Here is a 57,671-nt window from a genome sequence, read left to right on the forward strand (position 1 = left end):
AACTAGAAATCAATCTACTAATTGAACTAGAAGCCTTGCCTTGATCTTTCTCATAAGCTAAAAAAGCATCAATATCAGTAGCTTGTGTAGGCCAAGTTTTAAATTCGTTTTCAGTAAGATAAGTCAAAAACTCTAATAAATCTTGTCGATAGGCCAACACTGTATTATTGCTCAATCCGCGCTCTAATTGTATATAGCGTAAATAATCCTCAATTTGTTCTTCTAACTTAGTCATTGCTTTCTTCCGGATCATTAATTAGGGTAATAGTTCCCGCAACTTTATCTTCAGTTATCCATTTATTCTTCAACAAATGTCCCAATGCACGTTTGAAGGCAGACTTAGAAATGCCAAAATATCTCTTAATTTCAGCTGCGTCCGATTTGTCGTAAAATGGCAAAGTCTTGGTTTCCATTCTTCGCAAACTCATTAAAATCATTTGCGCGTCTTCATCGATCTCTTCAAAAGCTCTTGGCAAACAACTTAAGTTAAGTCGACCATATTGACTAATACCAATAACTCTCGCCTTAAATTGTTCTCCTAAACGAAGTGGTCGAATCATTTCGCTAGCATGAACAAAGGCCAAATAATAATCACTAGTCAACGCAAAGGCACCAATTTCTCGACTAGCATAGACAGTTGCAAAAACATTAGTATTATTCATACCATTTGGAAAATTGGCAGATACTTGTTCAAAGATACCTCCATCAGCCAATTTTGCCCAAATACGATCTTTTTCATCTGTTTCCAGCTTCACAAATAATTTGTCACCCTTTTGTGGCCAGCGACTCTTTTCAAGGGGAAGATCATCCATTGACAAAACAACATCTTTATCTGGCAATCCTATATCAACAAAAACCCCTAAATCATAGCGGACTTCTGTCACCTTACCCCAACCATATTGATCAGGTTGAGCATATGGCAAAAATTGCGTCATTTCACGATCATGATGCTTATTGTCGTAAATAAATCCTGACACTTCATCACCAATCTTTGGCATTTCTTCTTGAGTAATTTCTTGTTTTTTTAATTTATAGGTAAAACCATCAATTTGAACGTAGTATGCTCTATCGTTTTCATCGGTAATTTTTCCTGATCTAATTGTACCCAGCATGAATAAGTTCTCCTACTTTACATATTTCTTTTTATTAGTATACGCAAAATCTAGGTAAAAGAAAATAGCCAGCTGTAATAGCTGACTATTTTTAAAGTTTTATTTACTTATTAAAGGTTTGAGATTTCACCTTGGTAAACAGCACCGCGACGTGAGTCAACAGTTACAGTTGAACCATCTGAAATCTTGCTGGTTGCTTCTGAAGTACCTACAACAACTGGGATACCTAATGACAAACCAACAACAGCAGCGTGTGAAGTTAAACCTGAAGCTTCAACAACTAAACCTGCTGCCTTCTTAATAGCTGGCATGTAGTCAGGGTCAGTTACCTTTGAAACTAAGATGTCACCATCTTTAACCTTAGTGTTTGCTTCTTCTGCTGAAGTTGCAACAACTGCCTTACCAACAACTGAACCGTTACCTACGCCCAAACCTTGAGCAAGCTTGTTACCGATAATTTGTAACTTCATAACGTTAGTTGTACCTGAGTCACCAACTGGAACACCAGCAACGATGATTACAAGGTCGCCATCCTTAACGAAGCCTCGAGCCTTAGCAACTTCTGCTGCCTTTTCGAACATGTCATCAGTTGATGATGGCTTTTCTGACAATAATGGTTGTACACCCCAAACAACTGCTAATGAGTGTTGGATCTTTTCATCGAAAGTCAAAGCAAGGATGTCAGCATCTGGACGGTACTTAGAAATCATTCTAGCAGTGTAACCAGACTTAGTTGCAGTAATGATAGTCTTTACACCTAATTCTTCTGCAGTTCTAACAACTGATTCACCAATAGCTTCAGTTACGTTTGAACCCTTGTATTCTTCGAATCTTTGAAGTGCTAAAGTGTTACGCTTTTGCATTTCCTTTTCAGTTCTTACATCAATGTCGTGCATAGCTTGAACTGACTTAACTGGGTACAAACCGTTTGCTGATTCACCTGAAAGCATAGTTGCGTCAGTACCGTCTAAAACAGCGTTAGCAACGTCAGTTACTTCGGCACGAGTTGGACGTGGGTTTTCTTGCATTGAGTCAAGCATTTGAGTAGCAGTAATAACTGGCTTACCTAAAGCGTTGCACTTTCTGATCAAGTTCTTTTGAACAAATGGAACGTTGATGAATGGAATTTCAACACCCATGTCACCACGAGCAACCATTAAACCATCTGAAACTTGAAGAATTGAGTCAATGTTGTCAATACCTTCTTGTGATTCAATCTTAGGGAAGATCTTTACGTAGTCTGCACCTGCTTCTTCACAAAGTGCACGAATGTCCAAAACGTCTTGAGCCTTACGTACAAATGATGCGAAGATGTAGTTAATACCGTGTTGCAAACCAAATCTAATGTCGTCAGTATCCTTTTCAGTGATACCTGGGAGGCGAATTTCAACGCCAGGTGCGTTAACACCCTTCTTTGAGCCGATTAAACCAGTGTTTTCAGCCTTAGTAACTAATTCCTTGTTAGCTTCATCTTTTTCAGTGATCACTAAGTCAACAGTACCGTCGTCGATTAAAACGTGGCCACCTACGTGAGTATCGTCGTAAAGACCTGGATAAGTAACGTAGATCTTGTCCTTGTTACCAGTCTTAGTAGCATCCATAGAAATACGGATAACGTCACCAGTGTTAATAGTGAACTTGCCGCCTTCTTGGTCAGTGGTTCTGATTTCAGCACCCTTAGTATCAAGAGCGATACTCAAAAGCTTACCAGTTTCCTTTTCTACTTCACGAACCATCTTCATTCTTGAAAGGTGTTCTTCGTGATCACCGTGTGAGAAATTGAAACGGAATACATTTGCACCAGCTTCAACCAACTTAGTAATAGTTTCTTTATCGTTTGATGCTGGTCCTAAAGTACTAACAATCTTAGTTTTCTTCATTATTAAAAAAATCCTCTCCAAAAATCAACTAATCTAACTTAGTCATTTCGTCATTAACGTCCAAAAGAGTAAAGTCGCCTTGGTGCTTAGCTTCGAATAAGTCCAAAATATCGTGAGTGTTAAGCTCGCCGTGTTCCATACCTACGGCCAAACCACCCTTGCCGTTTAGCAAGAGGTTTACAGCGTAGTTACCCATCTTGGTTGCGTTAACTCTATCTTCCACAGTTGGTGAACCACCACGTTGCATGTGAGCAAGAACATTTGCACGTGCATCAAAGTCGCCGTACTTCAAAAGTTCTTCTCTAAACTCTTCAGCAGTCATTACACCTTCTGCAACTACTACGATACCATGATCTTTACCTTCTGCAAAGCCATGTTTAAGAGTTTCTGCAATCTTCTTAACGTCATATGGACGTTCAGGAATAACAATTCCATCTGCACCACTTGCTAAACCAACACGCATAGCAAGATCGCCGCAACCACGACCCATAACGTTAACAATAAATACACGGTGGTGACTACTTGCAGTGTCGCGAATCTTGTCAATTGCGTCCATTGCAGTAGTCGAAGCTGTGTCATAACCGATAGTGTATTCTGTATAAGGAATATCATTATCGATAGTTCCTGGCAAACCGATAGAGTTAATACCCAATCTAGTCAATGCCAAAGCACCGTGGTATGAGCCATCTCCACCGATAACGATTACAGCGTCAATGCCGTGCTTTCTTAATTGTTCTGCACCCTTCTTTTGCACTTCTTCTTGTGCAAATTCAGGAAAACGTGCAGAGTACAAGAAAGTACCGCCAAGGTTGATCTTGTGGTCAACATCTGCAGTGGTCAAAGGAATGAAATCACCTGCAACCAAACCTGCAAATCCGTATCTAATACCAAAAACTTCTAATCCATGGTGGATAGCAGTCTTAGTAACGGCTCTAACAGCTGCATTCATACCAGGGGCGTCTCCACCACTAGTCAAAATACCAATCCGTTTCATGAATTCACCTCATCATGATAATTTGTGTAATTTCTCACATCAATTAGATCTTACCATTTTTTTACAAAAAAATCTCTAAAAAAATGGTTTTATTTTTGCTTGTAAGCCTTTTATATAACTGTTATCGCTTTCATCTCTATGGGATCAACTCAGTCCATTTCAAATAATTATTTAAAATGAACTAAACGTAAATTGGTCAATAAATACTGTAGCTTGTTAATATCATAACGATCGCTCTGCGTCCTGATTCCTAAGAGATATATCTCTCCAATCTTCAATTGCTGATGAATCTTTTCATAAACGCCAGGGAAAATCGTGACTTCTTGCTGACTTGTGGCATCAGCAAAAACTGCAAATGCCATCGTTTCCCCCTTTTTGGTTCTTATTTGCTTTAACTTCATCAATTTTCCAACTGCTACTTCTGATTGGTTGCTAGATAAAGCATTTAGGGCCTTTGCATTGAATTTTTTCGCATATTTTTGAACTGCAACTAGCGGCGTCATTGTAACAGCAAAATTCAATACCTGACTTTCCATTTCAGCCTTTTCTGAATTGGTTGGCATAGGCATTTCTTTGGTCGGAGCAATTCCTAAAGCATTGGAAAGAGCAATGTTTTCGCCAGTCAACTGAATATTTTGAATAATTTCTTCACAATTAGCTAGTAAGTTGGCTCGATTAGGCTCTAATTCATCAAATGTACCTGCCATAATCAATGATTTTATTGGATCTACTTGCAGATATTTTCCTGGTATTTTTCTCAAAAAATCCTCAAATGAGCTATATCTGGATTTCTTTTCGACAATAACTTTCAAAAAGTCCTGTCTTACCCCTTTTATCGCCTTCAAACCAACTAAGATCTCATTGTTGTCCAAACTATAATCTAATTTGCTCTGATTGATATCTGGCAATCTCACTTTTACAGATGCAGCTTGCAAATTCATCATATAAGTCTGCGTTTTAACGCTATTTGCAGCCGATGAATTGAGCAAAGACGTGTAAAAGGCTGCTGGATAGTGGACCTTCAAATATGCCAGCCAATATGCCACTTTGGTATATGCCACCGCATGAGAGCGATTAAAGCCGTAGTTTGCAAACTGCTCTATGTAGCTATAGACACGCTCAGCCACTGCTTTTCTATGTCCATTTCTTACAGCACCGTCAATGAATTTGACCCTTTCTTGATCAATTACAGCCTGAATCTTTTTGGACATAGCTCTTCTTAAAATATCAGCTTCACCCAAAGAAAAGCCTGCCAAAATCTGAGCTGTCTGCATTACTTGTTCTTGATAGACCAAAATGCCATATGTTGGCCGCAATATTTGTTCCAAACTAGGATCTGGATATGTTACGGGCTCTTTTCCATGCTTTCTAGCAATAAAGGTATCGATATTTTTAATTGGGCCTGGTCTAAATAAAGCATTGACTGCTACTAGATCTTCAAAATTATCGGGATGCAGTTTTTTGAGAACTTGTTTTATTCCCTCAGATTCAAATTGAAAAATTGCATCCGTGTCAGCTCTTCTAAAAAGGTCTAAAGTTTGTTCATCATTTAACGGTATTCTATTTGGATCAAAATTAATTCCTTGGGAGCGAATCAAATCGATTGTATTTCCCAAAATAGTCAAATTTCGCAAACCCAAAAAATCAATCTTCAAAAGTCCTAATTTTTCAACATATTTCTTGGTTTGCTGAGTTATCGGAACGCCCATCTGACCAGCTTGCAAGCCTGAAATAGCATCAATTGCTTGATCACTGATGACTAACCCGGCAGCATGGATTGAGTAGTGTCTAGGCAAACCTTCTAACGCTCTAGCAGTTTGGAACAAGAGTTGATTTTGCTGACTAGAATCTACTAGCAAACGCAATTCTCTGGATTGTTCATAAGCATCTTGCAGCTTAATTTGCGTCTTGGAAAATGGAATTGCATTTGACCACTTGGACAATTCCGCCATACTTAGACCAAAAACTCTCCCTACATCCCTAAGGGCCTGTTTAGCCGCCAAAGTTCCAAAAGTCAAAATCTGTGCAGCATGCTCACTGCCGTATTTATGGAACATGTAGCTGATTACCTGATCTCGCTTATTGTCTGGAATGTCTAAGTCTATATCTGGCATTTCATGTCGAGCAGGATTCAAAAATCGCTCAAACAGTAAATTATAAGCTATCGGGTCTACCCCAGTAATTCCCAAGCAATATGAGACAAGCGAGCCACAAGCCGAGCCTCTTCCTGGACTAGTGGTTATTTTTTCTCGATGGCAAAAATTGATAACATCCCAAACAATCAGGAAATAATCATCAAAGCCCATTTGATTGATGACTTTCAATTCATAAGCCAATCTCTGAACATAATTTCGGGGAATCATTTTGCTGCCAAAGATTCGCTCTAATCCTTTTTTGGCCAAACTTGATAAAAATTCCTTGGAGGTAGGATATTTATCTTGCCGATACTTTGGCAAAACTGGACTCTGAAAGACAACTTCAGCTGAACATTGCTCGGCAATTTTCCAAGTATTTTCAAGTGCTTGATCTAGATCATATTCATGATATCTTTCGATCATTTCTGCTTTTGAAGTTAAATAATGCGAGCCATTTTGCTTTGACAAAGGCAGATAATCTTGAAGAAGCTGGCCACTTTTAATAGCCATTAGGGTCTTTTGCAAAAATTGCTGTCTAGGTTCCAAATATTGACTGTCTTCAAGTGCAACCAAAGGCAAATCAAATTGCTTGGCTAAAGTTTTTACATAGTCGATATATTCAACTTGAGTTTTTGATGCATATACACCTAAATATAGCGAACTATTAGCTGCTAGCAAGCCTTGCAGTTCCCGTAAATAATTGCTGCCCATTGATTCATTTTCTTGATGTAGCTTAACGAGCTCACTATGCACGTTAGCTGGTACGATTACGATCAAATCGTTTAAATCATTTTGCAACTCTTGTAAAAGCACCATCTTATCGTTTTGGCCATTATCAGTTTGCAGATTGACTTTGCTAGAAAGCCTCAAAATATTTTTATAGCCTGCATTATTTTTAGCCAATAAAATCAAATCATATTTGCTTGCTTGTGTTACTAACCCATTGATGCGCAATTGCATCCCCAGCAGCGGCTTAATTCCGCCTATCTTTTTGGCTTGTTCATAGAAGTTGACCAAGCCATAGGTAACATTTACATCGGTCAAAGCAATTGCTTCATACTTGCGCTTTTTGGCAATCTCTAATAAATCAGTGATCCTTGTTGGACTTTCCAAAAGAGTAAAAGAGCTTATATTTTGTAATGCTGCAACTTCCATTTCAAACGTCCTTTCTTCTGCTATAATTAGTATATCAAATGGACTGTTTCAAAGTTTGAATTGTAACTGATATTTTGCTAAAATACTTCTGTCGAAGAAAGAAGGTATCTTGATATGGGGCGTTATCTTATTACTATTTTTTGGAGTGTTATTTACATGATCGTCATTGGCTTCATCGCTGGTCCATTGACTCAAACAACATTCAATCCTATTCAAGCAGTTATTATCGGTGTCGTATTTGGCATTCTATTTTCTGCTATTATTCCTACAATTACTGCAAATTCACATAAAGATAAGAGCAAGTATTCTAATTTGAAATAATATTTGTGTTGCGAACTTATCTATATGAAAATAAAAAACTGTTGAGTCTCGGCTCAACAGTTTTTTTGTATTTCTATAAAAATTTATAATTTTTATTAGTGTCTACCTTGATATCTGCTTCAGTTAGATATTCTGTAAACATTTGAACGTAATCTTTATCCAAAGTGAACTCGATCTTGTCCATAGAATATTCTGGATAAAATCCTCCACCCATTGCACGATAATTATTAACCGCTAGATGGTAAATTTTATCGTCATCGATTTCTTGGCCATTTAAAGTCAAACTGATCAATCGCTCACCAACTGGCTTAGAAATATCAGCTTCGTAGTTAACTGGATAAAATACATCAAAATGATAGAGTTGAGGTTTTGGCTTAATCCATCTATCAAGGAAAGTAATGTTGCCAGCTTCATCTTCTTGCAAAAAGCTCAAACTATGTTCGATAATATTGCGTAATTCTTTTCCAGTTAGCTTTACTCGGCAAAGTTGGTTTGCATATGGATAATTCAAAATTACATCTCTTAAAGTTACTTGCTTGCCAAAGCCTTTGGCCTTTTCGCTCATGACAGCTGTAGCTGAAACATCTGCCTTAGTAAACCACATTTGCATCTGCTGCAAAAGATTGATGAAAGGTGCACCTTCAAGTCTCCCCTTCATCGCATTCTCGATTGGAGCTGGTTCGTTGATTGTAGCAATTGGTTGGTCTAGCCAGGCTTGAGTGCGGCGATCTAGATCAGAAACTAAAGATACCATCTTAGGATCTGGCTGGTAATCTTTAGTATCAATCAAACTAGTGGTCAAATTAGTTATCTTCTTAGTTTGATCATCAATTTCAACTTCAATCTTTGCAACTGCTTCTCCACGATAACCTGGTTGAACCAAGGCAGTATTATCTACTACCATGTTAAGGCGACGATGTTGGTGACCGGTCAACATCAGATCAACTTCTGGAATTTTAGTTAAAATCTTGTAGCCTTCGTTTTCGCCGCGGTGTGGTTCTGTTGCTTCGCCTGTTTGAGGATCACTTTCAAATCCACCGTGGTACATAACTGCCAAAATATCCACCTGAGGACGCAAGATTTTAGCATAGTGCTTAATTTGTTCATAGGCTGACTTAAAGCTTAAGCCTTGAATATGATCCTTAGATTCCCAATGAGGGATGTATTGAGTCGCTATTCCAAGCAGACCGATTTTAATTCCGTTTCGTTCAATAATCTCATACTCTTTGCCAAAAGCTGGAGTTGAAGTTTCAGCATCCAAAATATTATCGTTGATAATTGGTGCTTTGTTATTATCGACGTAATATGCCAAATAGTCCAAACCAAAATTAAAATCGTGATTACCCAAACAACGCGCATCATAGCCGATTAAGTTATAAGCTTGGGTAAAAACATCTAAGTCTGCCATATTCTCAGTTGAATGTGCATATGAGGCTAAAGGTGAGCCTTGTAGGCAATCTCCAGCATCAGTTACGATAACATTTTCTGCCCCATATTTTTCCCGCTCAGCCTTAATTACTGCACTGACTCTGCTCAAACCAATTGGTGAAGTGTAGTCTCCAGCAGTCTGGTAATCTGTTGGCAACAAAAAGCCATGTGTATCACTTGAGTGTAAAAAAATTAATTTCATAAGTCTTCTCCAAAAAAGAAATAAAAAAAGACACCCAATCAAAAGGTGCCTTTCTATTAGTTATTGTCAGCTGAGTTGCTTTCGTTAGCAACTTGACGACCCTTGTAGTAACCCTTAGGTGAAACGCGGTGACTCAAACGGTATTCACCAGTAGTTGCATCATAGTGCATAGCTGGCACAGTCAACTTAATGTGGCCACGACGTGAACGTTTCTTTTGCTTAGAAGTATGTCTTGCAGGAACTGCCATTTATTATGATCTCCTTTATTGTAGTCTTAAGCATCAAGTACCCAAAATAGAAACTTGATTCACTCATATGGTATTTATCATACTATTGATGAGGCCATAAATCAAGATATTAATTTTTCTTAATTTGTTTATCTTGTCCCAAAAACCATCCAATCACTACTCCAATAATGATCATCACAACCAAAACTATCACTAAAGGTAGTTTTAATTGGAACAAACCAAAGTTAATAGCGACTGGATGAGTATTCAAAACAACAAATATTACGGCCAATAAAATCAATACTAAACTTATAACTAATTTTGTTTGTCGTTTTTTATTCTCATCCATCTTAGATTACTTTCTAGAGGCAAATTCTAATGATAAAAAATCACCAACAGTTGGGAACAATGCATATAGCTTTGAAGCAACAGCCAAGCTAACTGGCAAGTTTAATTCTCGCTTGTTGCTACCGAAATAATGTACTACTTGCCATGCTACATCGTCTGGGTCCAACATAAATGCCTGTACATTTTCAACATATTTCCCACTCTTATCTGCAGTGTTAAAGAAATTAGTGTAAACTGGGCCTGGATTTACAGTCATAACTTTAACATTGAATGGCTTAAGCTCTAATCTCAAAACATTTGAAAACTGAATAACCGCCGCTTTAGAAGCGCTGTAGGCAGCTGATTTGGTAGTCGGAACCTTGCCAGCAATCGATCCAAAGTTGACGATCTGGCCTTGTTTTTGGTCGATCATTACGCGTCCGATCAATCTGGTGAAATACATCAAGCCAAGGACATTTACTTGGAACATGCTTGTTACATCTTGAGTGCTACTTTCCATAAAGGTTTCAAACTTACCAAAGCCTGCACAGTTAACCAAGTAATCAATGTGATCTACTTTAGCAATTAAATTCTTAAAGCTTGCTTCGATCTCATCAGCTTTACCCATATCTGTTGGCAAGACGATTGCCTCAGTTCCGGATAATTCTCTTGCTTCTGCAGCGATTTCAGTCAATTTGTCGACATTTCTAGCCATCAAAACAACTGTTGCGCCCCGTCCAGCACTCTCCAATACGATGGATCTACCAATACCACTAGAAGCGCCTGTTACAACAACAACTTTATTTCTTAGTGAGTCACTCATTTTTCTGATCCTTTCATCGGAATTACCATGTAATCAAAATCATTAGCAAGACGAGTATTCTCAAATACTTTTTGTGCTTGCCTCTCCAATTTCTTAGCATCATTGCCCAAATATCTTGCAGAAATATGATCTAAATAGAGCATCCCCACTCCATTGTCTCTAGCGACTGTTGCTGCTTGAACACAAGTAGAGTGATAGTAAGAATAAGCCAATTTAGCTTCATTGCCGCCAAAAGTTGATTCATGAACCAATACATCAGCATTTTTAGATAATTCAGCAATAGCGGGAGTGGATCTTGTATCGTAGATAATAGATACAATTCTTCCTGGTCTTTCTGGTCCTAAGAAATCCTTTCCATCTATTATATTACCATCTTCTAGCTCAACCTTCTCACCAGCTTTTAATTTTCCATAAATTGGACCATTAGGGATGTGATACTGAGCTAATTTATCGACTAGCAATTCACCTGGACGCGACTCTTCTTCGACTCTAAAACCGTAACTTGCTACTCGGTGATCTAGCTTCTTGGTGTAGACTTTGAAACCTTGACCTTTATAAATTAAAGCATCTCCAGTTAACTCTATAAACTTAATCGGATATGAAACCTTGGTTTTTGAGACTTTTAAGGCAGTTCGAACATATTGTTCTAAACCAGCTGGTCCATAAATTGTAATTGGACCAACATCGCCTTGAAAAGATCTAGTTGCCAATAATCCTGGTAAGCCAAAAATATGGTCGCCGTGATTGTGCGAAACGAAAATCTTGGTAACTTTACGCAATCTAATGTTGGTTCTCAAAATTTGATGCTGTGTAGCTTCGCCTACATCAAATAACCAGATCTCATTCAATTCATCTAATAATTTGAGAGCCAAACTTGCGACATTGCGCTGCTTTGAAGGTTGTCCAGCCCCTGTTCCTAAAAATTGTATTTCCATTTAATATCCATTCTAAAAATTCAGTTTCTTAATAATTGAATTTACAATATAAGTACTATAGAACTTCGATCCTTGAACTGTAGGGTGAGTTTTATCCTGGTAGAACCACTTAGGATGACTTGCAGAATAGTCATACCAATCGATAATCGTTAAGTTCTTGTACTTCTTTCCAGCTTGCGCTAATAAACTATTTACCTGACCTTGCCATGGACGTGTAGGAACGTGAGTATTAATCCAAAAGACATGTCGATTTGGACCAACAATTTGCATTAAATGATCCACATCACTCATTGGGAAAGGACCGTTTGTTCCTAAGCCAATTAACACGTTATTAGCCAAAACGCCTTGATTTGCATAACTAGTCAACAAGCCAAAAGCAACATTTACTTGTCTAGATACCGCTGCATCAATAATTGATTTAGGCATCAAGGTCTTCAAATTGTCACTAGAGCCTGCCATCACCGAATCACCAATTGCCGTAATCTGCAAGTTTTTGGCTAATTGCAAGTTCACTTGCGAAATTCCATACTTTTCAAAATCCTGATTTATTGGATTCTTCTTAGCAGCTATTTTAGCTTGTTTCAAAACCTCGCTAGCTGGTTCAGCCTGCTTCTTTTTCTTCTTTTCTTTCTTTAAGTGGTCAATGATCTTCTTGTTATCTGCAGCTTGCTTCTTTGAATTTGCTTTAATTCTTTGTGCTAGTTGAGATTTATTAAAGTCCTCACCTTTAACGTGTGGAGATACGCCAATTCCGATACTTCCGACGATAATAATCAATGTAGCAAAGATAAATGGGATTTTTTTCGTTAATCGAACTTCTCTATTTAAAATAGTCTGCTTGAAATATGCTTTAGCTTGCTTGAAAGTGAGTTTAGCAAACGGCTTTTCAATCATACGATAAGTAAACTCACTTAAGAATATGATCATAGCCAATTCAATTACGCGGTAAAGCACAGGATGATCGGCAATATTTTGAAATTTATCTTCAAAAAAGATCATAACTGGGAATTGATACAAATAAATCCCATAGCTTCTTGACCCAATCCAATTGAAAACTGGATTGGTCAACCATCTATTCCAATGACTACCTGGATGAGCAATTACTCCGACTAAAACTGTAACCAAAACTGTAAAAATAAACATTCCGCCTAAGTAAGGCAAGGCAGTTTCAGCATTCATGGCTTTAGTGAAGAATAAGCTCATCATCCCTACAAAAGCAATTAAGCCAGTAACATCAAGAATTAGCGAACTTTTTGCATCGACATCTGTTCTCAATTCTTCAATTGGCCAAAGAACTGCTAGAAGCGCTCCTAAACCTAAAGCAAAGAATCTTGTATCTGTTCCATAATAAATTCGATTGATATCAGCTTTGCTTACGAACAATACTGCCATTTCTATCGCCGACAATATGGTTAAAGTCGAGAATACTCCGACGATAATCTTTTTGCTTTTGGCATACTTATACAAAAGAAAAAGTACAATTGGCCAAAAGATATAAAATTGACCTTCTAAAGACATGGTCCAAAGATGAGTAAACGGTGACTGATTAGCAGCAAATCTTTCAAAATAGCTTTGGCCATTATGAATCTGCCAAATATTGTAAACATTCAGCAAATTGCTTGTAACGATTTGATTTAGCTTTGGCAATAAATTGCGCTGAAAAAGCAAAATCCAACTAGAAGACAGCCATAAAACTGTAATCAATTGCGGGTATAGTCTTTTCAATCTAGACAAATAAAAGCGTTTAAAATTATAGCTATTGGTTTCTCGTAATGATCTAAAGACATGGTCTGTAATCAAATATCCAGTCAACACAAAAAAAATCGGTACACCCAGATATCCTCCAACAAAAATATTAGGATCAAGGTGATATAAAATCACCCCTATCACAGCTAACGCTCTTAGTCCTGAATACCCAGTTATAAACCGATTCTTTTTCATTTTATCTATTCCCTTTATCTTTTTTTATTGTACAAATTCAAAGTTAAAGTCGCCAATGTAGACATCATCGCCATCTACTGCGCCCTTTTCTCTTAATGCGTCATCAACACCTAAGTTCTTAAGCTTTCTAGCTAATAGCATAATACCATCTTGGTGGTCAAGGTTAGTTCTTTGAACCAATCTTTCCAATCCTTCGCCATGAATCTCATATTCATGTTCACTAAGTTTCTCGATGGTAAATTCACTAGCCTTTGGAGCCTTGTTAAAGGTGTATTCCTTAACTTCATCTTGAACTTGTTCTTCTGTCTCTGCAGCTTCTGCTTTAACCTCATCTAATAGATCTGCAGCCATCAACATTAATTTATCAACGCCTTGGTGAGTAACACTTGAAATCGCCAAAATTGGTTCTTCAACTCCTTGCTCTTCAAGTGCTTGTTTAAATTCTGCCAATTTTTCGTCTGAACCCGGAATATCCATTTGAGTTGCAACGATAATTTCGCGTTTAGTTGACAAATCCGTTGTGTAACTAGCAAGTTCCTTCTTGATTGTGTTGTAGTCTTCAATTGCTACTCGTTCATTGCTTGGATCCATTGAAACAAGGTGCAAAATTACCTTTGTCCGTTCAATGTGACGCAAGAATTGAATACCTAATCCAACGCCTTGACTCGCCCCTTCAATCAAGCCTGGCAAGTCAGCCATTGAGAAGTCACGACCATCTGGCAAAACAACCATACCCAAATTAGGAGTCAAAGTTGTAAATGAATAAGCCGCAATCTTTGGCTTAGCCTTAGTAACAACAGATAGTAAAGTTGACTTTCCTACAGATGGGAAACCAACCAAACCAACATCAGCTAAAAGTTTTAACTCTAAACGTAAAACTCTATCTTCTCCTGGCTCACCATTTTCGGCAATTTCTGGAGCGGTGTTGACACTGTTAGCAAAGTGAATATTGCCTCTTCCTCCGCGGCCACCCTTTGCAACCACTAATTCTTGACCATTTTCAACTAAGTCACCAATTAGTTCATTAGTATTAAAATCATAAACTACTGTGCCAACAGGAACCTTCAAATAAAGATCCTTGGCACCACGTCCGTATTGTGACTTAATTCTACCGTTTTCGCCGTTTTCGGCTTTAAACTTTCTACGATAACGGAAATCCATCAAGGTTCTCAATCCGTTATCCGCAACAAAGATGATGCTTCCTCCGCGGCCACCATCACCACCAGCAGGTCCTCCATTAGGAACATACTTTTCATGGCGAAAGGCAACCATACCATCTCCGCCCTTACCTGCTTGTACTTCGATTTTAGTTTGATCCACAAATGTTGGCATGAAATACGCTACCTCCGTCTATATAACTATATAATAATATCACATGTTGTTAATCTTTTTTAGATTTTAGTTAAAACTACAGACTTAATTTTATTGATTGTGCCTGGGTCAATGATAACCCAGCTGCTCTAAGTTCATCAATAGACGCTTCCTTTATTTTTTTCAAAGAACCGAATTCTCGCAATAACTTATTACGCGTCTTTGGACCAATTCCTTTAATTGAATCCAGTTTACTTGATAAAGCATTCTTAGCGTGGGTTTTACGGTGAAAAGTTATTGCAAAGCGGTGAACTTCATCTTGAATTCTTGTCATCAAGTAAAAGCCCTGAGACTTAGGATCTAGCGGAATCAGTTTTAGTGGAACGCCATTAATAGGATCTCCAAATAGCAAGTGATTAGTTCGGTGTTTGTCATCCTTAACCATCCCTGCCACTGGAATATTTAAATTCAATTCGTTTCTTAAAACGTCTTCGCAGGCATCAATTTGAATTTGTCCACCATCCATCAAGATTAAATCCGGCATTTTTTTATGCTCTTTTAGAAGTCTACTATAGCGTCTACGAACTACTTCCCGCGTATTCTTAACTTCATCTCCACCTTTTTGGTGTTCAACTTCGCCTTTAAGCTTGTACTTGCGGTAAGCCGTCTTATCGGGTTCTCCATCTTTAAACACTACCAAAGCTGAAACTGGGTCAGCACCTTGAATGTGCGAGTGGTCAAAACTTTCAATAATATGTCCATATGGTAAGCCAAGTGCATCAAAAATTTCTTTTTGCGCACCCTTGGTCTTTCTATTTCCTAGTTCAAGCAAGCGGAACTTGTCATCTAATTTCAACTTAGCATTTTCTTTAGCCATATCAAGCAAAGATTTCTTTGTGCCCCGCTGAGGAGTTCTAACTGGAACCTTCAATATTTCTGCTAAACTGGCGTTATCTAGACCTTTAGGTACTAGAACTTCTTTAGGCATAATACGATTTTTTTGATTGTAAAATTGCACTATAAATGAAGCAAATTCATCTTCTGGGTCGGTCACATCAGTCAGAGGAAACATCCGAGTTTCTCTTCTAAGCAGCTTAGCCTGACGAATGAAAAATATTTGAACTGACAGCCATGATTTATCAACGTAGAAGTTGAAAATATCTCTTTGAGTATGGTCATTTGAGATAATCTTTTGCTTTTCAACTGTTTCTTCAATGTATTTCAGTTGATCGCGAATTTCAGCTGCTCTTTCAAATTCCAAGTTTTCAGAGGCTTGTTCCATTTGCTTGGTCAAATTAGCCTTAACTTTAGAAATATCGCCATTCAAAAAGCTCTTTATTTTTTTGATTTGCTGATCGTATTCTGCCTCGTCAACCGTTTTAAAGCATGCCCCCAGGCACTGTCCCATATGGTAATACAAGCAAGGTCTACCCTGGAAACCATTGCATCTTCTTAAAGGAAAAACTTTTTGAATAAATTTCAAGGTTGCTTGTGCCGCATAGACATTAGGATATGGGCCAAAGTAATAGCCCTTATCTTTTCTGACAACACTAGTCAATTTTGTTTGTGGATCACGTTCGTTGGTTATTTCAATATAAGGATATCCAGTTCCTTGCTTTAATTGGACATTGTAATATGGTTGATATTTCTTGATTAGAGTTATTTCTAATAGAAAAGCTTCTTTATCTGTTGAGACGGTAATAATGTCATAGTCCCTAATTTCTTCAACTAGCTCTGCTCTTCTTCCAACCTGTTTGCTTTTAAAATAAGATCTAACTCGATTTTTTAGATTTTTTGACTTTCCGACATAAATTACTGTTCCAGTGATGTCCTTCATTAAATAGCAACCTGGCTTTTCAGGTAATAATTTTAGCTTATTTTCAATATACTCAGTTGCCAAAAAAACACTCCTTAGTTTTTCAATTTTCAAGTTAAATTATAATCGATAATAAGTAAAGTTTTTCTTATAATGCTTGTCTTTTTGAGACTTACTTGATATCATCCAAAAATAAAACACTATACAAAGGAACATTGATATGATAAGTTGGATAATTCATTTTATTAATCAGTTTGGTTACCTGGCTGTTATTCTTTTGATTGCCTTAGAAGGCATCATACCACCTATTCCCTCAGAAGTAATTCTTGCCTTCAGTGGTTTTTTATCAACTCAAAGCAAGTTAAATCTTCCTATGCTAGTTATTAGTTCAACTATTGGTTCTTTAGTTGGAGCATTAGTACTTTATCTAATTGGCTATCTTTTAAATGAACAAGTCTTAGAGAAGCTAGTTAGCCTGCCATTTTTTAAAAAACTAGGCTTCAAAAAAGGCGATGTGTCTAAAGCAATCGCTTGGTTTGATCGTTACGGCACAAAGAGCATCTTTTTTGGACGTTTCATCCCGATTGTGCGCAGCTTAATTTCAATCCCAGCTGGTACAGCCAAAGTCTCTATGATCAAGTTTCTTGCACTCACATTTTGGGGAAGTCTTATTTGGAATTCAATTATTTTATACTTAGGTCAACTTGCCGGCGAAAATTGGGGACTAATCGTCACAATTATCGATGATTATGCAATTGTTGCTTTAATTATCTTTATTGTACTCTTTGCCTACCTTGTTTATAAATGGTATCAAAAGAGAATCAAAAATTAAGTTTACATAATTATTTATATGACTAATCAATAAATTTATTCAAAGCAACTGCAACACCGTCGTGATCGCAATCTGCACTGACATAATCTGCTCCAGCCTTAGTAATTTCGACTGCATTACCCATGGCAACGCCAACTCCAGCGTACTCAATCATTGACAAGTCATTAGCTTGATCTCCGATAGCCATCACCTGATCGGATGATAAATTCAAATGTTCAGTCAATGTTTTAAGTGCAAAGCCTTTATTGATTCCAGCAGCCGTTGCTTCATAGTAAAAGGGTTCAGTTTTAGATAAGTTCACTTGCCCCTGCATCGCTTTTAACAATGGACTTTGAATTTGCTCATCTAGATACTCTTCTTGATCGATATACATCGCCTTGATAATCTTGATATTTTTCATCTCGGCTGGTGTTCGATATGATATACCCAAATTTACAATCCGAGAATTATATAAGGTATATGGAGCAATATCTTTTTCTGCTGTGTAAATTCTATCTAAGCCAACAGCATGAAAATGTAAATTCAATTTTCGAGCAATTGCCTCTAAATCAACATAGTCTGTATAATTTAAGCCTTTTTGAAAAATTACTTCTCCAGCAGTAGTCTCCACTGCTGCCCCATTGAAGCTAATTACGTATTCATCAGCAGCATTGTCTAAATTCAACTCTTTTAAGTATTTTTTGGCACCAGATAAGGGACGTCCTGTTGTAATAACAACTTTGACTCCCTTTTGCCGGCTAGCTTGAATTGCCTCTCTGACGGCTGCTGTTATTTCTTTTTGTGAATTAACTAATGTTCCATCTATATCGATGGCTACTAGTTTAATCTTACTCATTAAAATCTCTTCCTAATCAAATTCAAAAGCTTTTCTGCTACTTGTTTTTTGGTCATTTTTGGCCACTTTTCAGGCTGCTTATTCTGAGCCAAAATAGTGACTTGATCTTCATCTGAGCCAAATACATTTTGCGAAACATCATTAGCTACAATATAGTCTGCGCCTTTTTGTTCCAATTTTCTTTGCGCATTCTCTAATAGCTCTGTTGTCTCTGCTGCAAAGCCGATGACAAGCTGGTCAGCTCTTTTAGCGTGGGCTAATGTTTTTAAAATATCGATATTTTTGACAAAAGTGAGCTGAAGTTCTGCTTGATCAGCTTGCTTTTTCAATTTATTTTTGGCAACAGTTTTTGCTCGCCAATCGCCTACAGCTGCAGCCATGATCAAGACATCTGCATCATTAAAATTTGTAGCAATAGCCTCATACATATCCTGAGCGGATTTTACTGCAATCGTGTTAATACCGTCTGGTAAAGCAGCTTGAATATTTCCGTAAACTAAAGTTACATCGGCTCCTGCATCTCTGGCAGCCTTGGCAATTTCTATTCCCATCTTGCCACTTGAATGATTGCTGATATATCTAACTGGGTCGATGCTCTCAATTGTTCCACCGGCTGAAACAATAATTTTTTTGCCTTGCAATCTCTTATTAGCTGTAAGATATTTTTCCTCCAACCAAGAAAAAATTTGATCTGGCTCTGGCATTCTTCCCTTAGCCTGGTAACCTTCTGCTAATAAGCCAACTACAGGTTCCATGATCGCAATGCCATCTTTTTTTAATAGCGATAGATTTCTTTGCGTAGCTGGATTGGACCACATCTGATCATTCATTGCTGGAACAACAGCCTTCGGTGCTGCTGTTGCTAGGATCGTTGTGCTAGCTGCATCATCAGCAATCCCGTTTGCCATTTTAGCCAAAAAATTAGCACTAGCGGGTACAACAATAGCTAGCTGTGTCCATCTAGCTAGCTCAATATGTGGAATAGTAGCTTCATGCTCTTTTGTCCATAAGTCATCTAGAACTGGTTGCTTGGTCAAAGCAGCCAAAGTATTGCTGCTGACAAAGCGCTCAGCATTTTTTGTCATAACAACTCGAAGTTTATGGCCTGCTTTTTGAAGATGACGCACTACTTCCACTGCCTTGTAGACAGCTATTCCACCGGTCATATATACAGTTATTTTCATATTTCACCTCAATCACGCTTAATACCTAAATAATACTACTATTCAAGCAATAAATATATTTAATTGACAGTCACTTCGTGTGATAATCATGTTTACATATGCGTGTATATTTGCTATTGTTTATCTTAAATGATTTTCATAACGATAAGTATAGAAATTAGATGATAAAATGACCAAAAGCAAATATCTTATTATAGCAGAAAAAATCAGGGAGAAAATTCAACAGGGTGTTTATCAGCCTAACACCATACTACCTGATCAAGAAACTTTAGCTCAAGAAATGAATGTTAGCAGACTTACCGTAAAGAAGGCCTTAGATGGTTTAGAACGACAAGGAATCGTTTATAAGCAATCCGGACTTGGAACCTTTGTTGCTGGTGACACACCAATTAAGGATGAAATAGATGCTCCATCAAACTTTTTCACTGGATTAGGTAACGAGTTAGGAAAAGATCGAATCAAAAGCAAAGTTTTAAACTTCACAGTGGAGTTCCCTGATCAAGCCATTCAAAAAAATCTTTCCCTAAAGAAAAACGAACCAGTATATAATATCACTCGCCTTCGCTTGCTTGATGATGAACCATATATTTTAGAATATACATTTATGCCGGTTAAACTAGTGCCAGACTTAGATGAAAAAGTCCTACATGATTCCATCTATAATTATATTCACCATAAATTGCATCTGAAGTTTGGTCGAGCTTATCGTAAAATTAAAGCTGTCCGATCTGAAGAAAATGACTTGCTCTACTTGCAAGCAGATAAAAATGACCCTTTGCTTGAACTAGAACAAATAGTTTGGCTGACTAATGGTCAACCAATTGAATATTCTCGAAGCAGAAGTCGATTTGATAGACGTGCTTACACGGTAGTAGAAAACAATCGTTTCTAACACAAAAAGAGGTTGACAACCTGGACTGGGTTATCAACCTCTTTTAAATTTATCAAATTTGATTATTCTAATTACTTAGCACTTGCATCTGCTTTTTCTTTAGCTAACAAAACATTGTCGTAGTGCTTAATAAATGGATACCAAACTAAGAATGCAACAATTGCACAAACGATAGATAATACCGCACCTTGCCAACTAGTAGTTGCAAGGAAACCACTAAGTCCAACTGGTGTTGGCCATGGTTGTTGAACAATAATCTTTGGTACAAGGTGTGATGAAACTGCAAGGTAACCTACGATACCTGAAGCAAGAGGTGCACAGATAAATGGAATCATCAAGTTAACGTTATAAACAATTGGCAAACCAAACAAGATTGGTTCGTTAATGTTGAAGATGGCAGGTACAAGTTCTACCTTACCAATTTCTTTCAATTGACTTGAACGTGCACGGAATGCTAACCAGATAGCCATACCTAAAGTAGCACCAGAACCACCAATGATAACGAATGAGTTCATCGGGTCACCTGCGAAGAAGTGAGAAGCACCCTTTACGTTTTCAGCCATGTTAGCCAAAACAATAGGTGTGTAGAAGGCACTCATGATAGTTGCACCGTGAATACCAAACCACCATAAGAAGTGGATAAGGAAGACAATAATCAAGAATCCCCACCAAGTATCAGCAATGTTGCTGATGAATGAGAATGGAATAAACAATACCTTGAAAATATCAGTTCCAGATAGAACTAAAACAGTGTTAATAATAGTTACAACGATCGCAACGCAGAAACCTGGAATCAATGAACTAAATGAGTTAGAAACACCTGCTGGAACAGAAGCTGGCATCTTGATTCTCCAGTTATGCTTGACAGTGTAGCGGTAAATTTGAACCGTAAGCCATGCCATAACCAAACCAGTAAAGATACCTACTGAACCTAATCTAGTAACACCACCAGCACTTGCTTCAATACCACCGATGATGTTTTGTGACTTGCTGATCTTTTCAACAAATCCAACAACGCCATCCTTCAAAACTAATTGTGGAACAGTAATGAAGAAGGCAATCAAGAACATCATCAAACCGTTCAACGGTACCATATCAAGCTTTTCTTCTTGACGGTAAATGTTGGTATATGAATAAGCAAATGTACCTGCAAAAACAAGTGACAAGATACCCATTGTAGAGTTGTATACTACTTGGAACAAATTAGCAAATCTGCCAAGGGTATTTGCATAAAAGTCTGCAAATCCTGGAATTGGAAATGCTTGAGGCAATACCATCAAAATTAGGAAAAATGCCCCAATAATTGAGAATGAAATAACACTATATCCCGCGTCCATAACTGCTCTAACAAATCGTGAGCTAGCAAATTTACCAGCGCCAGCTGCAAATCTTTCTTTGAAAGAGCCAGAGTTTGATCCTGCCATAATACTTCTCCCCTCGATATTAAAAAGCTTTATCAAATCTGAACATTTTATAATATATTTTGCGTTTTATCGCTTTAAAATATATCCTTTAGTAACTATTGCCGATTTTTCTTAAAAGTATTGATTACAGAAGTGTATCTATCAGTACCATTAATAATCTTGTTAATCTTAAGTTCTGAAACTACACATAAGAGAACTCCAATCAACAAAATACCAGCAATAAGCAATGTTGAATTGCCATCCTTAGCAAATGGAAATAAGCTTGACCTAAATGGCGTTAATAAGACGACAAGTAAAAGAAGATTCATTGATAATTGCAGCCAGAGAAATTTTCTAGTCAAAGGCACATCTGCCTTTCGACTATGCATTTTAGATAACTGTTCAATTCCTACCACAACAGTACCTATAAACATTCCTGCTGATAAAATCAAGCCAACTAGCTGTTGGTAATTAATACAAAGTATCATCCAAAATAGATTGGCAAACAGAAATATTGAAGCGATATATCTAATCATCAAATATCTACTGAAATATAGATACTTTATACTATCTTCATGCTTTACTTTTTCAACATCTCGATCATATTTAGGGTGTCTTCTCATCAAAACACTCCTTTGCAATCAAAAGATAATCAGACCTACTGATAAGATTTAGTTATCTTTCTTTAATGAGCCACTTTCGTACAACTTTTCGTACAAGTCAACCATTTCACCAGCTAAGTCTCTAAAAGTAATAGCGTTCATCAAATGGTCTTGTGAGTGAACTACTAACAATGAAACAGGCATGTGGTCGCCTTGAGCTTCCTTAGTAAGCATTCCTGTTTGTGAGTTGTGGGCTTCAAGCAATGACTTGTCTGATTCTGCCAACTTTTCGCGTGCACCTTCAATGTCGCCAGCCTTAGCTTTTCTGATTGCTTCAAATGCTAGTGACTTAGCGTTGCCACCGTTGGCAATAAGGCCCATAGCGGCCATCAATGCTTCTTGTTCTTTTTCTTCAGTCGTTTGTGCCATATTAATACTCTTTCTAAATTATTCGCCCATCAATTCTTCAGCTTGTGCAAGAACCTTTTCGCCATTCATCATGCCGTAAGCTTGCATATCAATAACGCCCAAAGGAACATCCTTGCCACCTTCGCCTTTGCCCTTAACCTTGCCTTCAAAGTCACCCTTCATGTAACTTACTTGAGGCCCAAGCAATACTACGTCGATGCCGCCCTTTTCTAAGTGTTGGTCAGCTTCTGATGCAGGGCAAGCAAAGATTTCTCTATCTAAGCCTTGAGCTTCAGCAGCTTGTTGCATCTTAGTAACAAGTAATGAAGTGCTCATACCAGCAGCACAGTTTAACATAATAGTCTTCTTAGCCATAATAAATGCCTCCATAAATTCAAATCCCTTGATAGGGCTTTCTCTTGTTTACGGTTTTATTATAAACCGCTTACATTTGTTTGTAAACATTTTTTTGAACATGCGGTAAATAAAGTATATACTTTTTTGCAGCTGATATCTGATATCGTTGTCAGCGCTTTATTTATCGGCCTTTTGTTGTACAATATTTTTGTACATATGTTTACATACCGCATATGCTATGGAGGAAAACGAGTAAAAATGAGTAAGTATAAAGATATTGCCGATGATATTGAGAATAAAATCCACTCTCACTTTTATTCTGAGCAATTGCCCGACCAACATGAACTTGCAGAGATATATGCTACTAGCCGGGTAACTATTGTTCGTGCTTTAAAATTATTATCTAAACGAAATTTAGTTAAAACTGTCAAAGGACATGGAACTTTTATAGTTTCTAAGACCTTGCCTGATGTATTTTTGAACTTCGATGCCACTGACAATAAGGGATATTCACATTCGCTACAAGGCAAGCTTGATGTCTCAAATAAATTGATTTCTTATAAGATGCGCATGCCTTCAAATACAGAAGTAGATTCATTGCAAATCGAAGCACATGACCTTGTATATGATATTTGCCGCATGCATGCAGTCAATCAAAAAGAAATAAATTTAGAATACATTATTATTCCAGTAAATCGCATCCCTGGATTAACTGAAAAAGTGGCCGCCCAGTCTATCTATGCCCATGTAAAAAATGATTTAAAATTTGGAATTGGAAAATCCTCATGTATTGTTACTGCACAAAAAGCTGACAGTTATGATATCCGCTATTTAAATTGTCAGGCAGATGATCCAATCTTGTGTCTTCACCAAAAGAATTTTCTCGTTGATGGACGTCCATTTGAACTAAGCGAATCCCACATTAGATTCGATCGTGGCTCTGTCAGTTTTGAAAATGATCCTCTTGTCAATCAATACCCTCTTGATTACGAACCATAAAAAAAGTATAATTCGTATGTAAACGATTTCATTTACATACGAAAGAGAGGTTATTGTAAATATGTTTTCAGCAAAGATGCCTAAAGGTTTCCTATGGGGTGGCGCTGTAGCTGCTCACCAATTAGAGGGCGCATGGAATGAAGATGGCAAAGGTATGTCAGTTGCCGATGTTATGACTGTTGGTTCAGCAACTCAACCTAGAGAAATCACTGATGGAGTAATTCCTGGCAAGAACTACCCTAACCACTCTGCTATTGACTTCTATCACCATTATGAAGAAGATATCAAATTAATGGCTGAAATGGGCTTCAAGGCTTTTAGAACTTCAATTGCCTGGACTAGAATTTTCCCTAAAGGTGATGAAACCGAACCTAACGAAGCTGGTTTGGAATTTTACGATCGCTTATTTGAAACTTGCCACAAGTATGGTATCGAACCAGTTATCACACTCTCACACTTTGAAATTCCATTCCATTTGATCAAGGAATATGGTGGTTTTACCAACCGTAAGATGATCGATTACTTTGTAAAATTCGCAGAAGTTTGCTTTAAGCGCTACAAGGATTCTGTTAAATATTGGATGACTTTCAACGAAATTGACAATCAATCAAGTTTTAACAACGACTTCTTAATGGCAACAAACTCAGGTATTCTATTTACGCCAGGTATGACTGACGAAGAAAAAGAAGCTGCCATGTATCAAGCAGCTCACTATGAATTAGTGGCTTCTGCTTTAGCTATTAAGATTGGTCACGAAATTAATCCTGACTTCCAAATTGGTTGTATGATTAACTACTCACCAGTTCGTCCACTTACTCCATCTTCTGATGACGTACTTTTAGCTGATAAGTTTGAACAAAGACGCGATTGGTTCTCAGATGTACACGTATTTGGTGAATATCCTAAGGAAGTTGAAGCATATATCGTAAGAAATGGCTACCGTCCAGACATTACCGACGCTGATCGACAAGCTTTGACTGAAGGTACTGTTGATTATGTTGCCTTCTCATACTACCAAACTACAACTGTATCATCAGAAAACGTAAAACCTGATGAATTGCACGACTTGGCCAAGGCAATTGCTAAAAACCCTACGCTTGAACGTAGCGACTGGGGCTGGGAAATTGATCCTAAGGGCTTGAGAATTGCTTTGAACCACTTAACTGACCGTTACCACAAACCTCTCTTCATAGTTGAAAATGGTCTTGGGGCATACGATAAGGTTGAAGCAGATGGCAGTGTCCACGATGACTACAGAATCGATTACCTACGCAGCCACATTTCTGAAATGGAAAAAGCTGTTTATCTAGATGGCGTTGACTTAATGGGTTACCTTCCATGGGGATGCATTGACTTGGTTTCTGCTGGTACTGGTCAAATGGATAAGCGTTACGGCTTCATTTATGTTGACAAAAACGATGCTGGTGAAGGTACTTTAGCTCGTTCAAAGAAGGATTCCTTCTATTGGTACCAAAAGGTCATCTCATCAAACGGCGAAGATCTTAAATAATAATAATTTTTAAAAAAGAACCCAAATACGGGTTCTTTTTTAGTTTATCTAGTAAAATTTACTTAGTTAGCTGTTTAAAATCAGAAAGGAATATAGCATGAAAGAAATTTATTTTAACCATGATGGAAATGTAGATGATTTCATCTCTTACCTCCTACTTTTGCAAGCACCTGATATTCACCTGCTCGGCGTAGGTACTATTGGAGCAGATGGTTATGTTGAGCCTTCAGTTGAAGCTTGCAGAAAAATGACTGACCGCTTCAACTTGCGCGGTGATGAAATCGAGATTGCTAAGTCCAATTCACGCCCTGTCAACGAATTTCCTAGCGAATGGAGAATGGCTTCATATTCCTTCAACTATTTGCCTATTTTAAATGAATCGGGAAAAGTTACCACCAAACAAGCAAGCTTGCCTGCACACCTAGATTTGATTGATAAATTAAAGAATTCAAGTCAGGCAGTCACTCTAGTTATGACTGGTCCATTGACCGATTTAGCTCGCGCACTTGAAATAGCACCAGAAATTCAAGATAAGATCAAAGAATTATATTGGATGGGTGGTTCATTAGATGGACACGGCAATGTCTTCACTATAACTGCAGACGGCAGCCAAGAATGGAATGCCTTTTGGGATCCTGAAGCGGTCAAAACTGTCTTTGATTCTAAAATCAAAATTACGATGATTGGCCTAGAAAGTTCTGAAGAATTGCCATTGGATGATAAATTTAGAATGCACCTTAGTAGCCTTAGATGCTATCCAGCCTTCGATTTAGCTGGACAAGGATATAGTTTAATTGTTTCTGTTCCAACAGCTGAACTCTTTTTATGGGATGTCTTAACTACCATGTGTGCATTATATCCAGAAATTGCGACGGTTAAAGAAGTTAAAGCTAAAGTCGTGACCGAAGGTCTAGCAGCTGGCAAGACTTATGAAGATGAGGATGGCCGACCACTTACCTTAGTAACTAAGGCCGATAAGGACTTATTCTTTAAGAAGGTCGACGAGCTATTGATGAGAAAATAAGATAATTAAAAAGCCATAGCCAAAAGCTATGGCTTTTAAGTCAAAATGATATGAGGTGAAATTATGGAAATCCTTGACTTGTACGATATCAACCGGCAAAAATTACCCGATCAAACAATGATTCGAGACCAATATCAGCCAAAAGATACCTACAGAATTGCTTGCGGAGTCGTTATTTTTAATTCACAAGGTCAAATGCTAATTCAAAAACGCCATCAAGATAAGATTCTATTTCCAGGTATGTGGGACATTTCTGCTGCTGGATCTGTCATCAGCGGAGAAAGTAGTCAAATGGCTATTGAACGCGAACTCAAAGAAGAATTGGGATTGTCAGTTGATTTTAGCAATACTCGGCCAAAATTAACTACCCACTTTCCAGCAGGATTCTGTGACTTCTACACCCTTGAACTTGATGTAGACCTAGATGAGCTAACTTTGCAAAAAGAAGAAGTAACTGCCGTAAAATGGGCTAGCTTAGCTGAAATAAATCAAATGATCTTTGCTCAAGAATTTATCCCTTACTTCAGCGATTTCATCAATTTAATTGCAGTAATGGCCAAGAAACATGATCTATATTATAGCGAAGACTAAATTGCCTTAGTATAGCGCTTGTACATGATGATTGATATCCAAGCTGAAATAAACGATGGCAAGATAGTTAAGACAATCACATTAGGATCAAGGAAATTCCCCACTCGGATATATTCTCCTAACCCCTTGATGTGCTTTAAATTGCTAAAAATAGCTTGGTAAACTGTTACATAGATCAAAATCCATTGAATGTAGTATTCAATTAAGGTTAAGGTAGTATTTGAAAAGCGAATAACTTTACCAATCAGTCGCATCCCCCAATAAAGCAGGATGCCTGATATCAAAATGAATAAAGCTAGGAGCATAAACAAGTTGCCAAAGTTGATATACTTGTCATTGCTCATCAAAATAAAACTTACTAAAAAGAGCAGGATAAAATTAATGATCGAACAAATAATTTGAACTACAAAGATTATCCCAGCTTTAATCCATTGGTATCTATCTTCTGCCCGAAAAGTAACTATTAATCCTGTGACTATTAAGATTGATAAAAAGATATACGTTAATCGCATTGCTTATCCCACCTAGCAAATATTGCTTTTAGCAATAAAAATTTGACTGATATTTTTATTTCCCTGTACAATAAAGATATAAATTCAGCAATACTCGTATTGTATCACACTGAATAACGAAAGGAAGTTCATTATGGGCTTAACATTTGATAACCCTAACAATTTAGACAAAATGCTCGAAAAGTTCGCAGTTGTTCCTGATCCAAAGAAGTCACCTATGAACAAGCGAAAGGAACAAGAAAAAGCTGAAAAAAAGGATAGCGATCAAAAAAAGTAGCTCTATCCTTCTGCTTAATTCATTAAAGCCACGTCCATATTGAATATGGATGTGGTTTTTATTTACAAAAAACTCGAAATCCTAACTGGACTTCGAGTTTATAAATTTATTTAGTAAAGTTGTTCAACTCTATCTTGGATATCTTGACTATCTAAGAATTCGTCATAAGTGGTATCCATTCGGCTAATAATTCCCTTTGGTCCTACTTCGATGATATGGTTGGCAATCGTTTGAATAAACTCATGGTCGTGAGAAGTAAACAAGATTGACCCCTTGTAAGCTACCAAAGCATCGTTTAGCGAAGTAATTGATTCCAAATCTAAGTGGTTGGTTGGATCATCCATCACCAATACATTCGCCGGTTGAAGCATTAATCTAGATAATTGACAACGAACCTTTTCACCACCGGAGAGAACATTGATCTTCTTTTCAATGTCATCCCCACTGAAAAGCATTCTACCCAAGAAACCTCTTAAGAAAGTATTGTCGTCCTGTTCTTTATCAGCGTATTGACGTAGCCAATCTAAAATTGATAGATCATCATTGTTGAAGTTAGCGTTCAAATCGCGAGACATGTAATTAAAGGCGGTTGTTTGACCCCAAGTTACAGTGCCAGTGTCAGGCTTAATATTACCTACAATAATTTCCATCAAAGCAGTTGTAGCAACTGTATTTCTTGATAAGAATCCAACCTTGTCACCTGGACGAACAATGAATGATACGTTGTCTAAAAGCTTCTTGCCTTCAACAGAATAAGAAACATTTTCAACTTTTAGTAAGTCATTACCTAAATCGCGGTGAAGATCAAACTTAACAAATGGGTATTTTCTTGATGATGGACGAATGTCATCAAGTGTGATTTTTTCAAGCTGTTTCTTTCTTGAAGTCGCTTGCTTTGATTTTGAGGCGTTGGCTGAGAATCTTGCAATAAATTCTTGCAACTCTTTGATCTTTTCTTCTTTTTTGGCATTTTGATTTGCGGCTAATTCAGCTGCCAGCTTACTTGACTTGTACCAGAAATCGTAATTACCAACATAAAGCGTAATCTTACCGAAGTCCACATCACACATTTGCGTACATACTTGATTCAAGAAGTGTCTGTCGTGCGAAACTACAATAACAATATTTGGATATTCGGCTAGGAAGTTCTCTAACCATTCAACGGTATGAACATCCAAACCGTTAGTAGGTTCGTCCAAAAGCAAGATGTCAGGATTTCCAAATAAAGCTTGTGCTAGCAATACCTTAACCTTAGCTGATTCAGGGAAATCCTTCATTAGCATGTCATATTGGTCTTCAGTAAAGCCCATAGATTGTAACAATTTACCAGCATCGGCTTCTGCATTCCAGCCATCTAGCTCAGCGAATTTGCTTTCTAATTCTGCAGCTCTAACTCCATCTTCATCGCTAAAATCAGGCTTAGCATAAAGAGCATCCTTTTCTTGCATTACTTGGTAGAGTTCTTTATGACCTTGGATAACCGTTTCCATGATTGAAAAATTATCAAAGGCAAAGTGGTCCTGGATTAAACTGGACATTCTTTCATTTGGATCAATACTAATTTGACCGGTTGTTGGTTCAAATTGACCTTCAAGCAACTTTAGGAATGTAGACTTTCCTGCACCATTTGCTCCGATTACTCCATAACAATTTCCTGGAGTAAATTTCAAATTGACATCTTCATACAAGGTCTTTCCTGATAAGTTGAGACTTAAGTCTGAAACAGTGATCATTAAGTTAGCAATTCCCTTCTAAAAACACTTATATCATTATTTGGTTAATTATACAGAATATTCAACGGTAATACCAACAAAAAAGAGAAAAATTCCTCACACAGAATTTTCCTCTTAAAAGATATATAAGAACATCTAGCATGTCTACCCTGAATGACATACCAGAAAAATAAATATGAGTATACCATGAGCTAATAGCTCCATACTAGGTAGTTGACCCTACCCAAGTTATATTTTACCATGTTTTGGCAAAAAAAGGATATAGACGCTTTAGCCCCACTAGTCTTCTAATCTATCTTCCACCCAGCCTTGCAATTCAGCTAAATGAAACTTTTGAACGGAACTAAAGGTCAAAAGCTGATCCTTGTCTCTTAAGCCCAAAGACTTTTTAATAACTGAAATAGCTTTATTCACCTGGCTTTTCTTAATCTTATCGATTTTTGTAGCTACAACCAAAATTGGAAGGTCAAGATATTGAGCGTATTGATACATAGCAATATCGTCTTGGGTTGGCTCATGTCGACCATCAACCAAGATCATCAAACCTTTTAAATTTTCTCGAGTTTCAAGATAGTCTTGAATCATTTCACCAAACTCTTGGCGCTTTTTTTGTGATACCTTAGCATATCCATACCCTGGTACGTCAACTAAATAAAATTCGCCATTGATTCGATAAAAATTTAAAGTTTGTGTCTTACCCGGTTGTGAAGACGTTCGAGCTAAATTTTTCCGATTGATTAAGGTATTGATCAAACTAGATTTTCCTACATTTGATCGACCGGCCAAAGCAATTTCAGGAAAATTATCTTTAGGGTATTGGCTTTCTTTAACTGCACTTACGGCATATTCACTCTTTTTAATTATCATTGGCTGAAACCTTTTCATCTAGTTCATCATCACTATGACGAATTATCTTTGGTTGAGCATGCTCTGTGATAACTTCTTTAGTTACTTGAACTTCCTTGATGTCATCATCACTTGGAGTTCTGAACATAATGTCCATTAATGCATTTTCAATAATCGTTCTAAGGCCACGTGCACCCATATTTCTGTCAGTAGCTAGTTCTGCTATGGCCTGCAATGCATCAGGGTTAAAAGTCAATTTTACGTTATCTAGCGATAATAATTTTTGGTATTGCTTAATCAATGCATTCTTTGGTTCAGTTAAAATTCGAATCAAGTCTTCATTGTTCAACTTGTTTAAAGTAGTAATTACCGGAATTCTACCAATAAATTCTGGAATTAAACCAAATTTAACCAAATCGCCAGTAGTTAAGTGCTTAGTCCAATCATCAGCATCAACTGTGTTCAAATCGTTTTCTGCACCAAAACCGATAGTCTTCTTGCCTAAACGGTTCTTAACGATTTCTTCGATACCATCAAAGGCACCACCAACAATAAATAGAATATTAGTAGTATCCATACGGATCATTTCTTGTTGTGGGTGCTTTCTACCACCTTGAGGTGGCACAGAAGCAATCGTACCTTCCAAAATCTTTAGCAAGGATTGTTGCACGCCTTCGCCTGATACATCACGAGTGATTGAGACATTTTCTGCCTTTTTAGAAATCTTATCAATTTCATCGATATAGATGATGCCTCGTTCTGCTCTTTCCAAATCGTAATCAGCATTTTGCAACAATTTTAGCAAGATATTTTCAACGTCTTCACCAACATAACCGGCTTCAGTCAATGTAGTAGCATCTGCAATTGCAAATGGCACATTTAAGATTCTAGCTAGAGTTTGAGCCAAGTATGTTTTACCTGAACCTGTTGGTCCGATCATTGCAATGTTTGATTTTTGAAGTTGAGTTGATGAATCAATATCTGCTTGGCCAATTCTCTTGTAGTGATTATAAACGGCTACTGATAAGACTCTCTTAGCGTAATCTTGACCAATTACATATTCATCAAGCTTTTCCTTGATTTCCATTGGCTTAGGCAATTCACTAGAACTCTTCAAATAATCAGCCTTTAGTTCATCGTCAATTATTCTCTTGCAAAGGTCCACACATTCATTACAGATATAAACACCATTACCAGCAATAATCTTTTTTACTTCTGCTTGTGTTTTGCCGCAAAAAGAACATTTTATTTCTTCTTGTTCTGGGAACTGTGTTGGCATAAATTTTCTCCCCTTCCTATATTTACAAACTTAAGATTATCATAAAATCGAAGATAATAAAGCAATTAGCTTAATAAAGAAAAAAGCGACTGCTCTACAGTCACCTTTTTTCTTAACAAACAATAATTTGATCGCTTGTGTTTATTTTAGTCTTCTTTTTCTTCCAACTTAGCCTTAGCAACTTGCTTTGCGTTGTCAGTTACTAATTCCATTGCCTTACGAACAGTAATGTCGTGAGTCAACATTTCATCGCTCAAAGTGTTACGAACAGTCTTTTCATCCATGTTGTATTCGCTAGCAAGAGCTTTGATTTCGTCGTTGATTTCTTCTTCTGTAGCCTTGATATCTTCCTTCTTAACGATTGCTTCAAGAACCAAGTTAGTCTTAATTCTTTCTTCTGCATTAGTTGCAAATTGAGCTCTCATTTGTTGTTCGTTGGTGTTAGTCAACTTGTAGAAAGTTTGAGGGTCGATACCTTGACGTTGCATACCACCCAAGTATTGGTTCATTTGAGCAGTTACATCTTCTTGGATCATTGCGTCAGGAATTTCATCGATCTTAGCATTCTTTACTGCACCTTCAATAGCAGCTTCTTGAATGTTGTCGTTAGCAGTTTCTTCCTTTTGTTCCTTCAATTCCTTCTTGATCTTTTCCTTTAATTCATCAAGAGTTTCAACTGAGTCATCAACATCCTTAGCGAATTCATCGTCTAATTCTGGAAGTTGCTTAGTCTTAACTTCGTGAATCTTAGTTGCAAAGTGAGCTTCCTTACCAGCAAGATCCTTTGCACCGTATTCTTCTGGGAAAGTTACAACAACATCAACGTCTTCGCCAGCTGCGTGACCTTCAAGTTGATCTTCGAAACCAGGAATAAATACGCCTGAACCTAATTCAAGTGAGTAGTTTTCTGCTGAACCACCGTCAAATGCTTCACCATCGATAGTACCCTTGTAGTCGATTACAACAGTGTCGCCCTTTTCAGCCTTGTCCTTCTTAAGAACTAATTCAGCGTTCAATTCTCTACGCTTTTCTAATTCAGCGTCGATGTCCTTTGCGTAAACACGAGTGTTTTGCTTTGGTACTTCGATGCCCTTGTATTCGCCCAATTCAACTTCTGGTTCAACTGAAACGATAGCCTTCATAGTCCAAGCTGCACCTTTGTCCATTGAAACTGGTTCAATTCTTGGTTGACCAACAGCAGCAATCTTAGCTTCCTTGATAGCTGCAGTATATGCGTTTGGTAAAACCATGTTCAAAGCATCTTCGTACAATGCTTCTTCGCCGTAGAATTGATCGAAAATAGCACGTGATACGTGACCCTTTCTAAAACCAGGAACACGCAAGTTCTTCTTTACTCTCTTAAAAGCTTGGTCTAAACCTAATTTGATTTCTTCTTGTGAAATTTCAAAAGTTAATTCACCGGAAGTCTTACCGGTCTTTTCCCATTTAACAGACATTAATTAAATACCTCCAATGTCAAATTTGAGTTTGCTACTTGCATACTAAAATATCTTACCTTAAACAGACTTAAATTACAAATTTTAGGATAAAAAAAGATACACTCCTTATGAAGAAGTGCATCTTTTACATATATCGTTAGAAATTAGTCAAGGATTTCAGTAACTTGACCGGCACCAACGGTACGACCACCTTCACGAATAGTGAACTTAGTACCCTTTTCGATGGCAGCTGGCTTAATCAAAGTAACAGTAAATTCTGTGTTGTCACCAGGCATAACCATTTCAGTACCTTCTGGCAATACGATTTCACCAGTGATATCAGTAGTGTGGAAGTAGAATTGTGGACGGTAGTCTGAGAAGAATGGAGTGTGACGACCACCTTCGTCCTTCTTCAAAACATAAACTTGTGCCTTGAATTTTTCGTGAGTTTGGATTGAGCCTGGAGCAGCCAATACTTGACCACGAACAACTTGGTCACGGTCAATACCACGAAGCAATACACCAACGTTATCGCCGGCTTCACCCAAGTCCAAAGTCTTGTGGAACATTTCCAAACCAGTAACAACTGACTTGATAACCTTTTCTACCAAACCAACGATTTCAACTTCATCGCCGACCTTGATTTGACCACGGTCAATACGTCCTGAAGCAACAGTACCACGACCAGTGATAGTAAATACGTCTTCAACTGGCATCAAGAATGGCTTGTCAGTTTCACGTTCTGGAGTTGGAACGTATTCATCAACGATGTTCATCAATTCCATGATCTTAGCTTGAGCTTCTTCGTCACCTTCCAAAGCCTTCAATGCTGAACCACGAACAACAGGAACATCATCACCAGGGTAATCGTATTCGCTCAACAAGTCACGAACTTCCATTTCAACCAAGTCAATAAGTTCTGGGTCGTCAACTAAGTCGCACTTGTTCAAGAATACAACGATGTAGTCAACACCAACTTGACGAGCAAGCAAGATGTGTTCACGAGTTTGAGGCATAGGACCATCAGTTGCAGCAACAACTAAGATAGCACCATCCATTTGAGCAGCACCAGTGATCATGTTCTTGATGTAGTCTGCGTGTCCTGGAGCGTCCATGTGTGCGTAGTGACGCTTTTCAGTTTCGTATTCAACGTGGGCAGTGTTGATAGTGATTCCACGTTCCTTTTCTTCTGGAGCTGCGTCGATACCAGCGTAGTCCTTAGCTTCTGCCAAACCTTGCTTAGCTAAAACAGTAGTAATAGCCGCAGTTAAAGTAGTCTTACCGTGGTCAACGTGACCAATAGTACCAATGTTAACGTGTGGCTTAGTTCTAACGTAATGTTCTTTTTCTGCCATTAAAATGACCCTCCTGTATATTTGCAAGAAGTCCGTTGAGATAAGCTAACGGATAATTCTCTGTTGAATATTGTACTACTTTCATTCGCAAATTCCTAGTAAAAAATATCGGAGTTTGTACTAATGAAAATAACCTTAGCTAATTATACTAAATCGTGTTTAAAAGTAAACTGTTTTTACAAAATTATTTTGGCAAGTTGCTTGCAATTTTCTCTAAAAGAAGCTGATCTTCGTGTCCATTTCGATTTTCGATAAAATCAAGCATGTTTCTAGTGAAGCTAGCAGTGTTGCTGATATAATTTGCTAGCAGCGGATATAACTGCCCTACAAACAAGTTTACTTCTCCAATTACATATGGCAATTGATTAGGTCGATTGCGATATCTATCGCCCACTCCATACATGATTTCGCGGTATATTGGAGATTTCTGCATTAATTCTGTTTGCAATGGAATAAATTTTTCCAGCTTTCCTAAGACTAACACACTGATCTCTTCATCAATTTTTAGTCTGATCAAATCCTCACATAAGGATATTCTTACAGCAAAATTTGTCGTAGGATCCAATAATAAACTTTGCGCAAAATTCATAAAATTAGACAGATTCAGCTTCAGCAATTGCTGATAATCTGACAAAGTTACTTCCTTTTGGTTTCTAAAATCAGCCATGATTTTGTTTTGTTCTGATTCAGATACTGGTTCAATTACTAGATTTAATTTTTGATTTAACTGTCTTTGAAGTTCTTCAGCTTCAATAAAGAAATTATTTCTTGAAAGAATTTGACAATAAGTATCAAAGATATTTTGATCTGAAAAAAGATCAGACTCCTCCTTGATTAGTGAGTATGCCTGATCATTTTGATCATTCTTACAATATAGCCGTGAAAGATAAACTGCTATTTTCTTTGAATACCCAATTCTCAGTGCATCTTCAAGATACTGAATTGCTTCTTCCAACTTACCCTGAGCATCGCTTTCTTTAGCAAGTTGATATAAATTTTCTTGGCTATTCATTTTAAAATACTATTCCTTGTCTTCCTTGTCTGCTACTTTCTTTCCAGCTTTATTTGAATTGTTTGTCTTGTGTCTTGGTGAACGATTCTTTGTGTTCTTTGGGCGCTTAGTTGCTTTTTCATCTTGTTCTGCCTCGCCAGCCTTCTTTTGAGCAATTCGGTGACGATTTTGATTTACTTCCATTACAACTGGAAGAACGACAGGACGACGATTAGTTTGTTTGTACAAGAATTTTTCTAAATCATTGCGAATATCTTGCTTCAATTCTGTCCAATCAAACTTCTTGTGCTCAAAGTTATTGGCAATCGTAGTCTTGATCAGTTCTACTGCATCCCTCATCAATTGATGATTTGCCTTAATGTAGACAAAGCCTCGACTAGTTACTTGAGGTTGAGCAATGATCTTTTTCTTCTTGCGATCAATCGTTACTACAGCTATGAAAATACCATCATCAGACAATATTTCACGATCACGCAAAACGATATTACCAACATCGCCGACACCGGAACCATCAATCATAATATCTTCGCCTGGAACTGGAGCTGATAAGAAGAATCTTTCTTGCTTAAAGTCGTAGTCATAAGACTCACCATTATGGGAAATAAAGATATTATTCTTATCCATACCGGTTTTAATTGCTAAATCGCGATGAATTTCCATCAAACGATATTCACCAATTACTGGGAACAAGAATTTCGGCTTTAAGATGTCAATTAGCATTTGCAAATCACGCCCTGTGGCATGGCCACTAGTATGCTTATCTCTACCTAGTTCGATAACCCTACCACCTGCGCGGTAAACCATATCGCTAGTTTCAGCTACCATTGTTTCAACCGCATGAGATGGCGTAGTCGCAATAAAGACCAAGTCATTTTCGTGAATGCGAATCATGCTGTGACGCTTATTAGCCATCTTTTGCAATGAATTCAATGGCTCGCCCATTCTGCCAGTTTCAAGAATAACTGTCTTATCATCTGGAACAGTCTTTAAATCCTTTACGCGCATTAAAAGTCCGTCTGGAATATCTAAATATCCCAAATCCATTGCTGTTCTGACAATCTTAGCTAAGTCTCTACCAGTTAAAAGCACTCTGCGACCAGTAACTGCTGCTGCAGTAATAACTTCTTGCACGCGGTTCAAGTTACTTGCCTTAGCGGCAACAATAATTCGTCCCTTGGCATTTCTAAATACATCTGTTACATAATGTGCAATATCTTGCTCTGAAACACTTGGATACCAACTTTCAGCATTAGAAGAATCACTCAAAAGCGCCAATACGCCTTTAGTTTCAATTTCTGCTAATCTATCCATGTCAGTTCGATACATTGGATCAGCAGTTGGATCAAACTTAAAGTCGCCAGTATATACGATTTCACCAGCTGGTGTATGTACGACAATTCCTAATGAATCAGGAATTGAGTGAGTTGTATGGAAGAATGAAATGCTTGCATTCTTGAAGTCAATTTCAGTATCTGCATCGATGACGTTAAATAGATGATTCTTGATCTTTTTATTTTCGCGCTTAACTTCAATTTTAGCTAATTCAATTGTCAACTCGGAACCAAATACTGGAATATCATATTTTCTTAAAATATATGGCAATGCTCCGATTGAATCAGCATGTCCATGAGTTAAGAAAATCCCCGCAACTTTATCTCCATATTGTTCAAAGAAATTTAAATCTGGGATAACTACATCAATTCCAAACAAAGAGCTGTCTGGATATTTTAGTCCTGCATCCAATACAAATATTTCATCGTTAACTTGAACGGCAAACATATCCTTTCCTTGTTCACGAACGCCGCTCAAAATCATAATTTTGATTTGATCTGCCATCATTAACTCTTTCCTATACTTATTAATTTGTTTTTTTAAAACTTATGGATCTTTAGATCACAACGTAGACATAAATCTGTACTAATTTTAGCATAAAGACATACATGATGACAAAAACAAAAAAGCCAATCCAAACGGATTGACTTTTTTAAGATTAACGACGTAATCCCAATCTCTTGATAAGGCTACGGTAACGTTCAACATCATTATTTTGTAAGTAACGAAGCAAGTTACGACGGTGACCGATCTTCTTAAGCAAACCAACGTATGAGTGGTGGTCGTGCTTGTGTTCCTTCATGTGAGCAGTCAAGTTGTTGATGTCAGCAGTTAAAACTGCAACTTGTACTTCAACAGAACCAGTGTCACCTTCGTGAGTTGCGTATTCCTTAATAATAGCGTCTTTTTCTACTTTTGAAATTGCCATAATTATTTCACCTTTCAATATTTAAAATTGCCACTAACAACGTTTACCGTAAGGTGTATACGAATAAACAGCGTCAATGGTTCAACAACATCATATATGATACCTGCTATTTTTTTAAAAAGCAAGTATAATTTACCTTGCACTTATCACTATTCTTAAGTATAATCATTAAAGTAAAACTATCGACTGATGGAGGTGAAATTCATGCCACAAATTAAATCAGCTATTAAGCGTGTAAAGACTCAAGAAGAATCTAGAAAGCGTAACGCTGCTCAAATGAACAAGTTAAGAACTGCTGTAAAGAAGTTCAAGACTGCAGCTGCAGCTGGCGACGAAGACGCCTCCAAATTACGTTTGGAAGCAGAAAGCGCATTGGACAAGGCAGCTTCAAAAGGTTTAATCCATAAGAACAAAGCTGCTCGTGACAAGAGCCGTTTAGCTAAGTTAGCTAAGTAATGAATAAAAAAGATCAGGAATTAAATTTCCTGATCTTTTTATTTTACCCTTAAACACCTAAAACAAATAATTTGATAAAGCTATTGTCGCGATAAATTCCAGACTTATATTTAAATTCTAGTTCAATTAACTGATTTAATAACTGCTTTAACCTTTCGGCCGTTGCCCGTGATTTCAAAGCAAGCTTTACCCGGTAAGGATGAACGCCTAATTCTTTCACGATTTGCATTTCTGATCTACCTCTTTTAGATAGAACTTTAACCATCAGTAGCAATTCAATCTGATTTTGAAACACTGCAATTAATTGAACTGGATATACGCCCTCTCTTAGTTGATCATCAAGTCGCTTAACGGCTTCACTATACTTACCACCAAAAGCTGATTCTAAAATTGCAAAGATATTTTGTGCTAACGACATATCTATGTTGCTATCAATCAATTTTTCGGTCAATTTATTGCCATCGCTAATATTTTTCAATTTTACGTAATTGCTTAAAGCAATATCAACCACTTGATCGCTTCGATCCAATAACATCTGCAAAGCAGATTGTGAGATCTGATATCCTTCTAGCTTTATCAAAGACTTGATAAAGGATGGAAGCTCGTATTGCTTGATTTGTGTTTCGACAACATTGAAATTTGCCACTGCAACTTTACTAATTTTCTTGCGTCGATCGATATTTTCATAACTTGCTTCAATGATAATTACATCATCCAAATTATTGCTGTTTTGAAAGATCTGAAGCAATTGCTTAACTTGACTTTCATACTTTTTAGGACTTTTAGCAGTCAAGAAGAATGGATTTTTGACAGTAATTAATCGCTGACTAGAAAACAGACTTGCTTCTGTTAAAACAGCGATCAATTCATCTAAGCCATCAACTTCACAATCAATCGTAATTTTATCAAAAGAATTGAACCTATCTTCTTTAGAAATAGATTCAACTACATAATCATTCAAAAAGTTATCACTCCCATAAATGAGAGTGTTATTTTGTTTGCTACTATTTTTAAATAAAGATAGAATTGTCACTTTTTACCTCGATTAAAAAATTCAAATTTTGTTTGATCAAAATCGTTATAATACCAGCTAATCATACCACATTCTTGAGTCGAAACCCACGGTATTCTCTGCTGGCTAAGCGTTAACAAGGTTTCTTGATGGGGATGCCCAAATCGATTGTTTCGCCCGGCAGAAATAAATACCATCCTAGGTGCTATAGCTTGCAAAAACTCCGGATTGGATGAAGTTTTACTGCCGTGATGTCCTAATTTGAAATAATCGACTTTAAATGCTTGGTGTTTAATGATTTCTTTTTCACCAGCTTGATCCAAATCCCCTGTAAATAACCAGCGCTTTTTAGCTAAAACAAAGGTTAGCGATAATGAATCTTCGTTTTTTCCTTGTCCTTCTACATATGGATAAACAACCTCAAAGTTGATTTTGCCAGTATTAACCTGCATCCCTGCTAAGAGTTCAATGATATCCGTATTTCTAACCACCCCATCAATTCTTTTTTTAAAGGATTTATTCTCTAATAAACCCTTAGCACAATACAATTTTTCTACTTTTATCTGTTTGAGCAGTTCGCGCAAATCACCTACATGGTCAGCATCTTGATGAGTGACAAAAACTCCATCAATTTTGCCTATTCCTTTTGCTTTCAGAAATGGGATAGTTATTCGATTAAGTTGCGGATCAATTTTCTTGTTAGAAAAATTCAACTTTCCTCCTGTATCGATCAAATAAACTTTGCGAAAAACTGGTGTTGTAATTAAAATACTATCCCCTTGTCCAACATCAATAAAAGTCACCTGCCCTGAAAGCGGAAAATGAATTCCAACAAAACAGGCAATATATCCAGCTATCAAGCCTAATTTCAGGCTATTTTTTATTTTTAAATTACATTTAGGCTGACAGCAGTAAAGGATCAAAACAATCGTAACCAAAAACAAAATAATGCATTGCCACCAATTTATTTTACCAAAAGTAATTAAGCCCCAGTGCTTTTGAGCTATTTCATAAATCTCGTATTCAAATATTCGCAGCACTTTTTCAAAATAAAGCGACCAAGCAGGATTAATTGCATAAACAAATAAATTTACGAAGACAATTGGCATAACTATGAAATTAAAATATGGTACTACAATCCAGTTAAAAGTGACAGTTAAAAAATTGATTTGAAAGAAAAAATACAAAAGAAATGGCGTCAAAAGCAAATTCAGAAAAAGCGATTGCTTAAATTGCGAAAGTTTTTCTGTCAGAATTAATCCTAGCATTAAGACATAGCTTAGTATTGCACCTACTCCTAAAAATAATTTAGGAACAAGCAATAGATGAAGTATGCAAGTCAGCCCTAACAGATCTAGCTTGCTAAACATCCAGCCATGCCATTTGGTTATTTTTCCAAGAACATAAGTTAAAGAAGCACGGATAAATCCGGCCTGGCCCGCACTCAAAAATATTTCAACTAGCAAAATTAACAAACAGCAAACAAATGCTTCTTCTTCAGTTAGTTTCAATTTATAGCAGATAAGATTGATAATTAGCGTATAAATTCCCACATGAAGTCCTGAAATACTCAACAAATGAATTACGCCAAGATCTCGATAATTATTTAAAATCTGCCGGGTATCTCTGGATGGATTTTCAGCCAAAAACAATTCACTAGTAAAAAATCCTAATAAAGCCGGCATTTTGGCAAAATACTGTTGCAAATAATATCTGATCTGATGCAATTTATCAATCCATCTTTGCTTAGAATAAATAAACTCAGCTTCTTTAAAGCTGACTCGTTGATAAATATTTTTATCCCGGCTGTATTGTTGATAATCAAATTCACCATAGTTCGTGGCTCCATCTATCGGTCTGATTTCTCCTTTAATATTAGTCAAATAAAAGCTTCGTCCTTTAGCTATCTGCTGCTTTTTTACTTTTCCAGCAAGCAAAACTGTTTGCCGTCCGATATGACCTTTTCCAGATAGCCAGCCATCCTTTATGCTTATTTGATCTGGGTAAACCAAAATCTTACTTTCAGGAGTAAGCTCTGAATAAATTCGCCGATTTCGATTGCTAAAAGAACATGCCAAACAAGATCCCAAACTTATAAGCAAGATCAAAATCAACATTTCTTTATACTTAACTAGCAAAAGAGCCAAAAAGTACAAAGCAATTGCCAAAACAACAATTTTTTGTGCTAGTCCGAAATTTGCTTGAATTAACAAGCTGCACGAAATCAGCCAAGCAGCCAATAAAAAGAGCAGCCCTGGCTGAGTTAGTTTAAACTGCCAATTGATCTTTGAAACCTGCAAAAATCTTCTCTCCTATTCCAGAGACTTCCATTATGTCTTCGACCTTCTTGAATCCACCATTTTTCTCACGATATTCAATGATCTGCTCAGCTCTTTTTTGACCTACGCCATTTAATTTTTGCAATTGATCAACCGTGGCTGTATTAATATTGACTATTTCCGCATTTTTATTGTCAGATGCAGCGGATGAAGACGTTGAGGTAGTCGCCTCATTTCCGGCCTGTGCAGCAATTTTTTCGCCTTTATGAGGAACATAGATCTTATCTTGATCCTTTAACATCAATGCCCGATTAATTACCTTGATATTTGCTGATTTAGTCAATCCCCCAGCAGCTTCAATTAATTCCTGCACTCTGGCGCCACTTTTCAAAGTATATACGCCTTGCCTCTTCACAGCTCCAAAAATATCGCAGGTCACAGTACTACTGTTTTGACTAGAGGCAGCAGTTTGGCTACTAGTAGCATTTTCTTTGTCCTGCACCCTTTTGCTTGTAGCACTATTTTCAGAATAGCTTCCAACTAATTGATCATCTGTTTGATCATTTTTTCTAAAAAGAAGAAACACTACTGCCAATAAACAGATTCCAATAAGCAGATAATTCTTCTTTTCTTTGATAAATTTTTTGATTAAATCAATATCCATAAAATTACCCTCCTAATATTAAATACGCAAAAAAAGCCCAAAAATTTTTTTGGACTTCAAATTTTTTAAAATTTTTTATTTAATATTGCTTTTTTAGGTAATTCAATGCATCTTCAAATGTGCTCACTGGCACAATTTTCATTTTGCTATGAATCTCTTTAGCTGTTTTCTTTGCAACGGCATAGTTAGTTTGTGACTTCTTGATGCCTGTTGAATCAGTTGGAGCAAAGAAAACTTCTGCTCCTGCACGATCAGCAGCAACGACTTTCTTGTCAACTCCGCCAATCATTCCAACTTTGCCATTTACATCAATTGTTCCTGTTCCAGCAACAACATGATTTTTAGTTAGATTTTGTTTGGTGAAGACTTGGTAGCATTCCAGCGTAAACATCAATCCTGCCGATGGCCCACCTATGTTGCCAGCATCAATTTCAATCTTAGGTCTTGTTTGAACAGTTGTATGTTCTACCAGCTGTATTCCAATTCCAGCTTTCCCTGTCCCCTTAACCTTAACGATTTTTCCAGTATAACGTTTCGTTTCTTTATTGCGCAAAATCTCGATCTCTACCTTGCTACCAACCTTTTGGCTTTGCAAATACGACATCATATCAGCAGTAGACTTAAATTTATGGCCGTTAGCAGCTATCAGTGTATCTCCAATTTGGAGCTTATTTTTAAAGCTGGAATTTTTCTGTACTCCCATAACGTATACACCATGATAGTTCAATTTCGGTTTAATACCTGCTTTTTTGGCCGCATAATAAATCGCCGTCTGCTGTGAGGTCTCCATGTACCAATTCTGCAATTCATTATATTGGCTATTGCTTTGCCCGCTTAGTAATTCTTTACTAGAAACGCGCTCATCATATTTTTGCGTAAAACTCCACAAGTATGCAATTACTGGGACGGGCTCATTGCTAATGCTGACCGTTACCATATACAGATTATTGGGACTCTTGGTCTTGCTTTTTACAAATTGGCCAACTAGGAAAGCCTCACCTGGACTTTCTAGATAATAATCTGTTGGCCATAGCGCCACAATAACAAGTAATGATGCAAGTGCAATCCCAAGCAGCCATTTTTTTAGTTTCTTTTTACCGCGTTTATTTTTCATGATTTAACTTTTCGTTTAACACCTTTGCAACTTCAGCTGGCACAAACTTAGAAATATCCCCATTGAAATAGGCAATTTCTTTAACCATGCTGGAAGCTATTGCCATATTTTCGGCTTTAGTTGTCAAAAATATCGTCGCTACCTCTGCATCCAACTTTTCATTCATAATGGCAATTTGCTGCTCATAGACAAAATCACTCGTATTGCGCAAGCCGCGAACTATTACTTGCGCATTAACTTCTTTAGCAACTTCAACTGTCAATGCAGCTGGACGAGCTATTATTGTTACATTAGACCAATTACTTGTTGAACTTTTGAGTAAATCTACCCGTTCTTTAGCTGTTAACAAGCCTTTTTTATTGGTATTGGTCATTACAACAACATATAAATGATCAAATAGTTTAGAAGCTTTAGCTATGATATCCAAATGTCCATTAGTAACCGGGTCAAAGCTGCCGGGGAAAATTGCAACTGTCATTTTTCTACCTTCTGATAAAATCGTACAATCGTCTTGCCTAAATGATGTTCTTTAAATAAATCAAAACCTTCAACATCTGGCAAACTAGTTTCATTATCTGTTTCAGCCACAACAATTGCCTCAGGATTTAACAATTCAAGCTTATCCATTTTTTTCATGTCTTTAGCAATTTGCTGCTTAGCATATGGTGGGTCCAAAAAAACTAAATCAAACTTTGCATTATTTTTAGCTAAGAACGGCAAAGCTGCTGAACTAGGCTTTTTGTAAATTTCAAATCTATCCTCTTCTTTGGTCAAAGCAACATTTTTACGGATAATTTCGACAGCTTCAAAATTGATATCAACCAAAACTGCCCGGTCAAAGCCTCTTGATACGGCTTCAATCCCCAAAGCACCACTTCCAGCGTATAAATCTAACACCGCTCCTCCATCAAAAAATTGCCCTAAGGAGTTAAAAAGAGATTCCTTTACTTTATCGCTAGTTGGTCGCGTTTTGTTGCTTTTTAAAGTAAATAGATTTCGCTTGGCGTACTTTCCAGAAATTATTCTCACTGAAGTTTATCCTCACTTCCGTTTTGTCTTTTTTCTAATTCTTGCTCTGCTGACAAAGCCAAATCAGAAACTTGTTGTTCAATATGCTCGCTTGTCAAATCTAGTTGATCTGTGACCGATAATTCAATTCTTTCAACAAATGGCAAAGCTCTAATTTCATCAATAGTCGCTTGGTCATCTCCATCGATATACATTATGCAATACCGAAATTTCTTAGAGAAATATACTATATCGCCGTAATACCTCAATTTAAATTGCTCGCTAACATTCGTTAAGTAGACAATCAATCCCTGTCTACCAGTCATACCTGCTACTGTTAAATCAGTATTGATGTTCATTATTCTACCCCTTCTTGTTTTTGTTGTAGTCTTTTTTCGGTTGCTGAAACATTAAGCACGATTCCAACACAAGCCGTTAAAACCATGATTGATGAACCACCATAAGAGATAAATGGCAAAGTAACCCCAGTAATTGGAAGTAAACCCAATAAAGCACCTACGTTGAAGAAGGTTTGGGTGAAAATGATTGTTGTAATTCCGTAGCAAAGCAAAGCATTGTATTGTGACTTAGCTTTAACACCAACATCCATAATCCACCACATCATCCAAAACAGCAAGAATAGGATAATGATCGTAACAATTACCCCTAATTCTTCCGCAGTAATTGATAAGATAAAGTCAGTATATGGTTCAGGCAAATAGCCCTTCTTCTGCATACTGTTTCCTAACCCTGTACCAAATAGGCCTCCATTATGAATGGCATAGTATGAGTTTACTAGCTGTGCTCCGGATCCTTTTTCCAATTTGAAGGGGTGCAAAAAGGCCAATAACCGTTGGAACTGGTAGCTGTCTTGGATAAATTTAGGATTCCAAATAACAATAAGTGAAAAAACTACTACAACAAATAGCAATAACCCTAATAGACTTCTTAGAGCTAATTTTGTTGGTATTCCTGAAACCATCATCATTACAAAAGCAATCATGAATAAAATCGACATACCACCAAAGTCTGGTTCCATCAAAACCAACACCATCAAAAAGCCAGTGATGATCATTGGGTGAATTAGATTTTCTAAAAACCGTCCCTTGACCAATTTTCCATCTCGTTTATCAAGAACAAATGCTAAATAGAAAACTAAGCTCAATTTGGCAATTTCCAATGGTTGCAAGTTAATAGGGCCAAGATTAATCCAACCAACTGCCCCATTGACAGCTGCTGCTGATCCCTTGGTAAATTTCAAGACAAGCAAAAACCCTAGCATAGCAATACTTACCAGTAAAAGCCATTTAACTACCTTTTTGTTCTTAAATATGCTCAATTTTACTGCAAAGCACGGAATACCTATAAACAAAAATGAGAACGCAACAAAAAAGGCCTGCCTTACTCCATAAGTAGTAGGATTAAATCCATTAATCAACAGAATATAGGAGCTTGAGGAATAGACCATGACGATTCCTAAAATAGTCAAAATAACATATGGCACAAATATTTTCCAGTCAAGATAATGTAGTTTTTTCCACACGGATAAATTCGGCTCCTTACAAAAAAAGATTATCTTTAATTATAAGCCTTTTTTACTTATACGGGAAACCCTAACTTCGTCTTCAGTTAACTAATTCTGTCAAAAATTTTTGCTCAAAAACAAAAAAGAATTATCGCTAATGCGGTAATTCTTTTTTAACTGATTTGTTAGTTTACACGATTTCTCTTCTTGTCAGCCTTTTGTCTTTCAGAAGTGTTCAAGATCTTCTTTCTCAAACGAACTGATTCAGGAGTTACTTCACAGTATTCATCATCGTTCAAGAATTCAATTGCTTCTTCAAGAGTAAGCTTCTTAGGGGTCTTGATTGCTGCTGCGTGGTCCTTACCAGCCGCACGCGTGTTAGTCAAGTTCTTACCCTTAGTTACGTTAACCGCAATATCTCTTTCACGGCTTGATTGACCAACGATCATACCTTCGTAAACTTCAACACCAGCACCGATGAACAACATACCACGTTGTTCAACTGATTGAAGTGAGTAAGTTGTAGATTGACCTTGGTTAATTGAAACCAAAGCACCATTTCTACGTCCTGGTTCCCAGTTCTTAACTACTGGCTTGTATTGATCGAATGTATGGTTCAAGATTCCGTAACCACCAGTTTGTGACATGAATTCGTTGTTGTAACCAATCAAACCACGTGAAGGAACTAAGAAAGTCAAACGAGTTTGGCCGTTACCGTTTGATTCCATATTTTGCATTTCACCTTTTCTTTGTGAAAGGGAATCGATAACTGAACCAACGTATTCATCTGGAACGTCAACTTGAACAGCTTCGTAAGGTTCACACATTTGACCATCAATTTCACGGTAAATAACCTTAGGACGTGATAATTGAAGTTCAAAACCTTCACGACGCAATTCTTCAACTAAGATTGAAAGGTGCAATTCACCACGACCAGATACAGTCCAAGCATTCAATTGATCGGTTGGTTCAACCTTCAATGAAACGTCAGTACGAGTTTGACGAATCAAACGATCTTCCAACTTCTTAGGAGTTACTTGGTCACCTTCACGACCAGCAAATGGTGAGTCGTTGGCAACAAAGTCCATTTGAAGAGTTGGTGGGTCAATCTTAAGGAATGGCAATGCTTCTGGTTGTTCAGCAGATGCAATAGTTTCACCAACGAAAATGTCGTTAATACCACTAATTGCAATGATATCGCCGGCCTTAGCTTCCTTGATTTCGTTTCTCTTCAAACCGAAGTATCCAAAGAGCTTAGTAACACGGAAGTTTTGAGTTGAGCCGTCGCGCTTCATAACAGTAATGTTGTCGCCAACCTTAACATGACCGCGGTAAACTCTACCTACACCAATACGACCTACGTAGTCGTCCCAGTCAAGCATAGTGATTTGGAATTGAAGTGGTTCATCTTCATTATCAACTGGGGCTGGGATGCTCTTGATAATAGTATCGAAAATTGGATCCATAGTTTCCTTTTGGGCAGCTGGATCAGAATCATATGATGAAGTACCGTTCAAAGCAGAAGCGTAAACTACTGGGAAGTCAAGTTGTTCATCATTTGCTCCCAATTCAATGAAAAGTTCAAGAACTTCGTCCAAAACTTCATCTGGGCGGGCACCTGGACGGTCAATCTTGTTAATAACAACGATTGGCTTAACACCTGCTTCAAGCGCCTTCTTAAGAACAAAACGAGTTTGTGGCATAGTACCTTCGTAGGCATCAACCAAAAGCAAACAACCGTCTACCATGTGCATGATACGTTCTACTTCACCACCAAAGTCCGCGTGTCCTGGGGTATCCAAAATGTTAATAGTTGTATCATGGTACTTCACAGCAGTGTTCTTTGACAAGATAGTAATACCACGTTCACGTTCAATATCATTTGAGTCCATTGCACGATCTTCTAGATTTAAGTGCTCAGGTAAAGTATCTGATTGCTTAAGCAATTGGTTAACCAAAGTAGTCTTACCGTGGTCAACGTGGGCAATAATCGCGATATTCCTAAGATCGTCTCTTCTTTTTTCTGACAAAAGTATTTCCTCCCCATCCTTCAATAAAAAAACTGTGACCCTGTCACAGTCTCGGTAGCGTAAAACGCTATATCGAAGTACTTCATATTCTGTATGGTTTCGTTGTTTGATTGTACCACCTAGTTATTAATGGGTCAACGATTTTGCGCTAAATGTTCAAGACTTTTATGCGTAAAATTTTTTGCACTAACCTAGCAACCAACCGGCTTTTTATGGTACAAATATAATATAGAAAATTTATAAAGAGGTAATTACATTGATTTTAATGAAAGATATTACTCGTGATGGAAATCCTGTTTTAAGACATGTTGGTAAGAAACTAACTTTTCCATTGAGCGAGCATTACCAACAATTAGCTAATGATATGATGGAATACTTGATCAACTCTCAAGATCCAAAAATCGCTGAAAAACATCAATTACGTGCTGGTGTAGGTTTAGCCGCACCACAAGTTGGCGAAAGCGTTCAAATGGCTTCTCTTTTAGTGCCTGACGATCAAGGCAATATCATTTTCAAAGAAACTTTTGTTAACCCAGAAATTATTTCTGAATCCGTTCGCCAAGTATGCTTAAGCGAAGGCGAAGGTTGCTTGAGCGTTGACAAAGTTATCGATGGTTATGTACCAAGACCTGATAAGTTAACTATCCACTACTTCACAGTTGATGGCGAAGAAAAGACTATCCGCTTGAAGGATTACCCTGCTATTGTTGCTAGTCACGAAATTGATCACCTTAATGGTCACCTTTTCTACGACCGTATCAATAAGCAAAATCCTTTTGCCTTGGCTGACGACACTATCGTTATTTCTTAATAATCGTCATTGACATTTAACATTTAAAAGACCAGTAGATTATCTTAACGAGTTATAATTTACTGGTCTTTTTATATGAAAGCGATATTATTTCAGATTAATAAAATAAGATTAAGCTTGATTCTATACTTGAAAGTTCAAATATGATAGACTTTTATTAGCTATTGGGCATTTTTGTGTCCTATTTCGAACAATTTTCAAATTAATAAGGAGATTATAAATTATGATCTACAAAGTTTTGTATCAAAAAGACAAGATTGTTAACCCACGTAGAGAAACTACTCAAACTCTTTACATGGAAGCAGACAACCAAGTCCAAGCACGTACATTGGTTGAGGATAACACCCCCTACAACATCGAACTCATCCAAGAACTTACTGGAAACTCACTTAAGTACGAACAAGAACACGCTGATTTTAAATTAACGTCGTTCGATGAGAAGTAATTCGCGTGCGAATCAAAAATAATGAAGTTGCCATTTTCGCAATTGGGGGTTTACACGAAATTGGCAAGAACATGTATTGTGTTCAATATCAAGACGAAATTGTCATTATGGATTGTGGGATCAAGTTCCCTGAGGATAACCTCCTAGGTATCAATTACGTTATCTCTGACTACTCATACTTGGTTAAAAACCGTAAAAAAATCAAGGCTTTAGTTGTCAGTCACGGACACGAAGACCATATTGGTGGTATTCCTTTCTTACTTGAAAAGATTCCAGAAATTCCAGTTTATGCCACTCCATTTGCATTAGCCTTAATCAGAGGCAAGCTAGATGAACATGGAATTTTGAGTACTACTGAAATCCACGAAGAACATGAAGATACTGTTCTAAAATTTAACAAATTAAGCGTTAGCTTCTTCAGAACTACCCACTCAATTCCTGATACTCTAGGAATCGCTGTTCACACCCCATTAGGTGCGGTAATTTTTACAGGAGACTTCAAGTTTGACTTAACGCCTGTAATGAATCAACCTGCTCCAGATTTCCAAAGAATGGCTAAGTTGGGGGATGAAGGTGTTTTGGCCCTTTTATCGGATTCAACTAATGCAGAAGTATCGCAGTTCACAAAGTCTGAGCGATTTGTTGCTAAGTCATTGCATGATATCATAACTGGAATCGATGGCCGTATTATTTTTGCCACTTTTGCATCTAACCTCTATCGTGTATCTACAGCTATTGAAGCTGCGATCGATACTGGGCGCAAGGTCGCAATTTTTGGTCGTAGTATGGAAAACGGCGTACAAAACGGAATAGATTTAGGTTATCTAAATCTACCAAAGGGATTGATTGTCGATTCAGATGAAATCAATCGTTTACCGCCTGAAAAAGCTATGATTCTATGTACTGGTTCTCAAGGTGAACCACTTGCAGCTTTATCTAGAATTGCTAATGGTACTCACCGTCAAATCAGCTTACAACCAAATGATACAGTTATCTTCTCTTCTAACCCTATTCCTGGTAACACGCTTAGCGTAAATCACCTGATCAACAAGTTGATGGAAGGTGGCGCCAATGTTATTCACGGTCGTGTAAACAACGTTCACACCTCTGGACATGGTGGACAAGAAGAATTGAAGATGATGGTTAGATTGGCTAAGCCAAAGTACATGATCCCCGTTCACGGCGAATACCGTATGCAAGTAATTCATACAGAACTAGCTCAAGAAGCCGGTGTCCCTGCAGAAAACACTTTTGTTTTAAGCAACGGTGAAGTTATCTGCTTTGGACCTGATTCTGCAAGAATTGCTGGCCACATCCCTGCCGGAGATGTTTATGTTGATACTTCCGGTACTGCTGATGTTGGAAACGTGGTTGTTCATGATCGTCAAGTTCTTTCTGAAGAAGGTTTAGTTGTTGCAGTAGCAACTGTTGACTATAAGCATAAACGCGTTTTAGCCGGTCCTGATATTTTAAGTCGTGGATTTGTTTACATGCGTGAATCAACTGAATTAATCAGTCAAGCTCAAAAGCATGTATATCACGTTCTTAGAAATGAAATGGCTAAACCTGACAAATCTAAGGATAGCGACATTAGAAAAGCAATCGTTGACAATCTTTCCGACTTCTTGTATTCAAAGACTGAACGTCGGCCGATGATTCTGCCAATGATTATCGAAAAGAAGTAATTTGAATAAATAAAGGATAAAGTCTAGGAGCAATCCTGGACTTATTTATTGTTGTATGAGCAAGAAAATCAATCTATATATTTTATTGAACCCTATTGCTGGTCATGGTCAATCAATAAAAACTTGGAGCAAATTCGAGCATTTGCTTGAAAAAGAAGGTGTAAACTACTCGACAGAAGTTAGTCCCTATCCTGGTGCTTTTATTAGCATAGCTAAAGAATATGCCGATCATGCACATGATAAAGATGATTTCTTGGTCGTAATTGGTGGGGATGGTTCACTTAATGACGTTTTAAATGGCATCAAGCTCTCTAATTATCCTGAAACGCCAATCGTGTATATACCGGCTGGATCTGGTAATGATTTTGCTCGCGGGGCAAAAATATCTGACAATTTACATCAGATCCTCGACGCCCTACTAGATGATCCCGAAGTTGTTTCGATGGATTGTGGTTCATATACCGGCTATGATCGCAATAGCCTGCTGAGCAAGCGATCCTATTTTGTAAACAACTTTGGAATAGGTTTTGATGCCTTTGTAGTACACGCCAGCAACCGGCAACGCCTCAAGAACGCTTTAAATAAAATTAACGTAGGAAGCCTGATTTATCGGCTAAATGTCTTGGGTGCTCTTCACAAACAAGACACCTTCAAAGTTACAATTAAAGCTGATGGGAAAAGATATGACTACGATAATGCCTATATGGTAACAACAACTAATCATCCTTATTTCGGTGGTGGAGTTCCTATTCTGCCTTCCGCAAATGTTCATGATAATAAGCTTTCTACCGTAGTGGTTCAAAAACCAAATCTTTCAAAGTTTATCCATCTTTTCACCAAAATCTTGAGTGATGGTTCGCAAATTGAAGATCCACATTTTCATTTTGTTAAAGCTGACGAGATAACTGTCCAAACCAGTAAGCCAGAATATTGTCAGGTTGATGGCGAAGACAGTGCAGAAAAACTTATCTTTAAGGTTGAATTTAAAATCGATCATTTTAACTTGATCAAATACTAAAAAAAGAGGTTAATAATCCATATCAAAATTGGATTTATTAACCTCTTTTTGCATCTATTTTTATCCTAAATAAGAAATTGCAACCTGAATCTGTGCTAGTCGCATAATTGCTTGAGCTAAGTCCTCTTCTTCAACTTCAACAAATATCTCACAAGTTTCTTCATCAAAGTCATACCCTGCACCCAGTGCTATTTCAGCTGCCGTTTCATACATGTCGAGATTGCTTTCACCAGGGTCGAGCTTAAACAGCAATCTTCCATCATCACCTACTCGATAACCCCATTCGGTCTTTTCAACGAATACGTAAATCGTATCCCCAAAAGAATCTATTTCAAAAGTAGCAATTGCATAGCCACCATCCTTAAATTGGACAATTCCTGTATTTCTTTGGGCCCACTTGCCTATTTCTGAAGTAACCTTATCTATTTCCAGACTCATAAAATTTTTCTCCATTTCAAAATACCTCCCAAGAAAATGGGAGGCCTGGACATTAAAATTTGACCCTAACAAAATAATTTTACCAAATAATTCATACGGAAAATACTCAATTTAGAAATTATTGTAAATGAATGCCTTCCATTCCAATCATTGGATCAATTCTACCAGAATAAATTTTTTCTTTTGTCAAAATAAAATCTTCTTCTGCCCTTGTCTCATTAGCATCCTCAACTAAATCTACTGAAGTGCTTTCTTGCTTACTATCAGGGATATCTTCTTCAAGCTTCAATGCTTGGCGAATTTTTGAAGCTAACCCGGTTTTTCGATCATTTCCTGGAGTACTAATTGCAGTAAGATACGCTCTAGGTTCACCAACCAAGATGAGGCTTTTTTCTGCTCTTGTAATTGCCGTATAAAGCAAATTTCGCTTAAGCATGACATAATTTTGCATCGTTAAATTCAAAATCACCAAAGGAAATTCTGACCCTTGAGACTTATGAATGGTCATCGCATATGCCCTAGTTACATCAGTTAAGTCATTTTTGTTAAAGTTTATTTCGCGATCATCGAAATTAGCTGTCAAATATTCCTTGGAAGAGTCAGGATCTATCCCAATGATTTTTCCAACTTGGCCATTATAAATATTCTTTTCTGGATTGTTTTGCAATTGAAGAATACGATCTCCAATCTTAAACTTCTCATCGTGAACTACAATTGCCTTTTGCTTAGGATGATCTGGGTTGATAATTTCTTGAACAACATTGTTCAAATTGGTAATGCCGCCATTTCCATGATACATTGCAGCCAAGACCTGAATATCATCTGGATCAAAGCCTTTCTTCAAGGCCAAGCGAATAATTTGGCTAATTGCATCGCTTACCTGGTTAGGTTGACAAGGAATAAAAGAGTAGTTTTTAGTTTTTTCAAAAATATCAGCCTTGCTATCGCCATCATTAACCTGATGGGCCAAGGTGATGATAGTTGATTCATCCCCTTGACGATGAATCTTGGTCAAAATTGTTGTTGGAAATGCAGTCGATTTAATCAAATCCGCAAAAATGTTTCCTGCTCCAACTGATGGCAACTGGTCCTTATCGCCCACAAAAACAATGTGTTTGGTCTGGCGAATGGAGGCAACCAATTGCTTAAACAAAAACATATCCACCATCGACATCTCATCGATAATTAGCAATTCGCCATTAATTTCATTTAAATCGGCTAGATCACTTTCGCCAATTCCAATTCCTAGCATTCGATGAATAGTCTTAGCACTAATACCTGTGATCTCTCCCATTCTTTTTGCAGCTCTTCCAGTTGGAGCAGCCAAAATGAAAGGTGGATCTTCACTATACAAAGCAGAAGCTGGTATTTCAGCTAATTTTCGCAATACCAAGATAATCCCATTGATAATGGTCGTTTTACCCGTACCAGGTCCACCTGTTAGAATCGAAATTCGGTGTTTGACCGCATTCGCAATGGCACTTTTTTGTGTATCGTCATAACTGATTTTTAATTGCTTTTCAGCCCAATCAATTGCCTTTTCGATATCCTTATCCTTGTAATCTGTTTTTTCAAAAGATTTATCTTCAATTATGTTTTTCAGGATGCGAGAAATCTCATATTCAGTTGAATATATATTAGCTAAAACGGCTTGATTGTTATCTACAATCACCTTGCCGTCTACTTGCAACTGATTAATTGCCTTAGCGATTGGATCATATTCATTAATTCCCAGCAATTTACTTGCTTCTAGCAATAAATTGGGCAATTCAACGCAAGTATCTCCTTCACTAGTTAAGCGATCAACCAAAATTTGTGAGACAGCACCTGCTAGTCTTCTAGGATCATCTGAACTGATGTTAAAGGTTCCGGCAATCGCATCAGCAGATTTAAAGCCATATCCACTTACATCGGAAATTGGCGCATAGGGATCTTCTTGCAGCTTATTTAAAACATCGCCTTGATAGATTTGATACAGCTTCGTAGCAACTTTTTTACGAATGCCCATTTGTTCTAGTTTTAGGATAATTTCTGAAAAAGAATCAATGGTATTAAGACCAGCTAGCAAGCTATCTTTTTGCTTTTGAGTTAAGCTCAATTCCGCAATTTTAGCAGGATTCTCTTTCAATACGGTTAAAGCATCGAGTCCCACTTCATCAATGATTTTCTCTGCTGTTTTCCTACCAATGCTAGGGAACTTATCTGAACTTAAATATTTTGCCAAGCTTCCTTGCTTATTTGGCAAAAGTTCCTGATAGCTTTCAGACTTAAATTGCAAGCCGAATTTGTCATGCATCACCAAATTGCCTGAAAATTCATATCTCCCTGCAATTTTAATGTCCGCAAAAGTTCCAGTGACTTTTATTTCTTGCCTAGAATAATTTTCGAGCTCTTTTTCTATTTCAACGTCCAAAATTTTGAACATGTCTTGATTATTTTCAAAGACGATTCCATTAACTCGCCCGATAAATTTCGTCATTCCTTATTTTCCTTATTGCTAATCAATTTCATTAGACTCGTATATTGATCCAATGCCTTGGCGTAATAACTAGGATCCTTTTCTTTAGCTAATTCAAAATAACGATCAGCTTGGCCTTTATCTGATTCAAGCAGAGCAACGCCAATTAAGAAGTTAACCTTAGCTGATCTTTTGCCTTCTTCTATACTCAAAAAAGCTTCCTTAGCAGATGATAATTCACCTAAGCTTAGCCAAACGTCTCCAATCAATTCTTTAACTTGATTATCAATCTTTTTGATTGATAAAGCATAAGCTAAAGCCTTTTGGTTTTGGCCTAGTTTTAGATAAACTAATGCTTTTTGATACATTGATAAATCATCGTTAGGAATTTTTTCTAATAGAGCTAAAGCTTGCTCAAAGTTGCCTTGCAAATAATAACAAACGGCCAAATTATAATCTAAGTCTTGGGGATGTTTTACTAAGCCACGTGCTTTTTCTAATAGCTCTTTTGCCTGATCAAAACTTCCTTGTTCAATTAACTTAGTTGATAGTGATAAATAATTATCAACCTTCTTGGGATCTTGATCGATTTTCTTAATTAGATCAAGTATCTGTTTATTTTCTTCTTTGTTTTCTTTAGTCATTTATAGTGAATCCGTCTTTGATAATTCTCTTCCTAGATAATCTGTCTTGTTCCAAACATCTATCTTAAATGTTTTTCCGCCATCATTGGTTTCGAGAATGGTTAAGCTAGTATTGCTTAACCCGCCATTTTTTCGTAGATTTTCTAAATCATAGCCTAAAAGCCCACCCATAATTGCTGCCAAGGCTGCACCATGACTGACAGCTAAAACCTTATCATCTTTGTCAGGATATTTGCTGGCTAACATTTTTGCAAAATCTTTGCCTCGATTTATAACTTCTGGATAGCTTTCGCCATTGATAATGCTTGGGTCATACTTATCAGGCCTATTCCAAAAATTATCCATCAATTCAGGATATTTTTTATTTGCGACAGCAAATTTCATCCCTTCTAAATCGCCCAAATTGAACTCGCGCAAGCGCTCATCAATAATAACTGACAGTCCTGCATTCATTGTCCAACTCAATTCTTGTGCAGTGTTAAAAGCTCGCTGAAGAGGACTAGAATAAATTGCCTTAAACTTGGTCGTCTTCAAATACTTGCCTAATTTCTTGATATCTTCATGGCTTTCCTTTAACAAAGGAGAATCACCATGTCCACCTTGAAACCTGCTCTCTAAATTCCACTCCGTTTTGCCATGTCTTACAAAATAAATTTGCACTTACTATTATCCCCTTCTATCTGCTAACACAAACTTTTCAATGGCTTCTGCAACACCGCCATTATTATTGTCAGCCTCAGTAATATAATCACAATATGGTTTAATGGCTGGATTGCTGTTTTGCATCCCTACACCTAAACCTGCGCGAGTAATCATTGAGAGATCGTTAATATTATCCCCCATTGCAATAGTTTCTTCAGGTTTTATTTTCAATTGCTGTGCTAGCCAAATTAAGCCTTCACCTTTGTTAACGCCCTTTTTGTTAAATTCTAAATAGCGATTTGAAGAATAAGAAATATCGAATTGATCACCAAGCTCACCCATAGATTCAGCAAGCATATGTAGATATTCCTGGTCGGTATTTTGATATAAAACTTTGGCAATATCTTCTGTTTTCAAAAAATCCAAATTGTCTGTATCTATTTCCTTATAAGCATGGCGGCCGCTCATATAGTTACGCTCATCCTCGTCCATATTGTAGACGTAAACCATATCTTTGGTATAGACATGCATGCATACATCATAGTTTTGACCGTATTGATATAGCTTTTGAGCTTGCTGATGTTCAAGACCATTAAAATTTAGTACGTGATTATTCTTATTTTCGCTAATACATGCACCGTTAAAAGAAATTACGTATTCATTTTCTTGTTGCGCCAGATTTAACTCTTTTAAAGTATTTTGAACAGAGATGTATCCTCTTCCTGTTGCTAGTACAAACTTGACACCCAATTGCTGCAGTTTCATGATTGCATCACGATTTCGCTGGCATACATGGGTATCGTCACTTAATAGAGTTTCATCTAAGTCACAAGCAATTAATTTATACATCTGTCGTCACCTGACTTTCTAACAAACTATCATTAGTTTAACATTTTTACCCCAAAACCAGTAGCTAGTTCAATAAAAAGCAAAAAATCTGGTAATGTAATGCAATGATATCATAAAGATCTCTATTGTTATTACAAAACCAGATTTTTCATTAAACTAATTGTAATTGTCTTGCTTCTTGGTAAGCAGCATCAATATTGCCGCCACCGATACATTCATCACCATCATAAAGAACGAGAGCTTGTCCTGGAGTGATTGCACGTGCAGGTTCATCAAAGTAGACATCTACTGTATTTGTATCTGCATGGTAGTGAACTGTAACGCCCAAATCACATTGACGATATCTAAACTTAGCTGTGCAGTGCATCTCAAAATCATGATCAGGCTGTCCAGTAAAGAAAGACATGTCACTAGCAGTCAAACGATCTGCGTAAAGCAAAGGACTATCATATCCTTGTTCAACGATTAATTCATTCTTCTTCAAGTCCTTGCCAACTACAAACCAAGGATCGGTTGATTCCTTAGTTGATCCAAGACCCAAACCTTGACGCTGACCGATAGTGTAGTACATCAATCCTGCATGTTCACCAACAACTTCGCCATTTGGCTTGACCATCTTTCCAGACTTAGCTGGCA

56 protein-coding genes (2 of these 56 only partly in view) are annotated in these 57,671 nt (G+C 37.3%); 13 read left to right on the forward strand and 43 right to left on the reverse strand.

Features of this window, described 5'->3' with window-relative positions:
• From xerD to BN53_RS05365, 5 genes are all read right to left on the reverse strand, one after another.
• Window positions 1–235, reverse strand: the 5' end (the start) of a protein-coding gene (xerD, locus tag BN53_RS05345; protein ID WP_009559907.1) for a site-specific tyrosine recombinase XerD. Its footprint begins 665 nt before the window's first position; only the first 235 of its 900 coding nucleotides appear in the window; its start codon is at window positions 233–235; its stop codon lies off the left edge, out of view.
• Window positions 228–1,112, reverse strand: a complete 885-nt coding sequence (locus BN53_RS05350) for a CvfB family protein (protein ID WP_009559908.1) — start codon at window positions 1,110–1,112, stop codon at window positions 228–230. The genes xerD and BN53_RS05350 overlap by 8 nt, the downstream gene beginning before the upstream one ends.
• Window positions 1,113–1,222: 110 nt before the next feature.
• The gene (pyk, locus tag BN53_RS05355) at window positions 1,223–2,992 is read right to left on the reverse strand and encodes a pyruvate kinase (protein ID WP_009559909.1); all 1,770 of its coding nucleotides are present in this window, start codon (window positions 2,990–2,992) and stop codon (window positions 1,223–1,225) included.
• A gap of 28 nt (window positions 2,993–3,020) precedes the next feature.
• Window positions 3,021–3,986, reverse strand: a complete 966-nt coding sequence (pfkA, locus tag BN53_RS05360) for a 6-phosphofructokinase (RefSeq protein WP_009559910.1) — start codon at window positions 3,984–3,986, stop codon at window positions 3,021–3,023.
• Between the two features lie 167 nt (window positions 3,987–4,153).
• A complete protein-coding gene (locus BN53_RS05365; RefSeq protein ID WP_009559911.1) occupies window positions 4,154–7,276 on the reverse strand; it encodes a DNA polymerase III subunit alpha in 3,123 nt (1,040 codons plus the stop codon).
• A gap of 114 nt (window positions 7,277–7,390) precedes the next feature.
• Here BN53_RS05365 and BN53_RS05370 point away from each other — a divergent pair, with 114 nt between their 5' ends.
• On the forward strand, window positions 7,391–7,597 hold the full coding sequence (locus BN53_RS05370; protein WP_009559912.1) for a YjzD family protein: 207 nt from the start codon (window positions 7,391–7,393) through the stop codon (window positions 7,595–7,597).
• Window positions 7,598–7,670: 73 nt separating this feature from the next.
• Here the strand turns inward: BN53_RS05370 and BN53_RS05375 are convergent, their stop codons facing one another.
• The 8 genes from BN53_RS05375 to uvrC form a co-directional block, all read right to left on the reverse strand.
• Window positions 7,671–9,227 carry a bifunctional metallophosphatase/5'-nucleotidase gene (locus BN53_RS05375; RefSeq protein ID WP_009559913.1) on the reverse strand — a complete coding sequence of 519 codons (1,557 nt, stop codon included), beginning with the start codon at window positions 9,225–9,227 and terminating at the stop codon, window positions 7,671–7,673.
• Window positions 9,228–9,283: 56 nt separating this feature from the next.
• Window positions 9,284–9,475 (reverse strand): 50S ribosomal protein L32, encoded by a 192-nt coding sequence (rpmF, locus tag BN53_RS05380; RefSeq protein WP_009559914.1) that lies wholly within the window; start codon window positions 9,473–9,475, stop codon window positions 9,284–9,286.
• Window positions 9,476–9,584: 109 nt separating this feature from the next.
• Complete coding sequence (locus BN53_RS05385) at window positions 9,585–9,803, reverse strand: lipopolysaccharide assembly protein LapA domain-containing protein (protein WP_009559915.1); 219 nt, start codon at window positions 9,801–9,803, stop codon at window positions 9,585–9,587.
• A gap of 6 nt (window positions 9,804–9,809) precedes the next feature.
• A complete protein-coding gene (locus tag BN53_RS05390) occupies window positions 9,810–10,604 on the reverse strand; it encodes an SDR family NAD(P)-dependent oxidoreductase (RefSeq protein ID WP_009559916.1) in 795 nt (264 codons plus the stop codon).
• The gene (gene rnz / locus BN53_RS05395) at window positions 10,601–11,539 is read right to left on the reverse strand and encodes a ribonuclease Z (protein WP_009559917.1); all 939 of its coding nucleotides are present in this window, start codon (window positions 11,537–11,539) and stop codon (window positions 10,601–10,603) included. The genes BN53_RS05390 and rnz overlap by 4 nt, the downstream gene beginning before the upstream one ends.
• Window positions 11,540–11,551: 12 nt before the next feature.
• Window positions 11,552–13,480, reverse strand: a complete 1,929-nt coding sequence (locus tag BN53_RS05400) for an acyltransferase family protein (RefSeq protein ID WP_009559918.1) — start codon at window positions 13,478–13,480, stop codon at window positions 11,552–11,554.
• 24 nt (window positions 13,481–13,504) lie between these two features.
• Window positions 13,505–14,812, reverse strand: a complete 1,308-nt coding sequence (gene obgE, locus BN53_RS05405; RefSeq protein WP_009559919.1) for a GTPase ObgE — start codon at window positions 14,810–14,812, stop codon at window positions 13,505–13,507.
• Window positions 14,813–14,888: 76 nt separating this feature from the next.
• On the reverse strand, window positions 14,889–16,691 hold the full coding sequence (gene uvrC / locus BN53_RS05410; RefSeq protein WP_009559920.1) for an excinuclease ABC subunit UvrC: 1,803 nt from the start codon (window positions 16,689–16,691) through the stop codon (window positions 14,889–14,891).
• A 136-nt stretch (window positions 16,692–16,827) separates the two neighbouring features.
• Here uvrC and BN53_RS05415 point away from each other — a divergent pair, with 136 nt between their 5' ends.
• On the forward strand, window positions 16,828–17,439 hold the full coding sequence (locus BN53_RS05415) for a DedA family protein (RefSeq protein WP_009559921.1): 612 nt from the start codon (window positions 16,828–16,830) through the stop codon (window positions 17,437–17,439).
• A 22-nt stretch (window positions 17,440–17,461) separates the two neighbouring features.
• On the opposite strand, the gene yidA is transcribed toward BN53_RS05415, so the two are convergent.
• Together yidA and coaBC are read right to left on the reverse strand one after the other, a co-directional pair.
• Window positions 17,462–18,274 carry a sugar-phosphatase gene (gene yidA / locus BN53_RS05420; RefSeq protein ID WP_009559922.1) on the reverse strand — a complete coding sequence of 271 codons (813 nt, stop codon included), beginning with the start codon at window positions 18,272–18,274 and terminating at the stop codon, window positions 17,462–17,464.
• The gene (gene coaBC / locus BN53_RS05425) at window positions 18,274–19,458 is read right to left on the reverse strand and encodes a bifunctional phosphopantothenoylcysteine decarboxylase/phosphopantothenate--cysteine ligase CoaBC (RefSeq protein WP_009559923.1); all 1,185 of its coding nucleotides are present in this window, start codon (window positions 19,456–19,458) and stop codon (window positions 18,274–18,276) included. Before coaBC ends, yidA begins: the two co-directional genes overlap by 1 nt.
• Before the next feature lie 169 nt (window positions 19,459–19,627).
• On the opposite strand from coaBC, the gene BN53_RS05430 reads away from it, so the two are divergent.
• The gene (locus tag BN53_RS05430; RefSeq protein ID WP_009559924.1) at window positions 19,628–20,350 is read left to right on the forward strand and encodes a GntR family transcriptional regulator; all 723 of its coding nucleotides are present in this window, start codon (window positions 19,628–19,630) and stop codon (window positions 20,348–20,350) included.
• A gap of 71 nt (window positions 20,351–20,421) precedes the next feature.
• Here BN53_RS05430 and celB read toward each other — a convergent pair whose 3' ends face one another.
• From celB to BN53_RS05450, 4 genes are all read right to left on the reverse strand, one after another.
• Window positions 20,422–21,774 carry a PTS cellobiose transporter subunit IIC gene (gene celB, locus BN53_RS05435; protein ID WP_009559925.1) on the reverse strand — a complete coding sequence of 451 codons (1,353 nt, stop codon included), beginning with the start codon at window positions 21,772–21,774 and terminating at the stop codon, window positions 20,422–20,424.
• 95 nt (window positions 21,775–21,869) lie between these two features.
• The gene (locus BN53_RS05440) at window positions 21,870–22,376 is read right to left on the reverse strand and encodes a hypothetical protein (protein WP_009559926.1); all 507 of its coding nucleotides are present in this window, start codon (window positions 22,374–22,376) and stop codon (window positions 21,870–21,872) included.
• A gap of 48 nt (window positions 22,377–22,424) precedes the next feature.
• On the reverse strand, window positions 22,425–22,784 hold the full coding sequence (locus BN53_RS05445) for a PTS lactose/cellobiose transporter subunit IIA (protein WP_009559927.1): 360 nt from the start codon (window positions 22,782–22,784) through the stop codon (window positions 22,425–22,427).
• Between the two features lie 18 nt (window positions 22,785–22,802).
• Window positions 22,803–23,138, reverse strand: a complete 336-nt coding sequence (locus tag BN53_RS05450) for a PTS sugar transporter subunit IIB (RefSeq protein ID WP_009559928.1) — start codon at window positions 23,136–23,138, stop codon at window positions 22,803–22,805.
• Window positions 23,139–23,378: 240 nt separating this feature from the next.
• Between BN53_RS05450 and BN53_RS05455 the strand changes: the two genes are divergently transcribed.
• From BN53_RS05455 to BN53_RS05470, 4 genes are all read left to right on the forward strand, one after another.
• Window positions 23,379–24,119: a GntR family transcriptional regulator gene (locus BN53_RS05455; protein WP_009559929.1), complete on the forward strand. Its 741-nt coding sequence runs from the start codon at window positions 23,379–23,381 to the stop codon at window positions 24,117–24,119.
• Window positions 24,120–24,180: 61 nt separating this feature from the next.
• Window positions 24,181–25,629 (forward strand): 6-phospho-beta-glucosidase, encoded by a 1,449-nt coding sequence (locus tag BN53_RS05460; RefSeq protein ID WP_009559930.1) that lies wholly within the window; start codon window positions 24,181–24,183, stop codon window positions 25,627–25,629.
• Window positions 25,630–25,726: 97 nt separating this feature from the next.
• Complete coding sequence (locus tag BN53_RS05465; RefSeq protein WP_009559931.1) at window positions 25,727–26,653, forward strand: nucleoside hydrolase; 927 nt, start codon at window positions 25,727–25,729, stop codon at window positions 26,651–26,653.
• A 63-nt stretch (window positions 26,654–26,716) separates the two neighbouring features.
• Window positions 26,717–27,244: an NUDIX hydrolase gene (locus BN53_RS05470; protein WP_009559932.1), complete on the forward strand. Its 528-nt coding sequence runs from the start codon at window positions 26,717–26,719 to the stop codon at window positions 27,242–27,244.
• Here BN53_RS05470 and BN53_RS05475 read toward each other — a convergent pair.
• Window positions 27,241–27,756: an SA1002 family membrane protein gene (locus BN53_RS05475; RefSeq protein ID WP_009559933.1), complete on the reverse strand. Its 516-nt coding sequence runs from the start codon at window positions 27,754–27,756 to the stop codon at window positions 27,241–27,243. The two genes, BN53_RS05470 and BN53_RS05475, sit on opposite strands and share 4 nt — an antisense overlap.
• Window positions 27,757–27,889: 133 nt before the next feature.
• Between BN53_RS05475 and BN53_RS09760 the strand changes: the two genes are divergently transcribed.
• Complete coding sequence (locus BN53_RS09760; RefSeq protein ID WP_009559934.1) at window positions 27,890–28,033, forward strand: SPJ_0845 family protein; 144 nt, start codon at window positions 27,890–27,892, stop codon at window positions 28,031–28,033.
• 110 nt (window positions 28,034–28,143) lie between these two features.
• On the opposite strand, the gene BN53_RS05480 is transcribed toward BN53_RS09760, so the two are convergent.
• The 8 genes from BN53_RS05480 to rpsO form a co-directional block, all read right to left on the reverse strand.
• Window positions 28,144–29,766 carry an ABC-F family ATP-binding cassette domain-containing protein gene (locus BN53_RS05480; RefSeq protein ID WP_009559935.1) on the reverse strand — a complete coding sequence of 541 codons (1,623 nt, stop codon included), beginning with the start codon at window positions 29,764–29,766 and terminating at the stop codon, window positions 28,144–28,146.
• A 279-nt stretch (window positions 29,767–30,045) separates the two neighbouring features.
• The gene (gene yihA, locus BN53_RS05485; protein ID WP_009559936.1) at window positions 30,046–30,633 is read right to left on the reverse strand and encodes a ribosome biogenesis GTP-binding protein YihA/YsxC; all 588 of its coding nucleotides are present in this window, start codon (window positions 30,631–30,633) and stop codon (window positions 30,046–30,048) included.
• A complete protein-coding gene (clpX, locus tag BN53_RS05490; protein ID WP_009559937.1) occupies window positions 30,623–31,891 on the reverse strand; it encodes an ATP-dependent Clp protease ATP-binding subunit ClpX in 1,269 nt (422 codons plus the stop codon). The genes yihA and clpX overlap by 11 nt, the downstream gene beginning before the upstream one ends.
• A 146-nt stretch (window positions 31,892–32,037) precedes the next feature.
• Entirely contained in the window at window positions 32,038–33,348 is a 1,311-nt protein-coding gene (tig, locus tag BN53_RS05495; protein ID WP_009559938.1) for a trigger factor, read from the reverse strand.
• 146 nt (window positions 33,349–33,494) lie between these two features.
• The gene (gene tuf, locus BN53_RS05500; RefSeq protein ID WP_009559939.1) at window positions 33,495–34,685 is read right to left on the reverse strand and encodes an elongation factor Tu; all 1,191 of its coding nucleotides are present in this window, start codon (window positions 34,683–34,685) and stop codon (window positions 33,495–33,497) included.
• Between the two features lie 184 nt (window positions 34,686–34,869).
• On the reverse strand, window positions 34,870–35,697 hold the full coding sequence (locus BN53_RS05505) for a hypothetical protein (RefSeq protein ID WP_009559940.1): 828 nt from the start codon (window positions 35,695–35,697) through the stop codon (window positions 34,870–34,872).
• Window positions 35,698–35,706: 9 nt separating this feature from the next.
• Window positions 35,707–37,533 (reverse strand): ribonuclease J, encoded by a 1,827-nt coding sequence (locus BN53_RS05510; protein WP_009559941.1) that lies wholly within the window; start codon window positions 37,531–37,533, stop codon window positions 35,707–35,709.
• A 154-nt stretch (window positions 37,534–37,687) separates the two neighbouring features.
• Window positions 37,688–37,957 carry a 30S ribosomal protein S15 gene (rpsO, locus tag BN53_RS05515; protein WP_009559942.1) on the reverse strand — a complete coding sequence of 90 codons (270 nt, stop codon included), beginning with the start codon at window positions 37,955–37,957 and terminating at the stop codon, window positions 37,688–37,690.
• Window positions 37,958–38,161: 204 nt separating this feature from the next.
• Between rpsO and rpsT the strand changes: the two genes are divergently transcribed.
• On the forward strand, window positions 38,162–38,413 hold the full coding sequence (gene rpsT, locus BN53_RS05520; RefSeq protein ID WP_009559943.1) for a 30S ribosomal protein S20: 252 nt from the start codon (window positions 38,162–38,164) through the stop codon (window positions 38,411–38,413).
• A 49-nt stretch (window positions 38,414–38,462) separates the two neighbouring features.
• On the opposite strand, the gene holA is transcribed toward rpsT, so the two are convergent.
• The 9 genes from holA to typA form a co-directional block, all read right to left on the reverse strand.
• Window positions 38,463–39,446, reverse strand: coding sequence for a DNA polymerase III subunit delta (holA, locus tag BN53_RS05525; protein WP_040537338.1), 984 nt, complete (start codon window positions 39,444–39,446; stop codon window positions 38,463–38,465).
• Entirely contained in the window at window positions 39,443–41,725 is a 2,283-nt protein-coding gene (locus tag BN53_RS05530; RefSeq protein ID WP_009559945.1) for a DNA internalization-related competence protein ComEC/Rec2, read from the reverse strand. Before BN53_RS05530 ends, holA begins: the two co-directional genes overlap by 4 nt.
• Window positions 41,694–42,368 carry a helix-hairpin-helix domain-containing protein gene (locus BN53_RS05535; protein WP_009559946.1) on the reverse strand — a complete coding sequence of 225 codons (675 nt, stop codon included), beginning with the start codon at window positions 42,366–42,368 and terminating at the stop codon, window positions 41,694–41,696. The genes BN53_RS05530 and BN53_RS05535 overlap by 32 nt, the downstream gene beginning before the upstream one ends.
• 79 nt (window positions 42,369–42,447) lie before the next feature.
• On the reverse strand, window positions 42,448–43,482 hold the full coding sequence (locus BN53_RS05540) for a SepM family pheromone-processing serine protease (RefSeq protein WP_009559947.1): 1,035 nt from the start codon (window positions 43,480–43,482) through the stop codon (window positions 42,448–42,450).
• A complete protein-coding gene (gene coaD, locus BN53_RS05545; protein WP_009559948.1) occupies window positions 43,472–43,960 on the reverse strand; it encodes a pantetheine-phosphate adenylyltransferase in 489 nt (162 codons plus the stop codon). The genes BN53_RS05540 and coaD overlap by 11 nt, the downstream gene beginning before the upstream one ends.
• Window positions 43,957–44,511 carry a 16S rRNA (guanine(966)-N(2))-methyltransferase RsmD gene (gene rsmD, locus BN53_RS05550; RefSeq protein ID WP_009559949.1) on the reverse strand — a complete coding sequence of 185 codons (555 nt, stop codon included), beginning with the start codon at window positions 44,509–44,511 and terminating at the stop codon, window positions 43,957–43,959. Before rsmD ends, coaD begins: the two co-directional genes overlap by 4 nt.
• A complete protein-coding gene (locus BN53_RS05555) occupies window positions 44,508–44,849 on the reverse strand; it encodes a YlbG family protein (protein ID WP_009559950.1) in 342 nt (113 codons plus the stop codon). Before BN53_RS05555 ends, rsmD begins: the two co-directional genes overlap by 4 nt.
• Window positions 44,849–46,033, reverse strand: a complete 1,185-nt coding sequence (locus BN53_RS05560) for an FtsW/RodA/SpoVE family cell cycle protein (RefSeq protein WP_009559951.1) — start codon at window positions 46,031–46,033, stop codon at window positions 44,849–44,851. Before BN53_RS05560 ends, BN53_RS05555 begins: the two co-directional genes overlap by 1 nt.
• A gap of 167 nt (window positions 46,034–46,200) precedes the next feature.
• On the reverse strand, window positions 46,201–48,045 hold the full coding sequence (gene typA, locus BN53_RS05565; RefSeq protein WP_009559952.1) for a translational GTPase TypA: 1,845 nt from the start codon (window positions 48,043–48,045) through the stop codon (window positions 46,201–46,203).
• Window positions 48,046–48,301: 256 nt separating this feature from the next.
• Between typA and def the strand changes: the two genes are divergently transcribed.
• The 4 genes from def (at window position 48,302) to BN53_RS05585 (ending at window position 52,004) form a co-directional block, all read left to right on the forward strand.
• Window positions 48,302–48,856 carry a peptide deformylase gene (gene def, locus BN53_RS05570; RefSeq protein ID WP_009559953.1) on the forward strand — a complete coding sequence of 185 codons (555 nt, stop codon included), beginning with the start codon at window positions 48,302–48,304 and terminating at the stop codon, window positions 48,854–48,856.
• A gap of 223 nt (window positions 48,857–49,079) precedes the next feature.
• Window positions 49,080–49,301 carry a DNA-dependent RNA polymerase subunit epsilon gene (locus BN53_RS05575; RefSeq protein WP_009559954.1) on the forward strand — a complete coding sequence of 74 codons (222 nt, stop codon included), beginning with the start codon at window positions 49,080–49,082 and terminating at the stop codon, window positions 49,299–49,301.
• Window positions 49,302–49,306: 5 nt separating this feature from the next.
• Window positions 49,307–50,986: a ribonuclease J1 gene (gene rnjA, locus BN53_RS05580; RefSeq protein WP_009559955.1), complete on the forward strand. Its 1,680-nt coding sequence runs from the start codon at window positions 49,307–49,309 to the stop codon at window positions 50,984–50,986.
• A 55-nt stretch (window positions 50,987–51,041) separates the two neighbouring features.
• Window positions 51,042–52,004, forward strand: a complete 963-nt coding sequence (locus BN53_RS05585) for a diacylglycerol/lipid kinase family protein (protein WP_009559956.1) — start codon at window positions 51,042–51,044, stop codon at window positions 52,002–52,004.
• A gap of 60 nt (window positions 52,005–52,064) precedes the next feature.
• Here BN53_RS05585 and BN53_RS05590 read toward each other — a convergent pair whose 3' ends face one another.
• From BN53_RS05590 to mnmA, 6 genes are all read right to left on the reverse strand, one after another.
• On the reverse strand, window positions 52,065–52,457 hold the full coding sequence (locus tag BN53_RS05590; protein ID WP_236695123.1) for a DUF1828 domain-containing protein: 393 nt from the start codon (window positions 52,455–52,457) through the stop codon (window positions 52,065–52,067).
• A gap of 103 nt (window positions 52,458–52,560) precedes the next feature.
• A complete protein-coding gene (recD2, locus tag BN53_RS05595; protein WP_009559958.1) occupies window positions 52,561–54,921 on the reverse strand; it encodes an SF1B family DNA helicase RecD2 in 2,361 nt (786 codons plus the stop codon).
• Entirely contained in the window at window positions 54,918–55,544 is a 627-nt protein-coding gene (locus tag BN53_RS05600) for a tetratricopeptide repeat protein (protein WP_009559959.1), read from the reverse strand. The genes recD2 and BN53_RS05600 overlap by 4 nt, the downstream gene beginning before the upstream one ends.
• Window positions 55,545–56,204: a histidine phosphatase family protein gene (locus BN53_RS05605; protein WP_009559960.1), complete on the reverse strand. Its 660-nt coding sequence runs from the start codon at window positions 56,202–56,204 to the stop codon at window positions 55,545–55,547.
• A gap of 6 nt (window positions 56,205–56,210) precedes the next feature.
• Entirely contained in the window at window positions 56,211–57,035 is an 825-nt protein-coding gene (locus BN53_RS05610; RefSeq protein WP_009559961.1) for a Cof-type HAD-IIB family hydrolase, read from the reverse strand.
• A 151-nt stretch (window positions 57,036–57,186) separates the two neighbouring features.
• On the reverse strand, window positions 57,187–57,671 hold the 3' portion of the coding sequence (mnmA, locus tag BN53_RS05615) for a tRNA 2-thiouridine(34) synthase MnmA (RefSeq protein WP_009559962.1). The gene runs 643 nt beyond the window's last position; only the last 485 of its 1,128 coding nucleotides appear in the window; its start codon lies beyond the right edge, outside the window; it ends in the stop codon at window positions 57,187–57,189.

Origin of the sequence: Lactobacillus pasteurii DSM 23907 = CRBIP 24.76 (genome assembly GCF_000297025.1) — a bacterium.
Classification (GTDB): Bacteria; Bacillota; Bacilli; order Lactobacillales; family Lactobacillaceae; genus Lactobacillus; species Lactobacillus pasteurii.

Coding starts and splice junctions, on each gene's coding strand:
- BN53_RS05350 (WP_009559908.1), bottom strand. CDS start 1,112: ATGCTGGGTACAATTAGATCAGGAAAAATTACCGATGAAAACGATAGA.
- pyk (WP_009559909.1), bottom strand. CDS start 2,992: ATGAAGAAAACTAAGATTGTTAGTACTTTAGGACCAGCATCAAACGAT.
- pfkA (WP_009559910.1), bottom strand. CDS start 3,986: ATGAAACGGATTGGTATTTTGACTAGTGGTGGAGACGCCCCTGGTATG.
- BN53_RS05365 (WP_009559911.1), bottom strand. CDS start 7,276: ATGGAAGTTGCAGCATTACAAAATATAAGCTCTTTTACTCTTTTGGAA.
- BN53_RS05370 (WP_009559912.1), top strand. CDS start 7,391: ATGGGGCGTTATCTTATTACTATTTTTTGGAGTGTTATTTACATGATC.
- BN53_RS05375 (WP_009559913.1), bottom strand. CDS start 9,227: ATGAAATTAATTTTTTTACACTCAAGTGATACACATGGCTTTTTGTTG.
- rpmF (WP_009559914.1), bottom strand. CDS start 9,475: ATGGCAGTTCCTGCAAGACATACTTCTAAGCAAAAGAAACGTTCACGT.
- BN53_RS05385 (WP_009559915.1), bottom strand. CDS start 9,803: ATGGATGAGAATAAAAAACGACAAACAAAATTAGTTATAAGTTTAGTA.
- BN53_RS05390 (WP_009559916.1), bottom strand. CDS start 10,604: ATGAGTGACTCACTAAGAAATAAAGTTGTTGTTGTAACAGGCGCTTCT.
- rnz (WP_009559917.1), bottom strand. CDS start 11,539: ATGGAAATACAATTTTTAGGAACAGGGGCTGGACAACCTTCAAAGCAG.
- BN53_RS05400 (WP_009559918.1), bottom strand. CDS start 13,480: ATGAAAAAGAATCGGTTTATAACTGGGTATTCAGGACTAAGAGCGTTA.
- obgE (WP_009559919.1), bottom strand. CDS start 14,812: ATGCCAACATTTGTGGATCAAACTAAAATCGAAGTACAAGCAGGTAAG.
- BN53_RS05415 (WP_009559921.1), top strand. CDS start 16,828: ATGATAAGTTGGATAATTCATTTTATTAATCAGTTTGGTTACCTGGCT.
- yidA (WP_009559922.1), bottom strand. CDS start 18,274: ATGAGTAAGATTAAACTAGTAGCCATCGATATAGATGGAACATTAGTT.
- coaBC (WP_009559923.1), bottom strand. CDS start 19,458: ATGAAAATAACTGTATATATGACCGGTGGAATAGCTGTCTACAAGGCA.
- BN53_RS05430 (WP_009559924.1), top strand. CDS start 19,628: ATGACCAAAAGCAAATATCTTATTATAGCAGAAAAAATCAGGGAGAAA.
- celB (WP_009559925.1), bottom strand. CDS start 21,774: ATGGCAGGATCAAACTCTGGCTCTTTCAAAGAAAGATTTGCAGCTGGC.
- BN53_RS05440 (WP_009559926.1), bottom strand. CDS start 22,376: ATGAGAAGACACCCTAAATATGATCGAGATGTTGAAAAAGTAAAGCAT.
- BN53_RS05445 (WP_009559927.1), bottom strand. CDS start 22,784: ATGGCACAAACGACTGAAGAAAAAGAACAAGAAGCATTGATGGCCGCT.
- BN53_RS05450 (WP_009559928.1), bottom strand. CDS start 23,138: ATGGCTAAGAAGACTATTATGTTAAACTGTGCTGCTGGTATGAGCACT.
- BN53_RS05455 (WP_009559929.1), top strand. CDS start 23,379: ATGAGTAAGTATAAAGATATTGCCGATGATATTGAGAATAAAATCCAC.
- BN53_RS05460 (WP_009559930.1), top strand. CDS start 24,181: ATGTTTTCAGCAAAGATGCCTAAAGGTTTCCTATGGGGTGGCGCTGTA.
- BN53_RS05465 (WP_009559931.1), top strand. CDS start 25,727: ATGAAAGAAATTTATTTTAACCATGATGGAAATGTAGATGATTTCATC.
- BN53_RS05470 (WP_009559932.1), top strand. CDS start 26,717: ATGGAAATCCTTGACTTGTACGATATCAACCGGCAAAAATTACCCGAT.
- BN53_RS05475 (WP_009559933.1), bottom strand. CDS start 27,756: ATGCGATTAACGTATATCTTTTTATCAATCTTAATAGTCACAGGATTA.
- BN53_RS09760 (WP_009559934.1), top strand. CDS start 27,890: ATGGGCTTAACATTTGATAACCCTAACAATTTAGACAAAATGCTCGAA.
- BN53_RS05480 (WP_009559935.1), bottom strand. CDS start 29,766: ATGATCACTGTTTCAGACTTAAGTCTCAACTTATCAGGAAAGACCTTG.
- yihA (WP_009559936.1), bottom strand. CDS start 30,633: ATGATAATTAAAAAGAGTGAATATGCCGTAAGTGCAGTTAAAGAAAGC.
- clpX (WP_009559937.1), bottom strand. CDS start 31,891: ATGCCAACACAGTTCCCAGAACAAGAAGAAATAAAATGTTCTTTTTGC.
- tig (WP_009559938.1), bottom strand. CDS start 33,348: ATGTCTGTTAAATGGGAAAAGACCGGTAAGACTTCCGGTGAATTAACT.
- tuf (WP_009559939.1), bottom strand. CDS start 34,685: ATGGCAGAAAAAGAACATTACGTTAGAACTAAGCCACACGTTAACATT.
- BN53_RS05505 (WP_009559940.1), bottom strand. CDS start 35,697: ATGAATAGCCAAGAAAATTTATATCAACTTGCTAAAGAAAGCGATGCT.
- BN53_RS05510 (WP_009559941.1), bottom strand. CDS start 37,533: ATGGCAGATCAAATCAAAATTATGATTTTGAGCGGCGTTCGTGAACAA.
- rpsO (WP_009559942.1), bottom strand. CDS start 37,957: ATGGCAATTTCAAAAGTAGAAAAAGACGCTATTATTAAGGAATACGCA.
- rpsT (WP_009559943.1), top strand. CDS start 38,162: ATGCCACAAATTAAATCAGCTATTAAGCGTGTAAAGACTCAAGAAGAA.
- BN53_RS05535 (WP_009559946.1), bottom strand. CDS start 42,368: ATGGATATTGATTTAATCAAAAAATTTATCAAAGAAAAGAAGAATTAT.
- BN53_RS05540 (WP_009559947.1), bottom strand. CDS start 43,482: ATGAAAAATAAACGCGGTAAAAAGAAACTAAAAAAATGGCTGCTTGGG.
- coaD (WP_009559948.1), bottom strand. CDS start 43,960: ATGACAGTTGCAATTTTCCCCGGCAGCTTTGACCCGGTTACTAATGGA.
- BN53_RS05555 (WP_009559950.1), bottom strand. CDS start 44,849: ATGAACATCAATACTGATTTAACAGTAGCAGGTATGACTGGTAGACAG.
- BN53_RS05575 (WP_009559954.1), top strand. CDS start 49,080: ATGATCTACAAAGTTTTGTATCAAAAAGACAAGATTGTTAACCCACGT.
- BN53_RS05585 (WP_009559956.1), top strand. CDS start 51,042: ATGAGCAAGAAAATCAATCTATATATTTTATTGAACCCTATTGCTGGT.
- BN53_RS05590 (WP_236695123.1), bottom strand. CDS start 52,457: ATGGAGAAAAATTTTATGAGTCTGGAAATAGATAAGGTTACTTCAGAA.
- recD2 (WP_009559958.1), bottom strand. CDS start 54,921: ATGACGAAATTTATCGGGCGAGTTAATGGAATCGTCTTTGAAAATAAT.
- BN53_RS05600 (WP_009559959.1), bottom strand. CDS start 55,544: ATGACTAAAGAAAACAAAGAAGAAAATAAACAGATACTTGATCTAATT.
- BN53_RS05610 (WP_009559961.1), bottom strand. CDS start 57,035: ATGTATAAATTAATTGCTTGTGACTTAGATGAAACTCTATTAAGTGAC.